Origin of the sequence: Bacillus infantis NRRL B-14911 (assembly GCF_000473245.1) — a bacterium.
In the GTDB taxonomy this organism is placed as follows: Bacteria; Bacillota; Bacilli; order Bacillales; family Cytobacillaceae; genus Bacillus_AB; species Bacillus_AB infantis.
On record NC_022524.1, the window covers coordinates 226064 to 267500 of the forward strand.

The following is a 41437-nucleotide window of genomic DNA, read 5'->3' on the forward strand; positions in this document are numbered from 1 at the left end:
TTTTCTCGTTGCTGCTGAAATGGCCGTTCTGGTCTGGGTGTACGGAAAACTGTGGGGAAGCGGCCGGAGGAAGATGGCCTTCGTTATTTTTGCAGCAGGCAACACATTTGCAGCGCCGCTCCCGTTCCTTTTTTTAATGGGGACTGGTTTTTATATCGCAATTGTGCCTTCCCTTCTGATAGGATCAGTCCTGAATGGTATTCTGGCTTTCTGGGCAGTCCCTCGCATCAGCCGGGTGCTTGGTGAGAGGCAGAGGGAAGGGAATGTGCCGGAATGAGGGACGTATTATACATACCAGGCGGAAACGGAGAAACTCTGGTCATCAGCAGCGACAACAGCGGCGGCATCGGCCTGAAGGAGGCTGACCATGTAAAGGTCCCGTATGATACGGTTGCTTATTTTGCTTTTCGCACGGCTGTCATGGAAAATCTTTCAGCCGGCGGTGTTCCTTTTGCAGCCGTCCTGCACAATTTTGCAGGGGACGAACATTGGCATTCGCTTGCCGGGGGCATTGAGAAGGGTGCAGAGGAAGCGGGGATTGTAGACTTAACTGTCACAGGAAGCACCGAAAGCAATTTTGCTCTCCTTCAAACGGCGGTCGGGCTGATCATTATCGGAAAAATGACAGGCAGCCCTGAAGCTCTGCCCCTTTATACCGGCCGGGAGAAGCTGGCGGTTATCGGGCTGCCCCTTGTCGGCGAAGAGGTCCTGGACAAAACAGGGGCGATTGCACCGCTTTCGCTATTCAAAGAAATCACCAGGATGGATGGAGTCCGTACGCAACCTGTCGGCTCGAAGGGAATACTTTATGAGCTGAACCAGCTTTTCTCCAATAGGGAGTTCACTGGAGATGAATTTTCCTGCAAGGGTGTGGACCTGCTGAAATCAGGAGGGCCATCCTGCTGCTTCATCGCTTCCTACCCCAGGGAGGTTGAGCAGGAAATCCTGATGAAGGCGGGAAGCTTTCATCATCAGCTGGAGATCAACTAGAGGAGGAATGAAACTTGCTTGATTTATATTTTGTAAGGCATGGTGAAACGGAATGGAATAAATCGGGACGGATGCAGGGCAGGCTTGATTCGAATTTGACTGAAAAAGGGCTCGGGGATGCTGAAAGGCTTCGGGAATATTTGGGTGAGATGCAATTTGACGAAATCATTTCAAGCCCAAGCTCCCGGACCATCCAGACAGCCGAAAAGCTTGCCGGAAGCAGCACTGCGTCCATCCGTACGGACGAAAGGCTGATGGAAATCCATCTGGGCCAGTGGCAGGGAAAAACAGGCGACGAAATAAAGATGCTCTTTCCTGAACAATATGGCTATTACTGGAACGAGCCGGAAAAGTTTGAGAACCCGGAGGGAGAAACCTTCCTGGATGTGAAAACCAGGCTGGCCGGGTTCCTGCAGGAGCTGGGGGCCAGCCGGGGCACAGGGAAAATCCTGATCGTCACCCACGCGGTTGTCATCAAAACGGCAGTCATGCTTGCCAATAAGGTGACAGTCAATGAAATATGGGAACCCCCGTTCATCCATGGCACAAGCCTCACCCATATGACATACAGGGACGGAGAGCTTGAGCTTGTACTCGCCGGTGATCTTTCCCATATCGGAGTGCCAGGCTGAATGCTGGTGAAATATATCAGGTGCGGGGTTGACTCAGCTTCCAGGGAAGAGTTCAGTCTCGCCCAAATGGGATGGGAGCCATTGAAGCACGTCCCCGGTTTTATCCGGCAGTTCGGCGGCTGGACCAGACCGGAAGGGGATGCCGATGCTGTTATCTTCGGTTTGTGGGAAAGCAGGGCAAGCTACGATTATTTTATGTCTAATCTGCATGATAGTCTCATAGGTGCGTCATCACAAATGAGATACTTGCAATCTTTTTCGGCGGCGCTTTTTGAGGAGGATGAGGATATTGTTCACAGGCATGCAGCGAGCAGTGAACTTCTCGATTCCTTTGGGGCACGGCTGGACATTCCGGCTGGTGAAGTAGAGCTTGTCGGGGAGTGGGAAGTACGGGCAGCAATCAGCTGAGAGTCTAGGACCCTCAGCTTTATTTTAGTGGGAATTCAAAGCCGGTATACGTTGAAACATGGGTAAATCCAAGGCGCTCTGCAACAGCGATGGAAGGCTTGTTCATTTCCATGCAGTCCCAATAGGCAATTATCTCTTTTTGCAGACATTCTTGTACAAACTTGCGGGCTAAGCTTTGCGCTAATTTCTTTCCTTGATGGGGCTTGAGTGTTTCAATATCAATTCCGTGGACGTTCCCCACAACAAATCCTGAGAAGCAAACACTGATGATTTCATCTTTATGTATAGAAGCATAGCCTATTCCTTCTTTTAAAAATGTATCGGGTGCTGGCCAGTACAGGCTAATCTTATCCTGAAGGAATTTGTTTTTTCCTTTTTCAAAATGTTCCTTCTTGATTCTTATGGTTTCATAGCCTTCTTCATCAGAGTCGTCAAAGTCATCAGAATAGCTGCCTGGCTTTAATTTATATACTCTTTGCTTCCAGCTGCCAAGTTCCCGGCGGGCAAAAGCTTTTTCCATCGTCTTATTCCATTCATCATGATTGCCAATAGCTTCGAACCATTCTAACTGAACTTTCATTGCCTCGGTTTTAATCACTCTGTCTATAAAAGCATTTAAAGCTCCGTTAAAATTTTCATTGTTTTCATCACCAATGAAAATAAAGCCGTCATTATTCCCGAGCCAAATAAGACCTGTGGTAGGGGCGAGTCTATCGTCTGCAAAAACCCTTCCTGCACTGGCCCCTTCTATTACTGCGGCAGCTTCTAATTGCCCTTCCGGGTGAAGCAGCTTCCTGCATCTGCTGAATTCCTCTTTATCCAGTTCCGTAATCATCATTAGCATCCTCCTGTTAAAAAAACACTATCATATTTTCCCTTATTTTAGTGAGGCAGCAGAAACAATTTTCTCTATTGAATACAGGGATTCATTTTGTTATAATTCTAACTAACGATAGTTAGGAAGGATGAGGAAGGATGACCTCACAGCAAATCAAACAAGCAGCATTAAAGCTTTTTGCTGAAAAAGGATACGAGGGAACGCCGCTGTCTGCCATCGCCAAGGCGGTTGGCATAAAAACCCCTTCTTTATATGCGCATTTTCCATCAAAAGAAGAGCTGTTCCTGTCGGTTTTCCGGGATACGGTTTCCTTGGAGCTGCTCACCATTAAGGAAGCCATGGACGATCAAAGCTCTGATAATGCTCTTGATACGATCAAGGCAATTTTTGATGCGCTGACCGAGTTAAGGGAAGAAAATGAGAATATCCAGTTTTTTAAGCGGGCGATATTTTTTCCGCCGGCTGATCTCGGTCCCAAGCTGAAAGAAGAATTTTTTGAATATGAAAAGCATTCCACTGACATGCTGCAGGGCTTATTTGAGCACGGTAAAAAAGAGTCGATGTTCACGGCGGTCGGAAGCGGCGAAATGGCTGCAGCATTTTATTGCCTGATTGACGGGCTTTTGGTCGAACAGCATTATTACAGCCAGGAGGAATACAACAAACGGAGAGAATCGGCATGGAAGATCTTCCTAGCCGGAATCATCATGAAGAAAGAAGGGTAGCATCCATGCCTTGGATTTATTTATTTGCAGCAGGAATATGCGAAATAGGGTGGGCCTTCGGGCTTAAGTATTCAGAAGGATTCACAAAGCCTTTGCCGGCGGCCATCACCATTATATTGATTATCATCAGCTTTATGCTGTTCTCAAATGCGATGAAAACCATCCCGATCGGAACAGCTTATGCAGTATTCACCGGGATTGGAGCGGCAGGGACTGTAATTGTCAGTATGATGTTCCTCGGGGAGCCGGGCGGGGCTGTGAAGCTTTTATTCCTGGCGCTGCTGCTCGGCGGCATCATCGGGCTGAAAATGACCTCCAAAGAAGAAGAGACAGAAAAGGGGGCTGAGTAGGCATGTCATGGTTTTATTTAGTATTGGCGGGATTCGGTGAAATAGGATTCGTCATTTTCATGAAGCTGTCTGAAGGCTTCACAAGAAAAAAATATACACTCTTATCCGGTTTATCTGGCTTCATCAGCTTTTATTTTCTTTCCCGGGCACTGCTGGAGATCCCGATTGGCACAGGCTACGGAATCTGGACCGGAATCGGTGCAGCCGGAAGCGTGCTGCTCGGCATGCTATTTTTCGGTGAATCCCGGGATTGGAAACGGGTTATATTTATCGGGATGATCATTGGCGGGGTTATTGGCTTAAAGACAATCAGCTAGGAATAAGGCAGCAGCTTTCGTATGAAGGCTGCTGTTTTTTATTTGCAGAATACTACACAGATGTATTAAAAAAATCTCAAAATAGGTTGAAATCGTTTTCAAAATGGAGTATATTCAATTTACAGTTAATTACCGAAACGTTTCGGATAACGGGAGTTTTATAATATGACGACAATAAAAGATATTGCTAAAGCAGCTGGAGTTTCGGTTACAACTGTCTCCCGGGCTTTAAATGGTTATTCAGATGTAAATGAGAAAACCCGAGAAAAAATAATGAGCGTAGCCAAAGAATTAAACTACAGTCCAAATACCCTTGCAAGAAGTCTGGTAATGAATAAATCAAAAACAATTGGTCTTCTTGTTTCCGGACTTAACAAAGGGAGCGTAAAAGACAATTTTACCTTTGAAGTGCTGTCCGGGGTCAATGACTATGTCAGCGAAACAGATTATGATCTTGTTCTCTTCAGCACAACTTCCATTAAACAAAGGGAAAAGACGTATACACAGCTTTGCAGAGAAAGAAGAGTAGATGGAGTAATTATGCAGGGAATCCGTACGGATGATCCTTATCTTCAAGAGGTGGTTGAAAGCGATATACCGTGTGTTCTCATTGATATACCCATTGAGACTGATACAGCAGGATATATAACAACTGACAATAAGCTTGGTGCTAAAAAGGCAATCGAGCATTTAATCAGGCTTGGGCACCGAAATATTGCTATGATTAATGGCCACGAATATGCATTTGTAAGCCAGCAGAGGCTGCAGGGGTTTGAAGAAGCAATGCAGGGTGCAGGATTGTCGCTGAATAAAGAATGGATCGTCAATGGAGAATTTAATGAGGAAGCTGCTGAGTCAGCAGCCGTAAAGCTTCTTAAAGAACACCATGAGATTAGCGCCATTTTTTGTGCGAGCGATTTAATGGCACTGGGAGTGATGAAAGCTGCCAAAAGGCTCAATCTTCAGGTGCCTGAAGAACTTTCCGTAGTTGGATATGATGATATCATGCTATCATCATATGTTTCCCCTCCTCTAACGACCATTGCCCAAAATAAGTTTTTAATGGGTTATGAGGCTGCCAAAATGCTTATTAATACACTGGAAGAAAAGGAAGAACCGCATGTTGTTACACTTGATACAGAACTTAAGATAAGGGAAACAACAATGAAAATTAGAGAAAGATGACGGTCTGTTACTGGGACCAATCTTTTTTTTCACAAAAATCCGAAACGTTTTGGAAAACGCTTCTAATTAATCTGGAAGCATTTTAAATGCATTTTAACCGAAACGTTTCGGAACGCCAGGAGGACCTTATGGATTACAGAGTAATTAAGGAAAATGATTTATTTCTACTAACAGACAGCAAAGGGAATATCCCTGAAAACCACTCATATGGCCTGGGGCTCTATACAAAGGATACGAGATTCCTGAGCAGGCTGGATATCAGGATAAATGGTGAAGAGCCTATCCTATTATCTTCAGACGCAGATGAAAATTATATGGCAAAAATACTTCTCACAAATCCCCATATGGAAAAGGACGGGGAGCTGATTCTCTGGAGAGAATCGGTTGAGATTGAAAGAGTCCGATTTATTTATGAAGAGGTTCTTTATGAAACAGTTAAACTAAAAAACTACTTCCCAAAAGAAATTGAATTTAATTTCAGCCTTCGAGCTGATGCTGATTTTGCTGATATGTTCATTGTAAGAGGTTTTCAAAACGGCGACATCGGGAAGAGGACCGGCCAGACCTGCGGCAGACAGAACTTGAGCTTTCATTATGAAGGTGCAGATGGGCTTGAACGCAGAACCAGAATTTCATGGGATAAAGAGGGTGCAGAAGTTGAAAGTTCAGGGGAAGTATCCTTCCGCTTTAAGCTTCAGCACCTGGAGGAAGAGGCTGTTACTTTTGTGATCGAGCCGCAAACAGGGCAGGAAGCAACAAAAGAAATCCAGCCTGCGGAAAAAGCGAAAGAGCTGCTGCGGGATTCTTATCAGAAATGGAATGATGAGACCACGAAGGTAGAAACCGATTATGAGCCCCTCCAGCGCCTTGTTGACAGAGGAATTGACGACCTTCGCGTGCTGTTAACAGACCTGGGGCACGGTGAATTTCCGGTTGCCGGCCTGCCGTGGTTCGGTGTGCCCTTCGGCCGTGACAGCCTGATTGCAGCTCTGCAAATGCTGGCTTTCTGCCCCGAGGTTGCAAAAGGGACCTTGCGTACGATGGCAAGCAGGCAGGGAGATAAACTCGATCCATGGAGAGATGAACAGCCTGGGAAAATCATGCATGAGCTTCGCTTTGGGGAACTGGCCAATACAGGTCAAATTCCATTTACACCCTATTATGGCACGATTGATGCTACACCACTGTTCCTTATGCTTTTGACAGAGTATGTAAAATGGACTGGGGACATCACCATTGCTGATGAGCTCGGCGAAAATATCGAAGCTGCCCTAAACTGGATTGACGAGCATGGAGACAGGGATGGGGATCTTTTTGTGGAGTATCACCAGGAGTCCAGCAAAGGAATTGCCAATCAGGGCTGGAAGGATTCAGGGGATTCCATTGTACACAGGAACGGGGAATATGCAAAAACTCCTATTGCACTGAGTGAAGTCCAGGGCTATGTCTACCAGGCGAAAAGAGGTATCGCTTCCATCTATGAACAGCTAGGCAAAGAAGCAGAGGCCGTAAAACTTAGAAATCAAGCTGAAAAATTGAAGGAAAAATTCAATGAAGCCTTTTGGATGGAAGATCAGCAGTTTTATGCCATAGCACTGGATGAAAAGAAGCAGCAAGTTGGCACCATTACTTCCAATCCTGGCCACACCCTTTTTTCCGGAATAGTGGAGGGAGAGCGCGCAGATGCTGTCTCTGACATGCTGGTTTCTCCAAAGATGTATTCCGGCTTTGGGGTGCGTACGATGGGTGAAGGCGAAGCCGGCTATAATCCGATGAGCTATCATGATGGCAGCATCTGGCCACATGATAACAGCATGATTCTTTTAGGGATGAGCAAGCTTGGTAAAACAGCACATGCCAGCCAGGTCATGGAGGGGCTGATCAAAGCCTCTGCCAGTTTTGAGTATGACCGGCTTCCAGAGCTGTTCTGCGGATACGATGCTTCCAGGGGAAAAGCAGTTAAATATCCGGTTGCCTGTTCCCCGCAGGCGTGGGCGGCCGGAACTCCGCTCGTATTCATCCAGGCCCTGCTCGGACTATTCCCTGACAGCTTAAAGGAGGAGGTAAGAATGTCTCCTTCGCTTCTGGAAGGAATGAATAAGCTGACTGTCCGGAATATCAAGATCGGAAAAGGGCTTTTATCGCTGCAGGCAGCGAGAACAGAGAGCGGCGTAAAGCTTGAAATTACAGAAAATACGACTGGCTATCAAATAAACATCCATTAATCTTAACGCGGAGATATCCTCCGCTTTGGATAAATCCAAAAATGAAAGGGGTTTCTTTCTATGTTGAATAAAAAGCTGCTGGCTGGAGCCAGTATGGCCGCAATGTTGTTTGGAAGCATTCTAACAGGATGCAGCGGAGGTGACTCATCCAAGGAGACATCCACAAAGGATGGGGAAAAGGTTGAAATTACACTTGCCGGGTGGGGATCATCCCCCGAGGAGTCAGAGCTTTTGAAGCAAGTGCTTGCGGATTTTGAGGAGTCTCATCCAAATATTAAAGTTAAGCATGAAGTCATTGCTGATCAATATATGGATGTTATGAAAACAAGGCTCATTGGCGGAGAAGGGCCGGATGTTTTCTATCTGGATGCCTTTGAAGCACCAGGATTGATCGAAACAGGAGTTCTGGAGCCGCTGGATGAATATGCCGGGGAAGATTTCGATGTGGCGGACTTTGAAAAACCGCTGCTGGAAGCATTCCAGAACGATGGAAAAACCTACGGATTCCCTAAAGGCTACTCTACCCTTGGTTTATTTTATAACAAAAAGATGTTTGCTGATGCAGGTGTAGAAGTGCCTAAAACATGGGATGAACTGAGAGAGGTATCAAAGAGTCTCACAAAAGGCAAGGATGTCTATGGATTCGGACAGAATCCAGAGCTGGCAAGGACCTATTTCATCGCTAATTCAAGCGGGGGCCAGGCAGTCAAGGAAAACAAAGCCAACTTCACTGACCCTAAAGTTGTAGAATCGCTTCAGCCGTATGTCGATCAGCATTTAGTTGATAAAACAGCAGCACAGCCAAATGAAGTAGGAGCTGGCTGGACGGGAGAAATGTTCGGGCAGGGCAAAGCTGCGATGGTTATCGAAGGAAACTGGGCTATCCCTTTTCTGGATAGTACCTTCCCTGATATTGATTACGGAATCGCTGAGGTTCCTTCAATCAATGGAAAACAGGGGACAATGGCTTTCACCGTTTCTTATGTAATGAATGCGGCATCTGAGAAGAAAGAAGCTTCATGGGAGCTCATTTCCTATTTGACTGGAAAAGAAGGCATGGAGACATGGACCAGCAAAGGCTTCGAGCTTCCTTCCAGGAAGTCTGTTGCTGAAAAGCTCGGATACGACAAAGATGAATTGCGCGGTGCATTGGTAGCAGGAGCTCCATATGCAACAGTTTGGGCAGATGGAACAAACCTGCCTATCATCTTCAATAACTTTAATAACCAGTTTGTTTCTGCTTACCTAGGAGAACGCCCACTGGATGAAGCCTTAAAAGAGGCTGAAGAAACCGCTAATAAAGAAATCGACGCCCAATAAGGCAGCAGGGGAGGTTTTTCCTCCTCTTCTTCCATTCTTGAATTCTTTGTGCTGATGTTCAAAAAGAACATCAGCAGACAGAGTTACACAGAATTTGTTTCTTAGGCTCGATACAATAGAGAGTATAGGAGTGAGCAAGACATGAAAAACAAGCTTACGAAGAAAGGGTTAAGGGAAGCGGGGCAGGGATACCTTTTTATGTCCCCAACATTATTTGTTCTGTTGACGTTTATCTTAGGGCCGATCATCTATGCAATCTTCCTGGCGTTTAATAAAGTACAGCTTCTGGGAGCAGTAAATTATGATTTTGTCGGATTCCAAAACTTTGTGAGGCTGGTGGATGACAGCCGGGCTCATATTGCCCTATGGAATACAGCCAAGTATGTGTTTATTGTGGTTCCAGTACAGACATTTCTCGCTCTGGTCCTGGCAGCATCCCTGAATGCAGGTCTCAAAGGAGAGAAGTTTTTCAGGATCATCTATTTCCTGCCAACGCTTACTTCTTCTGCAGTCTTAACCTTGATATTTATGTGGATGTATAACCAGAACGGATTAATCAATAAAATCTTTGAGACGGTTGGCCTGCCTACTTATAACTGGATTGGCGATCCATCTATAGCGCTCAATTCTATTATGATTATGAATATATGGTCTACTGCACCGTTTTTTATGGTGATTTACTTAGCAGCCTTGCAGGGCATACCAGACTCCCTGTACGAAGCTGCAGATCTTGATGGAGCGAATGCCATTCAGAAGTTCTTTTTTATTACTGTTCCCAATTTACGGCCTGTGACATCCTTTGTTGTCATCATGGGCATCATTGGGACATTCCAGTTATTTGATCAGTCCTATATTTTTTCAGGCGGGTCAGGAGGTCCAAATAATTCAACATTGACTGTGGTCCTTTTAATCTATCAGTATGCATTTAAGAATCTAGGGACAATGGGCTATGCTGCAGCTTTGGCTTTTGCGCTTGCCGTCATCATCCTTGCAGCGACCTTATTGCAAAGAAGATTTTCAAAGGAAGAAAATTTCTGATCCAGTCAAAGTTAACTGGGACTCTTGGGAGGTATATAATATGAAAAAAATCGGTTTTGGGAGAGGGCTGCTGTATGCCATATTGGTTGTATATGCGATAATCACCCTGATTCCTTTCCTGTGGGCTTTGTCCTCTTCATTTAAAACACTGGAGGAAATCGTTTCCGGGGCTATCAGCTTCATACCCAAGAATTTCACCTTAGATAATTATAGAACGATATTCTTGGAGCAAGAGCTGTTTCCCCGCTGGCTGTTTAACAGCCTGTTTATTGGTGTGTCTGTTACGCTTCTGAATCTCCTGTTTAACTCGATGGCAGGGTATGCCCTTGCCCGGCTGAGCTTTCCTGGCAAAAAGACGTTATTCATTCTTATTTTGGCTGTGCTGATGATCCCGGGGCAGGTCACAATGATTCCAAACTATTTGATCTTAAAAGAGATTGGCTGGCTTAATTCCTATCAGGGAATGATTATACCGGGCATGGTCAATGCTACATTTATTTTTATGATGCGCCAGTTTTTCATCAACTTTCCGAAAGAGCTTGAAGAAGCGGCTGCACTGGATGGACTGGGTAAGTTCGGCACCTTTTTCCGCATTGTCCTTCCGATGGCAAAGCCTGCTTTGGCTGCCCAGGCCATTTTTGTCTTTATGGGGTCATGGAATGATTTCATGCGTCCGCTCATTATTTTGTCTGATCCAGAGCTGTTCACTCTGCCGCTCGGATTAAACTCATTTAAAGGTCAGTTCATCAGCTATTGGAACTATATCATGGCTGCCTCAATGGTGTTTACGCTGCCTGTACTGGTCATTTATGCTTTCTTTAATAAATATTTTATGAAAGGCATATCTTTTACTGGAGATAAATAATCGCTGGGACCTTTGATAAGGTCCTTTTTATTTTCATATACAAATTGTGCTAAAATTAAGAAAAGGAGTTTGATACTTATTTATTACTTGCTAACTGACAGTTAGCAACCCGATTAAGGGGCCTCCTGGCAGATTGAAGGGTTTCTTCTGAAGGATACGAGAAAAAGCTGAGGGAATTGCACGATGAAATCTTGCGGACAGCATATGCAGAGGTACGTTCGCACCGCTTCATAATAAAAGCACAAAAAAATAATGAAAAACCGGCCTGAAAAAGACAGGCCCGTGGAAGGAGTTTAATGATGGATTTGAAGCTGGGCTATATCATTTTATATGTTGAGGATTTGGAAAAGACGAAGCAGTTTTATGGCGAACTTCTCGGTCTCAATCTGAAAAATGAATTCGGCACCTATATAGAATATGACACAGGCAGTACGATCCTTTCCATGAACACTCGGGAAAATGGGCGTGAACTGACAGATCTTCCAATACCAGCAGGTTTCCGGGAAGAGCAGACGATGGAGCTGGGCTTTGTGACGGAGGATGTGGAAGGGACAATTGAAAAGGCACGCAAGGCAGGAGTCCGCATTTTGCTGGAGCCGGTAAAAAAGCCATGGGGGCAGACTGTCGCTTATATGGAAGATCCGGATGGGCATTATATTGAGATTTGCACGCCTATCGGCTAAAAACGCCTGGCCCTCTTTTTCGAGGGCTTATTTTTTTGCATCATCAGGATTCATCCGGATAAGTATTTTAAAGAAAATCAAAGAAAAACAGCAGAAAATCACTAATGCAGCGCTTACACCACCTCTTGTAAATTATCTGGAATATGGTATGATACTCTATGTTTTTGTCGGCCCGGACTTTGATGAGAGTTCAAAGTCACATTATAAATCCAAATAAATTAAGGGGTGTTCATTTGAAAGGTTTATCAATTAAAGAACAATGGTTTGGCAATGTCAGAGGAGATATCCTGGCCGGGATTGTCGTAGCGCTTGCGCTGATTCCCGAGGCGATCGCCTTCTCCATTATTGCAGGTGTAGACCCGATGGTCGGTCTCTATGCTTCTTTTTGCATTGCGGTCATTATTGCATTTGTCGGCGGACGGCCGGGGATGATTTCAGCGGCAACAGGAGCCATGGCGCTGCTGATGGTTACGCTTGTTGCAGACCATGGGCTCCAGTACTTGTTCGCTGCCACCATCCTGACCGGGATCATTCAGCTGCTGCTGGGTGTCTTTAAGCTGGCCAGGTTTATGAAATTCATTCCAAGGTCCGTGATGATCGGATTTGTGAATGCGCTCGCCATCTTGATTTTTATGGCGCAGCTTGAACAGTTTGTCGATGCTACATGGGTCATGTATGCCATGGTAGCCGGTGCGCTTGCGATCATTTATTTGTTTCCGCGCATGACAAAGGCTGTCCCATCGCCGCTTGTTGCCATTATTGTCATTTCTATCATTGCGATAACGACAGGTTCGGATGTACGGACAGTAGGAGACATGGGAGAGCTGACAAGAAAGCTTCCGGTCTTCCTGATTCCGGATATCCCGCTGAACCTGGAAACACTGAAGATTATTTTCCCTTATTCCCTCGGACTGGCCATTGTCGGCCTGCTTGAGTCACTTTTGACTGCTTCCATTGTCGATGATATGACCGACACGGAAAGCAACAAAAACCGTGAAGCCAGAGGGCAGGGGATTGCCAATATCATTAATGGATTTTTCGGCGGGATGGCCGGCTGTGCGATGATTGGCCAATCCGTCATTAATGTGAAGTCAGGGGGCCGGGGAAGGTTATCTACCTTGACAGCCGGTGTGTTCCTGATGTTCCTGATTCTCGTTCTCGGCGACCTGGTTGTCCAGATTCCGATGGCTGCGCTAGTAGGAGTCATGATTATGGTATCCATTGGTACATTTGACTGGACTTCTCTCCGCAATATGGCAAAGGTTCCTGCCACGGACTCCATTGTCATGGTCGTAACCGTTGTAACAGTTGTCTTCACTCATGACCTGTCTAAAGGCGTGTTTGCTGGGGTGCTCCTCAGTGCAATATTCTTCGTTGCCAAAATCTCAAAGGTAAAGGTGTCGACGATCCTGGATGAAAAAGCAGGAAAACGCACCTATAAAGTGACAGGACAACTGTTCTTCGCTTCTGTTACTGATTTTGCCGGCAGTTTTAATTTGAAGGAAACGGCGAAGGAAGTAGTCATCGATCTCTCTGAAGCACATGTCTGGGATGACTCTGCTGTAGCTGCCATTGATAAAATTGTGATGAAGCTCCGCGAAAATGGAACAAGCGTCCAGCTGATCGGCCTCAATGAGCCGAGCCTGCATCTGGTTGATAAGCTGGCTGTCCACAAACAGGAAGGCGCAAAGCTTTCCGGCCATTAATATAGAAAAAGGGAAGATATCCTAAACGGTGTCTTCCCTTTTTTTATTTTATACCTTTTTTATCCTGGCGAATTTCCTCTTTCCAACTTGCAGGATCAGCTCTGCCTGCAAAGAAACCTTCGTGTTAATGTCTTCAGCCTTTTCGCCATTCATCCTGACACCGCCGTTTAGAACCATCCATCTGGCTTCGCTTCTGGAAGGGAAGAAGCCGGCAAACATCAGCAATTCCAGCAGATCGGGCTCATCACTGCCATCCCATGTAAGGGCAGGCATGTCTTCCGGCATGGAGCCCTGCTGGAACACGCTTTTGAAATGGTCTTCCGCCTTTTCGGCAGCCTCATGTCCGTGGTACATGCTGACAATGGTTCTGGCAAGCTGCATTTTAGCATCGCGGGGATGAAGTGACCCTTCTTCAAGCTTTTCCTGGATGGACATCTTCTCAGCAAGAGGCAGGCTTGTAGCAAGGCGGAAGTATTTCTCCATCAGTTCATCTGGAATCGACATGGCTTTACCGTACATATCCTCCGGCTTTTCGTCCACCCCGATGTAATTGTTCTTGGACTTTGACATTTTCTCTTTTCCATCGAGCCCTTCCAAAAGAGGAACAAGGATTACCACTTGTTTTTCTTTGCCATAGTGCTCCTGTAAATGCCTTCCCATGAGGACATTGAAATGCTGGTCATTGCCGCCGAGTTCAATATCGCTTTCGAGCATTACTGAATCATAGCCCTGCATGAGCGGGTAGAAAAACTCATGGAGAGAAATGGGCTTCCCTGCCCCAAGCCGTTCAGAAAAATCATTCCGCTCGAGCAGGCGGGCGACTGTGATTTTGCCGGCCAGCTCGATGACATCCTGGAGATGAAGGGCAGACAGCCACTTGGAATTATAATGAAGCTCGGCCTTGCCCATATCAAGCACTTTGCCGAATTGCTCGAAGTAGGTTTCCGCATTATGCTTCACCTCTTCGTCATTCAGCTGTTTTCTTGCTGCAGATTTTCCGGTGGGATCCCCGATTTTTCCGGTAAAGTCGCCGATGATCAGCTGGATGGTATGGCCATTTTCCTGGAATTGCTTCAGCTTGTTCAATACGACAGTATGGCCCAGGTGGACGTCAGGTGCGGACGGATCAAGCCCGAGCTTCACCTTCAGCGGCTTGCCGAGGAAGAGTGATTTGGCGATCTTATTTTTCAGCTCCTGAAGAGGCACCACATCCTGAGTGCCGCTGGTATAAAGCTGATATTGCCTTTCAAGCTCCTTTTTCTGGTCGGGGTTCAGCTTTTCTATAAAATTCTCCACGATATATCCTCCTTATGTTTTTTTTGTTTGCGGCACTTCCTGATGAGTTTTGAACGCACAAAAAAACCACATCCCTGTAAAAAGGGACGTGGTTTTGCACGCGGTACCACCCTTGTTGAAGACACTTGTCTTCCGCTCGTTCGGATAACGGACCGTCCGTCCTTTGCTACTTCATGTTTCACAAAGAATGTTCAAGGAGGTAATTCACGTTTGCTTTTGTACCGGTTCGCACCAAACACCGGCTCTCTTCAAACAGGGAAGCAAACCCTACTGATTCCTGTCATAACTCATCTATTAGTTTCTGTTTACTGAATGTTAGAAACAGTTTAGATGATTATCCAGGAGATGTCAAAAGTAATTTTCAGGCTAAACAGCTTTTGCTTCATTTTTGAGCGGAACGGCTTTCTTTCCGCTTGCTTTGTCTGCCAGAATTGTGATGGCGCCGTCGCCTGTTACGTTGCAGGCAGTGCCAAAGCTGTCCTGGGCAAGATAGAGGGCAATCATCAAAGCGGTCATTGTCCCATTAAAGCCAAGCATAGATTCCAGCAGGCCGAGGGCAGCCATGACAGCGCCCCCGGGAACGCCTGGAGCGGCAATCATCGTGATCCCGAGCATCATGATAAACGGGAACATCTGCCCGAAGGATACTGCTTCACCCTGGAGCATAAGAACCGCAATGGAACAGCTCACTAGTGTGATGGTGCTCCCGGATAAATGGATCGTTGCCAGTAACGGCACAGCGAAATCTGCTGTCTTTTCCCGAGCGCCCAGCTTTTTAACCTGTTTCAGCGTGACAGGGATTGTTGAGGCAGAAGACTGGGTCCCGAGCGCAGTGAAATAAGCAGGAAGCATGGACTTCAGCAGGTAGAAAGGATTCTTCCGGGCGGCAGCCCCTGCCGCTGTGTACTGCAAAAGCAGGAAAAGGAAATGAAGGGCAATAATCATGATAAATACTTTTGCGAATACACTGATGATGCTTCCAACCTGTCCGCCGTGCGTCATATTAGCAAAGATCCCAAAGATATGGAATGGCAGCAAAGGGATAATGATTTTTTCGATTAGCATTTCAATGATAGTGCGGAAATCATCCATCACGTCCTGCAAAGCATTGCTTTTCAGGCCGGCAAGTCCAAGCCCGATTGTGAAAGCAAGCAGCAGTGCTGTCATAACGCCCATGACCGGCGGCATGTCCACCTGGAAAAAAGGAGCAGCGAGTGCTTCTTCCGGATTCCCGAATTCTTTTAAGCTCTGATTCTTAAGCAGGGCAGGGTACAGGCTGACAGCGGCAAAATAGGCGGCTGTCCCTGCAGCGATGGTAGAGGCATAAGCAAACCCTGTTGTAATGCCGAGAAGCTTGCCGGCACCTTTTCCCATTGTCCCGATGCCGGGAGCAATGAACCCGATGATGATTAAAGGGATAGCAAAGCCGAGAAAGTTTCCGAACAGGCTGTTGAATGTAGCGAACAGCCTGATGGCTCCTTCGGGTGAAAAAGAACCAATTAAAATGCCTAAAGCTATTGCAAGAATAATTCTGGGGAGTAGTCCTAGCTGTTTCATTGTTGTCCTCCTTAAAAACACATTTGTTTGTATAACGTGGATTATACAGTCGTAAACCTTTCTTGTTAAGTGGGAATTTTTAAAAGAAAATAAATAAAAATATTCTATAAATTCAAACTATATCACCTGGAATGCTATTTGAGAATAATACCTAAGAACCAGTTATCCAGGGGGATGGGGGAATTAGGGTTAATGGTGGCAGATGGGCATAGGAAATCATACATATATAGAAAGCAGGGCAGACTGGGAAAGAAAAAAATTCCTGCAAATAACAATAGTCAATCACGCCTTTTTCGCTTTTGGAGTGGTAAAATGAAACATGTGATTGAATAAATGGAGGGTTCCTTTTGATGAAAAAGAAGCTTGGATTATTATACGGCGGAAAATCCGCAGAGCATAAAGTATCAATGCAGACGGCTCTTGCTGTCATTAAAGCCTTGGATTTGGAGAAATTCGATATATATCCTGTTTACATAACCGAGGAAGGGGAATGGGTGAAGGGCCCGATGCTCGAAGCACCGGCTGAAAGCGTCAAGCAGCTGGAGTTCTCACAGGGAGAGGCTATGTCGCCTGCAGCCCTGGCACCGGCTATGTTCAAGTCAGCTGAAGAAAGCAGCTTTGACGTTATCTTTCCGCTCCTTCACGGTCCGAATGGCGAAGACGGCACGGTTCAGGGGATGCTTGAGCTCCTTAACCTTCCATATGTCGGCAATGGCGTGCTTGCCTCATCTGCAGGCATGGATAAAGTCATCATGAAGAATATCTTTGCCCAGGCTGGCCTGCCTCAGGTCAACTATGTATGGTTCGTCCGCAGCGAATGGCAAAAGGCTGGGGAAACAGCTTATGAGAAAGTGGAAGAAGAACTTGGCTATCCTTGCTTTGTCAAGCCGGCCAATCTTGGATCGAGTGTAGGAATCAGCAAATGCACAAATCGTGAAGAATTGGCAGCAGCTTTTGAAGAAGCATTCCAGTTCGACCGGAAGATCATTGTGGAGGAAGGCGTAACAGCGAGGGAAATTGAACTCGGCGTGCTTGGGAACGATGAGCCGGAGTGTTCGGTGGCCGGCGAAATCGTACCGAAAAAAGATTTCTATGATTATAAAGCCAAGTATGAGGATGGCGATACAGCCATGATCATTCCTGCTGAAATTACAGAAGAGGAATACAGCACACTGAACGAGATGTCGATCAGGGCTTTCAAAGCACTTGACTGCTCCGGACTCGTAAGGGCAGACTTCTTCCTGACGCGTGACGGCAAGGTCATGATCAATGAGGTCAATACAATGCCTGGCTTTACGCCGTTCAGCATGTTCCCGCTTCTTTGGAAGCATACAGGCGTGGAATATCCGCAGCTGATTGAAAGGCTTGTGAACCTGGCGATTGAAAGGCATACGGAGAAACAAAGCATCAAACATACAATGTGAAGTGATAAATGATAGAGGCACGGCTATGTGGCCGTGTCCCTTTTTCTATTAGTAGAACAGTTAGGAGGCGCAAAAAATGATTCAACGTACAATCGCTCAGATTGCCGGGATGATCCCCGTTTTAAATGACCACTCGGCTTTTTCAGACATCAGCATCAAAGGAGTATCTATAAATTCAAGGACAATGGAGCCCGGCAACCTGTTTGTTCCTTTCAAGGGTGAACACACCGATGGACACCGTTTTGTGGAGGATGCCCTTCGAAAGGGGGCGGCTGCTGCACTATGGCAGCAGGATGTTCCGAATCCGCCGCTTCACCTGCCGATCCTTGTTGTAGAGGACACGCTCAAGGCAGTGCAGCAGCTGTCAGAAGCTTACCGGAATGAGCTGGATATTAAGGTGGCCGGGATAACAGGCAGCAATGGAAAGACGACAGTGAAGGATATGACTGCCCGTCTTCTATCATTAAGATACAAGGTCCAAAAAACAGAGGGGAATTATAATAACCATCTTGGCCTGCCCCTTACCTTACTATCTTTGGAGGAAGATACTGAGGTTGCGGTCCTTGAAATGGGAATGAGCGGCTTTGGGGAGATTGAGTTCCTGACAAAGCTTGCCCGTCCGGATGTTGTCATGATTACAAACATCGGGGAATCCCATCTCCAGGATCTCGGCTCAAGAGCTGGTATTGCAAAGGCCAAGCTTGAAATCATCGAGGGCCTGAAGGATGATGGCATGATCATTTATCATGGGGATGAGCCCCTTCTAAAAGACAGGCTAAACGGCTACAGCGGTCCGGCGAAAGTCCGCTCGTTCGGCAAAGGCCAATCCAACAGCATCTATCCTGTGCGGATCGACCAGGAAGAGAAGGGGAGCGTTTTTCAGGCGAACCTTTCAGATATGGAATACCATTTGCCTGTGCTCGGTGTCCATAATGTTATGAATGCTCTCTGTGCCATGGAGGCTGCCCATTTTCTCGGAATCCCTTACGAGCAGATGAATGAAGGATTTGCTTCCTTGAAGCTGACAGCGATGAGGATGGAGCTTTCGGAAGGATGCAAAGGCGAAAAGGTCATCAATGATGCCTATAATGCCAGCCCGACTTCAATGAGAGCGGCAATTGATCTCGTGTCAGAGCTTTCAGGCTATAGCATAAAGGTGCTTGTGCTGGCTGATATGCTTGAGCTTGGAGATGATGAAGTGAGATTTCACCGCGAGATTGGCCAAGCGATCGACCCGGAAAAGATTGATTATGTGTTAACGTTCGGATCTCTCGGCCGCGTTATTGCGGAAGGGGCACAAGAGGTGTTTTCAGAGGAACGAGTTTTTGCTTTTTCTGAGAAAGGCCCATTGATCGAAAAGCTGCAGAGCCTGACGAATGCAGAAACAATTGTGCTGTTTAAAGGCTCCAGGGGCATGAAGCTGGAAGAAGCAGCTGAAGCACTAAAATAGGTTGATGGCATAAGGAAAAAAATCCCTGTTTCACATGAAACAGGGATTTTCTTATAACTATATCGGTCAGAGACGCAAAAGCTGGGCAATGGCCAATACCGCGCCAATGGCTATTGGAGAAGCAGTCAGAAGTGTTATGCTTCCTCCTTTATTAATATAGTTTTCGAGTGGATTAACCGCAGGGGATGCCAAAAAATAGAGAATTCTGTCGAATTTACTTTTTTTCCTGGAGATTTCCGGTATGTTTACATGGTAGGACTCCAGATGCATTTTTAAAAGCGGTTCCTGTTTTAATAATTCTTCTGCCTCATTTGGTTTTTCTTTGTTCAATCTCATCCACCTCCAGGACAGTTTTCAATGTTTTTATGGCATGATGGAGCCTTGACTTCACCGTGCCGACAGGGATGCCCACAACCTCTGCAATCTCTGCCTGAGGCATATCATGATAATAGCTTAGAATAATGACTGCCCTCTGTGCCTCAGGGAGGCTGGCGATGGCTTCCCGGACTGTCATTTTATCTGCCTGGTCCACCTGCCCTTCTGTTGAGGGGAGCAGGAAGGGCAGTAGCTTCTGCCATTTTTTCCGTCTATTCAGCTTGGTGATCATTAGATGGTAAGCGATTTGAAAAAGATAGGTTTTAACGCCTGCCTTCTTTGGGTCAAAGCTTGATTTTGACTGGTGGAGCTTCAGGAAAGCGTCCTGGACAAGATCGATGCTGAGCTGCTCCTCTTTCGTGAAGCGGAACAGAAAAGCATATAAGGGAGATTTAAGCGAAAGGTAAAGCTGGTCAAATGCCTCTTCGCTCCCGTCCTGGAAGGCTATCATAAATTGATTGGCCTTTCCGGCTTGATCAGTCATTCTGCTGAAGCTCCCTGACTCCTTTAATGACCATGGACAGCCGTGAAATAAGATAGGCTGTTCCGACAATCACCCAGGCCTGGCCCTGGTTCGTGAAAAATTGGACAAAAGGATTTTCAATGGTGCTTCCTCCGGAAATCATGAAGTTTAAGATCTGGATGCAGATGATGCTGTAGGCGGCCACGCCGATTGCGAGACCGTCGAAAACATTCCAGCGGAGGAGGACAGGCGACTTGCGGAAATTGATCCTGCCATTTTCTTTAACGACGTATTTCCGCTGAAACGGAATGGCGATAGAGAAGATGATGATCATAATAAATCCTGTGACAATCATTGAAACGATGAATCCAATCCCCATTTAAGGCACTCCCTTACTTGCATTGTATCTATTATACAAATGAAGGGGGATGGAGGTTCAATAGAAAAACAAAAAAACGGCGGGTGGCCGTTTTTTTTGTTCGGAAAGTTAAAAAGAGTTTGAAAACCTGTTGATTAGAGTGCAAGGCACGTAGACTCCTGCGGGAGATAGCGGCAAGGCTGAGACCCCGCAGGAGCTTGCTCTGAGGAGGCTCAGCGTCGCCCCGCGGAAAGCGAAGTGCCTGGAACGGAAATCAACAGCCCCATTTAAAGCAGGAGATACTTCTAGGAACAAAAAGGTTTACCTATCTCCCGGAACATTGTTTTTCCCGGCTAAGTAAGAAGCTCATAGATTTCATTCAGCTTATTGGCTCTTTTATAATCCAGTTCTTCTTTGGCATGCTGGATTTCAGGGGGGAGGATGCTGTTCAAAAAAGCGGCTTCCTGCTCGGTAAGTCTGCTTACAAACGCATTGTCTTCTTCCGAAAGATCGTCAGTGATTTTATGGTACAGCTCCCGGCATTCATGGGAGCGGTCCGTGTAATTGGACAGCAGTTCACGCAAATATCCCAGCGATTGGTTCATGATCATCACCTCATAGTTATAGTCCCTTACTAGGATGGTGAGTGAGTAAATGAAATATGTGCTCTGGCAGATAAATGTTTGAAAGAATTTTTAAAGGGTAAATGAAATGAAAAATCCGGTCCGACCCCCATAATCCGATTTACTGAAGAGAATGTTATACTAGAGATAGAAAAGCCTGGCCCGAAAGAGGCGCATAAAAGGCGTAGGAGGTTTCGTATGAGAGCATATTATCTGGATATTGACCGGCTGCTCGATGAAACCAGTGAATTACAAGAAGAGAATATATTTTATGCGATAGGCCAATTCGAGATAGACAAGCTCCTGGAGAGCACCCGGGATTGGTAAATTCATTGGTTCAGCCTTTAAGGCAGCACTCATGACAGCATAAAGGATTATACAAACAGGGGAAATATAGATACAAACGGGGGAGGCTGCCATTTTTCAGGCAGTCTTTTCTTTGATATCGCCTTCCTTTGCAGGGCGGATAATTTTGTTGGAATAATACTCATAGCAAAGTGTAAAATAAAGGAACTGTGAGAGCAAATCATACAGACGAAGGTGATGTACATGATCGGCTGTCTTTGTATACATGGATTTACAGGTGCTCCATTTGAAATCGAGCCGCTGACTGAGTATCTCAAGAAACATACTGCGTGGGAAGTGGCAGTCCCTACCCTGCCTGGACATGGGGACAGGCTGCAGCTGAAAGGCATTGAGTATAAAAAGTGGATAAGCCATGCAGAAGATGAACTCCAAAAGCTGATGGAAAAGTGTGATGAAGTCTATGTGATCGGTTTCTCCATGGGCGGGATCATTGCCAGTTACCTGGCAGTGCATTATCCCGTGAAAAAGCTGATCCTCTTAAGCGCGGCTGCCTATTATGTGAATCCAAAGCAGCTTGTGAAAGATATAGGAGAAATGATAAAGGACACCGTTAAAGGAAATCTCTTTAAGAATGAAATGTTCCTCAGATATAACCGGAAAATCAGGGAAACCCCGATTGCAGCCACGCTGCAGTTCCGGAGGCTGGTATCTTCTGTTAGGCCGATCATTAACCAGATCAGGATTCCTACCCTGATTGCCCAGGGGGAAGTGGACGGAGTCGTCCCGCCGCGCAGTGCCACATACCTATATGAAAATATAGGAGCATCGTCCAAAAAGCTTATTTTTCTAAAAGAATCGAAGCACCTGATCTGCCACAGCGGCGAATGTGAAGGGCTGTTCCAGGATATATTGGAATTTCTGCAGCATGAGGCATAATTGCCAGGGGGGGCACTTTATTGCAAAGCGCCCTTAAAAATGGTAAGATAAACCCTAAAGTGCCAAAGAGAAATTTCTTTGAAACCCGGACATACTCCACCTGGAGAATGTCTTTTTTCACTTTAATATATAGGTATGACTGCAAGGGGAGACTTCCGGGGCTGCCCGTTCGGCTTTATTATAAACATTGTTCATATACTGAATGAAATATAGCCAGCTGAAATAAGCTGCCATCTCCTTTACCGGGTTTCAGCAGCCAGGATCCCTCCACTCAGATCCCGGCAGAGATACAAGATCTTCGGTCCTCTTAGAACACTCCAAAACGCTTGCCTGCCGCTTTCAATGCAGGAAAGCATGTTTTGCCATGAATTGTCCGAGCGGCAGCTTACCCTGCTGATCTGACGCTAATCACCATAAATAATTGCCAAGAAACAGAAGGAGAGAATACATTGACAAAGTTTCAAGATTTAGGCATCAGTCCTGCTACAATGAAATCACTAAAAAGAATGGGGTTTGAAGAAGCTACCCCGATCCAGGCCGAAACAATTCCTTTGAGCCTGGCAAATAAAGATCTGATCGGCCAGGCGCAGACCGGTACGGGAAAGACCGCTGCATTCGGAGTTCCGCTGATTGATAAAATCGACACAAGCAAGGATGTTATCCAGGGGATCATCATTGCTCCGACCCGGGAGCTTGCAATCCAGGTGTCTGAAGAACTATATAAGATCGGCTACGGAAAAAGAGCACGCGTGCTTTCTATTTACGGAGGCCAGGATATCAACCGCCAGATCCGTGCCCTTAAAAAGCCCCCTCATATCATCGTTGGAACACCGGGAAGGGTGCTTGACCATATTAAACGCAAGACGCTCCGCCTGGACAATGTTCACACAGCGATCCTTGACGAAGCAGATGAAATGCTGAACATGGGCTTTATCGAGGACATCGAATCCATTCTGGCAAGCGTTCCTGTGGAAAGACAGACCCTCTTGTTCTCTGCCACAATGCCTGCACCGATCCAGAGAATGGCAGAAAGATTCATGAGAGACCCGCAGATCATCCGTGTCAAAGCAAAGGAAATGACGGTTCCGCTTATTGAGCAATTCTATGTGGAAGTACAGGAGAGAACCAAATTTGACGTACTGACTCGCCTTCTGAATATCCAGTCACCAGAACTGGCCATCATCTTTGGGCGTACCAAAAGGCGTGTGGATGAGCTTGCAGAGGCGCTGAATTTGAGAGGCTTCCTTGCAGAAGGAATTCACGGAGACCTCAGCCAGGCAAAGCGTATGTCTGTCCTGAGAAAGTTCAAGGAAGGATCCATCGATGTTCTTGTTGCGACTGATGTTGCTGCGAGGGGTCTTGATATTTCCGGCGTAACACATGTATACAACTTTGACATCCCTCAGGATCCTGAAAGCTATGTTCACCGCATCGGCCGTACAGGGCGTGCAGGAAAAGAAGGAATGGCGATGACATTCATCACGCCTCGTGAGAAATCATACCTGGCTGTTGTTGAAAGAACGACCAAGAGCAAGATGGGAAAAATGGTGCCGCCTACGCTTGCTGAAGCCCTCGAAGGCCAGCAGAAGGCAGCAGTCGACAAGATTTCACAGGCAATCAGTGCCAATAACCTGGAAAACTATAAAGAGGCAGCTGATGAGCTTCTTGAGCAGCACGATGCTTCTGACGTTGTGGCAGCTGTCCTGAAGCTGTTGACGAAAGAGCCGGACGATACTCCTGTCAAGCTGACAGAAGAAAAGCCGCTTCCTTCCAAAAGGGACAGAAAGCCATATGACCGCAGAAGAAGCAATGACAATAGAAGAGGCAGCGACAACAGAAGAGGCTATGATTCCAAAAGGAAAGACGGCCAATACAAACCAAGGCAGGGACAGGGCGGACGCCGTCAGGGCAATTATTCCAACCGTACCTCCGATAGCAGCCGTTAATAGAATATAAAATTGGGCAGGGTACGGGATTACATCATTCCGTACCCTTTTTGCTGTTTTAATTGGATTTTGGCGGAGGTGCGCACAGTAATTTCCTTCGTCTTCCGTTAGGATTCTACACATAAAAAGGGATGGATTCTACACAAAACTGGGCCGTTTCTACATAAATCTAAAGGAATTCTACGCAAAATACATAAATTTCCGTTAATCTCGATAAACCAGCTCTCCTTTTTTAAAAAAGAAATTGGCGCATACTAAGCGGGATAATGAACATTAAAGGGAGGTTGCTCTTTGACGATCATAAAGCTTGGATATGTAGCGATGAGCGTGCATCTGCAGAATTGTTCGCCTTCGCAAACCATGACCTACAAACAATTTTCCGGCATTAAGGACCGGGAAGCAGCCATCAGGAAGCTAGAGCGGATTGCGATATCCAATCTTGAGAACTGCCTGCGCCTCCTGAAGCATAATGCTGCCCATGATATTTCCTTTTTCCGGCTCAGCTCCAAGCTGATCCCGCTCGCCAATCATGAGGAGCTGTCCGATTGGAAATACATGAGGCCGCTAAAGCCGGCTCTCCAGGAACTGGCGGACTATATTAAAGAACATAGAATGAGGGTCGATTTCCACCCCGATCATTTTGTCCTGCTGAATGCCCTGAAGCCGGAAATCCTGAATGTCTCGATCAAGACGCTTTCCATGCATAAAGCTTTGCTGAAGGGGATGGGAATTGAACCAGAGCACCGGTGTGTCCTGCATGTGGGCGGGGCTTACAATGACAAGGAGAAGGCACTGGAGCAGTTTGTCCATAACTGGGGACTGATCCCGGCAGCCATCCAGCAGATGGTCATGCTGGAGAATGATGATACGGCATTCACTTTGGACGATACGCTGTATTTGTGCGAAAAGCTTGGCATCCCGCTTGTTTTTGACTATCACCATCATTTGGCCCACTTTGAAAATGAAGACTGGATGAGCAATTGGGAGCGGGTTACTTCGACCTGGAAGCATGCGAGGCTTCCCATCAAGATGCATATATCAAGCCCCCGCTCCGCCAAGGACTTTCGGGCCCATGCTGATTATGTTGATCCTGTCATGTTCATGGACTTCCTGAAGAACATCAATGGGAGCGTACCGGAAATTCATTGCATGATTGAAGCGAAAAAGAAGGATGATGCCCTTTTCAAGCTGGCAGACTACCTCCGGAATGAAGCGGGTTTGGAAGAAGTGGACCAGGCAGCGTTCAAAATATAATTTCCTCACGGGCAGCCTGAAGTCCTGTATACTGGAAGGTATAAAGACTGAAGGACGGCTTCAAACTTAAAGTGCCTTTTCGGGAGGAATTATTTTATGAGCACCGGACCAAGAAAAAGGATTTCAAAAAGGGCCCTCCCGGTATGGAGGATATCAGGGGCGATCCACTCAGGCATTTTTGTGATTGCGATGGGAGGGGCTGCGGCACTTGCCTTTATTTTCGACGGGCCCGGATGGATTATCCCGGCTGCCGTCATCCTGGCATGTGTGTATATGTATTTTTTTATTATTCTTTTCCCTTCGCTGAAGTGGAAAAGGTGGCGCTATGAGGTGCGGGAGCAGGAGATCGAACTTCAGCACGGCATATTCATTGTCAAAAGGACGCTGGTCCCAATGGTCAGGGTACAGCATGTCGATACAAGGCAGGGGCCGATCCTGAGGAAGTATGCGCTGTCCACCATTGCCGTGTCTACAGCAGCTACTGTCCATGAGATACCTGCGCTTGATATGGACGAAGCAGAAGGTTTGCGCCTCTCCATTTCAAAGCTGGCAAGGGTGGCTGATGAAGATGTCTGAGCCGAAGAGGCTGCATCCGATCTCTGCGGCTGCCAACTTTTTCAAGCAGCTTAAAGAACTTATTGTACCGTTTTTAGTATTCATTGTTTTCGGATTTAAGAATTCAAACTGGGACCTTTTCTACCTGATTGGCTCTGCAGCCGTAGTCCTCCTTGTGCTGGCGGGCGGCATCCTGAAGTGGCTCCGCTTTACCTACCGGGTAGAGGAGGGGGAGCTCCGGATTGAATATGGGGTCTTTGTCCGCAAGAAAAGGTATATCCCTTTTGAAAGGATTCAGAGCCTTGATTTTTCCGAAGGCATTCTGCACCGTCCGTTCGGGCTAGTGAAAGTCAAGGTGGAAACGGCGGGGACGAGCGGGACTCAGGAGGCAGAGGCGACCCTGACAGCCATTACCAAAGCGGAGGCTGCCGCCATCCAGGCGGAGCTTACAGCGGAGAAGGGCAGCGGGGACGGAGAGAAGGAAGAGGCCGGCATTAGCGGACAAGACATTTATAAGATCTCGCCCGGACAGCTTCTGCTGCTTGCATCCACTTCCGGCGGGGCTGGAGTGGTCATTTCCGCGGTGATTGCTTTTTTCTTTCAGTTTGAGGAGATCATTCCCTATGAAGCTCTTTTTCACCGCTTTGAGCATTTTGCAGAAAATGGCGTCATTTTCATCAGCGGGGCTGTATTTCTGCTCCTGCTGCTGGCATGGGTGATCGCTGTCATCGGGACAATGCTAAAATATGCGGGCTTTACCGTCAGAAGAGAGGAAGATGACCTGGTCATCTCCAGGGGACTTTTGGAGAAAAGGCAGCTTACGATTCCCCTGCACAGGATACAGGCGCTCCGTTTCAGTGAAAATCCTGCCAGGCAGCCGCTCGGATTCGGTACATTATATGTGGAAAGCGCTGGCGGATCGGCAGTTGATAGGGATAGTGCCAAGGTGATGCTTTTCCCGCTTATCCGAAGGAATGAATTGGGGGAGCTGATCGGGCATCATCTTACAGATTATAATGCCGCAATCGAGCTTGCGGGGCTGCCGAAAAGGGCGCTGCCGCGGTATCTTCTCAGGGGGCTCCTTGTTGCGGCTTTATTCATTATTGTGCCGCCGGCCATCTTTCGTCCATGGGGATTTCTGTCCCTTTTGCTGCTCCTGCCGGCCGTGGTCTGGTCCTTTTTGAAATTCAGGGCAGCAGGGTGGCATATCAGCGGAAGCCAGCTAACGCTCCGATACAGGACGTTCAGCAAGCATACGGTTTATATGATGAAGAATAAGGTGCAGTCGCTCAGCCTGAAGGAAAGCCGCTTTCAGAAACGGAAGCAGCTTGCGACAGTGGAAGCTACTGTCAAGTCCGGCTCGGGAGGGTCTGGAGGGAAGGCAGCTGACCTGGACATAAGTGATGCAGAACAGATTTATAAATGGTACTCCAGAGAAAAATAACAGCCATAAAGAAAAGCGCCGGCTGGCGCTTTTTCTGCATTATCTATTCCTTTTTAATGAAAGCGCTCCTATAAGAAAACCGGAGATGAACCCGAAGATGTGCGCGGAAATATTGATGTTTGGCTGGATGAAGGTCATAATAAGCCCAATGACGGCTATCGTAATGATGATCTGTGAATTCTCGCGAGACATCAAGTCTTTCCGGAAGTATGCGACCGCTGCAAAGAAGCCAAACAGGCCGAAAATGGCCCCGCTTGAGCCGACATGTGTGTAGGTGAGCGGCTCAAGCAGCAGGGTGGCGACATTGGCCGAAATGCCGGTGATAAGGTAGATGCCGGCAAATTTCGCCTTTCCTGCAATCCTCTCCAGGGCAGGGCCGAACAGGACAAGGGAAAAGCTGTTAAACAGGACATGCGTAAAGCCGCTGTGCATGAATATCGGGGTGGCAAGCCGCCACACCTCACCTTCCCTGATGAATAAATTGACTCCGGCAAGCCTTTCAAATATGTAGGAATTCGGAAATACAGGCAGAACAGTCAGCAAATAGAATAGTATATTCAAAAGCAAAATGATGGAGACAATGGGATAGAAGCGGATGAATTCCCTGAAGCTCTCTGTCCTTGTAAACATAACAGTCCCCTTTCTATTTTTATCAGTTAAGGAAGGTTAATTATACTATAGCGTGAAAGAGCCGGAAATGGCCACTGCTTGTATACTATTGTGTATGCAAGCTGCAAACCAATTAGAAGGATGATGCATGTGATTGAAGGGATCGGCATTGATATCGTTGAAATTGAAAGAATCAGCAGGATGGCCAATCGGGCTAAGTTTTCAGAACGCATCCTGACTGAGGGGGAACTGGCTAAATATATAACGCTGAGCGAAAAGAGACAGCTTGAATTCATTGCAGGCCGGTTTGCGGCAAAGGAAGCTTTTTCGAAGGCTAATGGCACAGGGATAGGAAGCGAGCTGTCTTTTCAGGATATTGAAATATCAAATGACCGCAAAGGGAAGCCATTCTTCAGCAAGCCTGAAAGAGAAGGCCTCCATCTTTCCATTTCCCACAGTGAAAGCTATGCTGTTGCCCAGGTTGTCATTGCAACCCCGCTGCCAGGAATCCGGGAGTAAAAAGCTGTCATAGGCCAAGTCATATTCCCGGAGGTTGTCTCATATATTCATAGTGCGACAGGAGAGACAAGGCTATCCGATTTGCCAGCCGGCATTCAAGCCGCGGCTGCTGTCCGGCTTGCCAAGCCTCTCCTTCAGAACGCGGAATGCCTGTAAGCAGGCAGGAAGCGCACAATTGATGAAATGAGACAGAAGGGGTTGAAGGAATGAAGAAAAGATTGTTCATGCTTCTCGCCGGGCTTTTGGCCATCTTTGCCTTAACTGCCTGTGGAACTAAATCACAAGAGGATGTGGTGAAGGAGCTTGGCGGAAAAGTGGAGGAACTGAAGGGATATAAAGCAGAAGCGAAAATGACCCTTCAGATGGGCACGGAGCCCCAGACTTATGCGATTGAAATCTGGCATAAAGAACCTGCCTACTATCGCGTCAGTCTGAAAAATCCTGAAAAGAATCAAAGCCAGATGATCCTCCGCAATGATGAAGGCGTTTTTGTCCTGACACCGGCCCTCAACAAGAGCTTCAAGTTCCAGAGCGACTGGCCGCAGAACAGCAGCCAGGCTTATCTGTACGAGTCCCTGCTGCAGGATATCCTCGAAGATAAAGAGGCGAAATTCAGCGCTACCAAAGAACATTATGTTTTTGAAACAAAGACGAGATACCAGAACAACAAGATGCTTCCTTACCAGGAAATCACCCTTGATAAAAAGGACCTGGCCCCTGTCAGCGTCAAGGTCATGGATTCAGACAGGAACCCGCTGGTGACCGTTGACTTCTCAAAGGTCGACTTCAAGGCTGCCCTTGATAAAAAAGATTTCGACACCCAGAAAAATATGACCGGGGCCCAGATTGAGGTTCCAGTCATGGCAGAAGAAGCGGCCAGTGAGGAATTCTCTGTCAAATATCCGCAGGCCGAGCTTGAAAATGTCAGCCTGATCGATGAAAAAGAAATCAGCATGGAGGACGGCAAACGCTTTATCCTGACATACGGCGGCGACAAGTCCTTCACACTCATCCAGGAAAAAGCAGATGTCATGCCGGCAAACACCTCCTATACTTCCGAATCAGGGGAACCGGTGGATCTTGGCTTCACAATAGGGGCCATAGACGATAATAAAATCAGCTGGACCCACGGCGGAGTGGAATATATCATCGCATCCAGCGACCTGACGAGGGAAGAAATGGTCATGCTTGCACAATCAGTGCAGGGAGATGCAGTGAAATAATGGAAAGGCAGATGCTCTGGAACGGGCATCTGCCTTCTTTTTGCGGAGGCCGATTTACGGAGAAAGCCGCCTCCGCATTTCGATTTGTCCAGCTCCGGCTCCTAGGTGCTCGAGTCATAAGCCACTTTGGAACCGAAGGCAAAGAACGCCTTCAATCCCAAATCGTCTTATGCTTGTCGCACCTGAACAGTCGCCTCCGCATTTCATTTGTCCAGCTCCGGGCGCTAGCCCCTCGAGTCATAAGCCAATTAGGCCAGAAGGTTAAAGAACAACCTTCCGTCCTGCTCGTCTTATGCTTGAGGCCCGCAGGACGCGGGTCATGCAGGCGTTGCCACAGGACGTGGCGCTCTTAGCCTGTGTTCCTTGATTGAGCAAGCGCCCTCCGCATTTCTTATTGTCCAGCTCCGGCGGCTAGAGCCTCGAGTCATAAGCCACCCAAGAATGAAAGGCAAAGAACGCCTTTCATTCTTGTGCGTCTTATGCTTGTCGGCTCTGGGCAAGCCACCTCCGCATTTCGGTTGACATTAAGATTCCAGAGTTCGATAATAATTTGTATACTTTTTGAACGGAAGGAAAAGGACGTGAATGGCAATGGATTATCCCACAGGGTTTTACCGGGATACATGGGCTGAAATTAATCTTGATCATATAAAAGAAAATGTGAAATCAATGAAGAAGCTTCTTCCTGGAGATGTGAAGCTCTTTGCTGTGGTGAAAGCAAACGGATACGGGCATGGAGATATCCAGGCTGCGGGGGCGGCCCTTGAGGCTGGGGCGGATTGCCTGGCTGTTGCCTTTTTGGATGAGGCTCTTTCCCTCAGGCAGAGGGGAATTGAGGCCCCGATTCTGGTATTAGGTGCCAGCAGGCCTGAGGATGCACCACTGGCTGCATCTGCGGACATAACCCTGACGGTTTTTCAGGTAAACTGGCTCGAGAAGGCACTTCCTTGTCTGCAAGGGAAGAGACTGACTTTTCATGTAAAGCTCGATACCGGAATGGGTCGGATCGGCGTAAGGGAGAAGGACGAGCTGCTTGCCATTGAGAAGCTTGCAGGGCGGGAGGATGCCTTTGAGCTGCAAGGCATCTATACTCATTTTGCAACAGCTGATGAACTGGACGATTCCTATTTCCGGGAGCAGCTCGGCAGATTCAGGGAAATGCTGTCATGGCTCGGCAAGGTGCCGGAAATGGTCCATACCAGCAACAGTGCTGCTTCGCTCAGATTTCCAGAAGCACGCTTTAATGCTGTCAGAATGGGAATCAGCATGTACGGCCTCACCCCATCGCCGGAAATTGAGCATGAGCTGCCATTCCCGCTAAAGGAGGCTTTCTCGCTTCATGCCAGGATCGTGCATGTGAAAAAGCTCCAAAAAGGTGATAAAGTCAGCTATGGCGCCACCTATGAAGCAGAAGGCGACGAATGGATCGGCACCCTCCCAATCGGCTATGCAGACGGCTGGATCCGCAGGCTGCAGGGTCAGGAAGTGCTGGTGAACGGGAGCAGAGTCCCCATTGTAGGAAGGATCTGTATGGATCAATGCATGATCCGCCTGCCATACGGGGTGGAACCTGGAACAGCTGCGACCTTGATAGGTGCGCAGGGGGACAGTATGATCTCCGTCAATGAAATTGCGGCAAAGCTTGAGACCATCAATTACGAGGTCACCTGCATGATATCCAGCCGGGTGCCGCGCGTGTATAAGCAGGAAGAAAAGACTGTGGATCTGAATAACCCGCTTCTCGGCAAGCAGGGCAAGCTTTGAACGGGGGAGCTCCCTGCTGCTCCCGTTCCAGCTAAGCCATTTCATTCATATTTCAGGAAATAAATGCGTATTAATGCATAAAAGGATATTTTTTTGGCCGATAATACAGAGGAATTGCTGATTAGTCCTTTGCACAGCAGCTGAATAATGGTAATATAAAAAATGGTAGAGATAAAAAATGGTGTGTAGTGATGGTGGAGGTGTATGTTTGTGTCTGAGTCCAGCGCAACAACAGAGATCATGGTAAAGTTACCGCAGCATCTTTTAACCGAGTTAGAAAGCTTTGTTAAGCAGGAGAATGTCAATCGGAGCGAATTCATTTATCAGGCAACGAAAATGTATTTGCGTGAGCGGAAGAAGAGACAAATTCGTGAGTCGATGAGAAGAGGCTACATGGAAATGGCAAAAATTAATCTGACGATTGCATCTGAGGCATTCCAAGCGGAATATGAGGCAGAACACACAGTTGAACGTCTAGTAAGCGGAGGATAATCCTTTGATTGTCAAACGTGGCGACGTTTATTTTGCAGACCTATCCCCAGTTGTTGGTTCAGAACAAGGCGGCGTACGTCCAGTACTTGTCATCCAAAACGACATCGGGAATCGGTTCAGTCCCACAGTAATAGTTGCAGCCATTACAGCCCAAATTCAAAAAGCTAAGCTGCCTACTCACGTTGAAATTGATGCGAAGCGTTACGGTTTTGAACGAGACTCTGTCATTCTGTTGGAACAAATTCGTACAATTGATAAACAACGCTTAACCGATAAGATAACCCATCTCGATGACGAAATGATGGAAAAAGTGGATGAAGCTTTGCAAATAAGCTTGGGTCTTATTGAATTCTAGTTATAAGCACGCACGCTCTTTCAGGGTGTCTTTTTATAACACACAGATTCGCTGTGTCTTCCGGAAAACCAAGAGATAAAGGATTTGCTTTATCTCGGGTACATATCAAATTTTAACCTACTTAATATTGTGTATCTGCTGAGGACAAGCATGTGTGTTGCTTGTCTTTTATTATGTCTATTTTTGCTGGACAGGATAGATTGCAAAGGTTTAATCATCCGAAAAACGGGTAAAATTAAAAGTCTTTCTTCTAGTTCCAATACTTAGAGGTTTTATTTGACTGTGCCTAACTGTTATCATTAAATGGTATATATATATATTTTTTGTTTACATTTTTAAATTTGGTTTACAAGTGCCGGGTAACTCCATCTTTAGAAATATTTGTATGTTAAAATGGGGAGGATCAAATGGATAAAAAGGTTTTGGATTATATTCAAGCTCGAAAAGATGAGATCTTCAATGAATGGGTTAGCAGCACGAAGGAAAACGCGGATGAAAGGGTGATACGCGTAGTTTCGGACCAGGTTTTCACAGGTACGAGCTATGAGTTCATCGATTTGATTATATCGAATATAAAGGGGACGAATGAGGAGTTCACCTCCAAACTGTCCGATTTTGCCGAAAAAGTAGTCCGGCTCGGCTGGCCGCTGAGTTTTGTGACGAAAGGGCTTCAGACTTTCGGAAAAATCGTTTTTGATGGAATGCAGGGGGAAGGGCTGATTACCTCTGAGAACCAGCTGGAAATCGTCAAGGACTTTGAAAGCTGGATGACGCCCGTCTCCAATGAAATTGTCGATATGTATTCCTCGACCTGGGAAAGAACCGTCTCCCTGCAGAAAATTGCCCTTCAAGAGCTGTCCGCTCCATTAATCCCTGTTTTTGAAGGTATTACTGTAATGCCCCTGGTGGGCACCATAGATACGGAACGTGCAAAGCAAATCATGGAGAATCTCCTGAATGGAGTGGTCAAACATCGATCGGAAGTGGTTTTAATAGATATCACAGGCGTGCCTGTCGTGGATACCATGGTGGCTCATCATATCATTCAGGCAGCAGATGCCGTCCGCCTGGTGGGCGCCAAGTGCATGCTTGTCGGGATCAGGCCTGAAATAGCCCAGACCATCGTGAATCTGGGGATTGACCTGAATCAATTTACAACGAAGAACACACTGAAAAAGGGAATTGAAGCAGCACTTGAGCTGACTAGCCGTAAAATTGTAGCTGTGGAGGGAGAACAGTGAGAATACCTATATTAAAATTGCATGACTGTCTGCTAGTGTCCATTCAATGGGAACTTGATGACCAGACAGCACTCCAGTTTCAGGAAGACTTGCTTCATAAGATCCATGAAACCAGTGCAAATGGGGTTGTTATAGACTTAACATCCATTGACTTTATCGATTCTTTTATTGCCAAGGTCCTTGGCGACGTTATAAACATGTCCAAACTGATGGGTGCAAAAGTCGTCATTACCGGTATACAGCCAGCTGTAGCTATTACGCTAATTGAATTAGGCATAGGGTTAGATGATGTCCTTACTGCATTAGATCTAGAAAAAGGTTTGGAGAAACTTCAACAGGAATTGGGGGATTAAACTGTATGGGTATCCAATCCTGCGTAAAAATCATTAATGAATGGGACATCGTAGCAGCACGCCAGCTGGGGCGTAATGTTGCAAAGGAGCTTGGGTTCGGTACAGTGGACCAGGCCCGTATTACGACGGCCATCAGTGAACTGGCCAGGAATATATACTTATATGCCGGACAAGGTCAAATATGTATAGAGAAAATTTATGACGGCGGCAAAGCGGGATTGCAGATCGTAGCAGTGGACAGCGGCCCTGGAATAAATGATATGCGCCAAGTCATGGAGGATGGGTTCTCTACCTCCGGCGGACTGGGAGCCGGTCTGCCAGGGGTTAAGAGACTGATGGATGAATTCTATATCAGCTCATCACCCGGAGACGGTACAGATATAAGAGCGACTAAATGGCTTCGTTAGGGGGAGGCATTATGGATTTCCGAGAAATGATGGAATCAAAGTATCGGGATATTCTAGAGAATTATTTAAAAGACCAGTCAGAACAGACGCTGTACCAAGGTCAAAAATTCAGTAGAAAATCCATTGAACATAAGATATCACCAGAGGAAATCATCAGTCTTCACAAAAGTCTTCTGTTTGAAATTTATCCTGATCTTCCCGAAAATGTACTTCATTCCTTTGATGTGCTGCTTGAAGTGATGATCGGCTACGGCCTTGCATACCGCGAGCATCAGAGCTTAAGGCATAAACAGGAAGAATTGAGGTCCGAAATGGAAATTGCTGCGAACGTCCAGCAGACACTGCTCGGCACGAGCGTACCTGCTGTCGATTCCCTTGACATTGGGGCAATCAGTGTTCCGGCAAAACATATGAACGGGGACTATTATCATTTTGTTCAGGATGAGCATAATAACATAAGCATCGCCATCGCCGATGTCATCGGCAAAGGGATTCCAGCGGCCCTGTGCATGTCAATGATCAAATATGCCATGGACAGCCTGCCGGAAAACCGCCATGAGCCAAGCAGTGTGCTTGAGAACCTGAACAGGGTTGTAGAGCAGAACGTCGACCCGAGCATGTTCATTACCATGTTCTACGGAATGTACAATACGGAAAGCCATCTTTTCCATTACGCGTCTGCAGGCCATGAACCCGGATTCTATTATAATGCTGAAAAAGATGAATTCAGCGAGACGACTGCCAAAGGGCTGCTGCTCGGGGTCGACAAGCGGACGAAGTATAAGCAGTTCGAGAAGGAGGTTCATCCCGGGGACATGATCGTGCTTATGTCTGATGGGGTGACTGAGTGCCGGACAGATGAGGGCTTTATTGAAAAAGATACGCTGATTGGATATATACGCAAATACATCCATCTCAGCGCGCAGGAGATAGTCACAAATATTTATAAAGAACTTGAAAAGCTTCAGCATTTTCAATTGCGTGATGATTTTACATTAATAATATTAAAAAGGAATGTTTAGCGTCTCATCGCGCCGGGTATAAGGTAAGAGCAATTGACATGTTAAGAGGTGGGGTCTAGTTATGAATATTACGATAGATTTGAAAGAGAATGATACACTGGTACAAGCTAAAATCAGCGGAGAAATTGATGCATATACGGCTCCGAAGCTAAGAGAATCATTATTCCCGCTTTCTGAAAAAGAGGCAGTTGAAATGGTTGTGGACCTTTCGGAAGTATCTTATATGGACAGTACAGGATTAGGCGTTTTTGTCGGGGTTTTCAAAAATGTACGCTCCAACAATGGCAAGTTTCAGATTGTCGGCCTTTCTGAACGTCTGAAAAGACTGTTCGAAATTACGGGCCTAGCCGATATTATTGATATTAACAGCCAGATTGAGGGTGGGGTACAATGAATCAACCGTTTGATTACTTAGAAATGAAAATTCCGGCCAAGCCCGAGTTTGTCGGAGTTATCCGGCTGACATTGTCAGGCATTGCAAGCCGAATGGGATTTTCTTATGATGAAATAGAAGATTTGAAAATCGCGACAAGTGAAGCTTGCACAAACGCTGTGCAGCATGCTTATAAAACGAGCGAAAAAGGTGAAGTGGTTATTGGCTTTGGCCTATATAACGACCGTCTCGAGGTTATGGTGGCTGACAGCGGTAAAAGCTTTGACTTCCAATCTGCACGCGAAGGCATCGGTCCCTATGATCAAACGGATTCTGTCGAATTTCTGCGTGAAGGAGGACTGGGCCTTTACTTGATCGAAACATTGATGGACGAGGTTAGAATCCATCATAAAGAGGGTGTGACGGTCTTTATGACCAAGTACCTGGAAGGAGAGCAGGTGGAGAGGGATGCAGAAACAATCTCAACCTAACCAGAGATCCAAAGAAGAAATAAACGAATTAATCAAAGCCTACCAGGAAAACCAGGATGAAGAAGCCCAGGAGATACTGGTAAGAAACTATAAAGCCCTGGTTGAGACAATAGCCAGGAAGTACTCAAAGGGACGCTCTTATCATGAGGATATCGCACAAGTGGGAATCATTGGCCTTCTGGGGGCCATACGCCGCTATGATGAAACCTTCGGGAAAAGCTTTGAAGCTTTTGCTGTCCCGACGATTATTGGGGAAATCAAGCGATTCCTGCGCGATAAAACATGGAGTGTTCATGTACCTCGCCGGATAAAGGAATTGGGGCCGAAGATCAAAACAACGGTCGAAGAACTGACGACCCAGCTCCACCGTTCACCAAGGGTTGATGAAATAGCGGATGAAATCGGGGTCTCCGAAGAGGAAGTGCTGGAAGCAATGGAAATGGGCAAGAGCTATCAGGCCCTTTCTGTCGATCACTCCATTGAAGCCGATTCTGATGGAGGGACGGTTACCCTTTTAGATATTGTAGGTAATGTGGATGAAGGATTCGAAAAGGTCAATCAGCGAATGGTACTTGAAAGAGTGCTCCATGTCCTGACAGACCGTGAAAAACAAATCATTCAATACACCTATCTGGAGAATATGAGCCAAAAAGATGCCGGCGACAAGCTTGGGATTTCCCAAATGCATGTGTCAAGGCTGCAGAGAAGGGCCATTAAAAAGCTCCAGGAAGCGATCAATGCTGAAAGCAATAACTCGGAGTGCCTTTCATGACGCATATTGTCAAAGATAATCTTGAGGTCCTCGCTCATCAGACAGCAAAAGAAGGAAAATCTCAATGTGGGGATGGCTATTTTTTTACAGCAACAGAGGAATACTTTGTCTGTGTCCTGGCAGATGGACTGGGAAGCGGCCAATATGCCCATGAAGCTTCTTCTGCTGTCATCCAGGTGGTAGAAGAAAACCATCAGGAAGATGTTGATACCCTTATGAAGCTGTGCAATAAAGTGCTGGTTCAGAAAAGGGGAGCGGCAGTTTCGGTATTCAAGGTTGATCTTATCAATAAAGAATTTGTATATAGCTGTGTCGGGAATATCAGATTCTTTTTGTATTCAGCAGCAGGCAAATTGACTTATCCGCTCCCAGTAACAGGATATCTGTCCGGAAGGCCGCAGGTGTTCAATACACAGCGGTTCAATTATGAAGCCAAATCCAAATTTCTTATCCACTCGGATGGCTTTAATATCAGCGGAGTAAAGTCCCTGCTCAAAAGCTTTATGCCGATTGATTGTATTGCCGAAGAGATTAAAAGCAAATACTCAAACAGCACTGATGATTCGACCTTTATTATTGGGAGCCTGCTCTAATGAGAGCCGGCTTTTTTTCTTTGTTTGGGAAACTTCAATACATTTGATAAAATAGTGGTAGAAAATCGAAGGTTGTGGGGGATTGAATTTGGAGAAGACTGCACATAAACAGGAAGAGATGTTAAAGCTCGTGTCAGCTGAATTGAAGATAAACAGCAAACAGGTGAAAAGTGTCATCAGCCTGCTCGAGGATGGGAATACGGTTCCTTTTATTGCCCGGTACCGGAAAGAGCAGACAGGTGCATTGGATGAGGTGCAAATCCGGGACATCATGGAGAGATGGCAATACATACAGAATCTTGAACAGCGGAAGGAAGAAGTGCTGCGGACGATAGAGGAACAGGGTAAGCTGACGCCGGAGCTTGCTGCCCAAATCGGAAAAGCGGTCAAACTGCAGGAGGTAGAGGATCTGTACCGCCCTTATAAGCAGAAGCGGAGGACAAAGGCTACCCAGGCGAAGGAAAAAGGGCTTGAGCCGTTTGCAGAGTGGATGCTAGCGTTCACTAAAGAACCGGTTGAAGAGAAAGCGGCTGCATTTATTTCTGAGGAAAAAGGTGTGAATACAGCTGAAGAAGCGATTGCTGGTGCCAGGGATATCATTGCTGAAATGGTCTCTGATGATCCGGAAAGCAGAAAATGGATCAGAAGGGAAACCTTCAAAAGCGGTAAAATTGAAACTTCTGTAAAAGATGCAGACAATGATGAGAAAAAGGTCTATGAAATGTATTACGAATATGAGGAGCCGATCAGTAAAATCGTTCCTCACAGAATACTGGCTGTAAACCGCGGAGAAAAGGAAGATATCCTCAGAACGGCAATCCGGCCGAATATAGATATGATGCAGAGCTATTTGAAGAAAAAATGGATCAAGAATCTTTCCTCCCCCTCTGCTGTACCGGTAAGCGAAGCGATTGAGGATGGGTACAAAAGGCTGATCCAGCCGTCCATCGAGCGGGAAATCCGGAATGAATTGACGGAGAAGGCAGAAGAACAGGCCATCCATATATTCTCGGAGAATTTGAGGAACCTCCTGCTTCAGCCGCCTCTTAAAGGAAAGGTTGTTCTTGGGGTGGATCCTGCGTACCGTACAGGCTGCAAACTGGCAGTTGTTGATGAGACGGGAAAAGTAATGGACATTGGCGTTATATATCCTCATCCGCCGGTCTCTAAAACAAAGGATGCAAAAGAAAAAGTAAAACAAATCATTAAAACTTTCAAAGTCGAGATGGTAGCGATCGGAAACGGTACAGCTTCAAGAGAAACCGAGCAATTCATTGCAGATATCCTAAAAGAACTGAGCGGCGATATTTATTATATTATTGTTAACGAAGCCGGGGCGAGTGTTTATTCAGCATCAGACCTTGCCAGGGAAGAATTTCCGGATTTCCAGGTGGAAGAGCGCAGTGCTGTATCTATCGCCCGCCGCCTGCAGGATCCATTGGCCGAGCTGGTGAAAATTGATCCCAAATCTGTAGGGGTAGGCCAATACCAGCATGATGTATCTCAAAAAAGGCTGAGCGAATCCCTTACATTTGTCGTCGAAACAGCCGTAAACCAGGTCGGCGTTAATGTTAATACGGCTTCATCTTCTCTCTTGCAGTATGTGGCAGGATTATCAAAGACAGTTGCCAATAATATTGTTAAGAAAAGAGAGGAAGAAGGCAAATTCCTATCAAGGGTCCAGCTGAAAAAGATTCCCAGACTGGGAGCCAAAACTTATGAGCAAGCTATCGGCTTTCTGCGCATTGCGGGTGGAAAGGAGCCGCTTGACAGGACGAGTATCCACCCGGAGAGCTACCAGGATGCCGTCAAGCTTCTGTCCAGGCTTGGGTTTAAAACAACTGATATTGGATCAGAAGAGCTGAAAGCAGCACTTGCCGGAATTGATATCAAACAAACAGCGGAAGAGCTTGAAACAGGTGAACTGACGCTCAAGGATATCATTGATGCTCTTAGGAGCCCTGCGAGAGATCCGCGAGATGATCTCGCTAAGCCTATCCTTAAAACAGATGTTTTGAAGCTTGAAGATTTAAAGCCTGGCATGGAGCTTCAGGGAACAGTCAGGAATGTAGTAGATTTTGGCGCTTTTGTCGATATCGGCGTAAAGCAGGACGGGCTTGTCCATATATCAAAGCTGCGAAAACAGTTTGTTAAGCATCCACTGGATGTTGTATCGGTGGGAGATGTGGTGACAGTGTGGGTCGACAGTATTGACAGCCAAAAGGGAAGAGTGGCCCTGACCATGCTTTCTGATCAATAATCAATTACAGGAGGAGGAGTGTCAGTATGCGCTCCCCCTTTTTATTAATTCACTGCAAGTGTTTCTTTCTATAGAAATACCAGCACTGGTTCAGCAATTTAATCTGATATCGGTTTTTCTCCAGGAATGCACGCTGAATCTGATTTTGAAACCATGTAGGCATAGGAACCCTCCTGTAGTAAAATCTGTATATATAGCCTATGCAGGGCAAGGTTGTCACGTGAACCTGCGGTGCTGATAAAACAAAGTAAAAAGGGCATAACTAGAAAGGATACAAAGGAATGAACGATCAAGAACTCCAACTGCTGACCGAAAGGATTTCAAAAGAGTATTTTCAAAAGCCATTCCGGCACAAAGCTTATTTTAATCCTCGTTTGCGGACAACCGGAGGCAGATATATTTTAAGCACCCATAATATTGATATAAATAAAAGCTATCTTGATCAGCTGGGAAGAGAAGAGCTGATCGGCATCATCAAGCATGAGTTATGCCATTATCACCTCCATCTGGAGGGGAGGGGATACCAGCATAAAGACAAGGATTTCAGATTGCTGTTAGAACAAGTGGGTGCACCAAGATTTTGCTCTGCTTTACCGGACAGGCCAAAGAGGAAGGCGGCTAAAGTAATTGCCTATACATGCTCAGGCTGCGGCCAGCTCTATAAGAGAAGGCGGTCGATCAATACATCGAAATATGTATGCGGAAAGTGCAGGGGAAGGCTCGTGAAGTCAGGAGAAATCAAGGCAGATTAAGTTTAAATAGTCCTATTAAAACTTTTTCAAAAACATAGTTGACTTTTGGTTTCTGGGTTCTTATAATAGTAAGAGTCGATAAGATGTTAAAGACATTCCGCAGTAGCTCAGTGGTAGAGCATTCGGCTGTTAACCGAACGGTCGCAGGTTCGAGTCCTGCCTGCGGAGCCATATGGGGAAGTACTCAAGTGGCTGAAGAGGCGCCCCTGCTAAGGGTGTAGGTCGGGCAACCGGCGCGAGGGTTCAAATCCCTCCTTCTCCGCCAGATGCAACCTGGTTTTATGATGGCCCCTTGGTCAAGCGGTTAAGACACCGCCCTTTCACGGCGGTAACACGGGTTCGAATCCCGTAGGGGTCACTTGTAAATATATTGTTTTCTTTCTTAAAGATGGTCCCGTGGTGTAGCGGTTAACATGCCTGCCTGTCACGCAGGAGATCGCGGGTTCGATTCCCGTCGGGACCGCCATTTTTCTCAAAAAAACATTGGGCTATAGCCAAGCGGTAAGGCAACGGACTTTGACTCCGTCATGCGTTGGTTCGAATCCAGCTAGCCCAGCCATTTTTGAGCCATTAGCTCAGTCGGTAGAGCATCTGACTTTTAATCAGAGGGTCGAAGGTTCGAGTCCTTCATGGCTCACCATTTAATTTCTATATGCGGGTGTGGCGGAATTGGCAGACGCACCAGACTTAGGATCTGGCGCCGCAAGGCGTGGGGGTTCGACTCCCTTCACCCGCATCAGCATTATTTACCAGTTGATATTTACTTAATTACCTGGTATACTAATTTTTGCTGTCACTTATAATATGCGGTCGTGGCGGAATGGCAGACGCGCTAGGTTGAGGGCCTAGTGGGGGTTAACCCCGTGGAGGTTCAAGTCCTCTCGGCCGCACCAAAAAAACTTATTGACAACCGAAGTTGGTTGTGATAAGATATAAAAGTTG

At 46.6% G+C, this 41437-nt stretch carries 46 protein-coding genes, 8 tRNA genes and 1 other annotated feature (1 of these 55 only partly in view); of the genes, 45 read left to right on the plus strand and 9 right to left on the minus strand.

From position 1 onward, the window contains the following. The 4 genes in view from N288_RS01290 to N288_RS01305 are tightly spaced (at most 14 nt apart) and all read left to right on the plus strand, a layout consistent with a single transcriptional unit that may run on beyond the window. Nucleotides 1–277, plus strand: partial view of an ECF transporter S component gene (locus tag N288_RS01290; RefSeq protein ID WP_009795746.1) — the 3' portion only. 218 nt of this gene lie to the left of the window's left edge; only the last 277 of its 495 coding nucleotides appear in the window; its start codon lies off the left edge, out of view; it ends in the stop codon at nucleotides 275–277. Beyond that, nucleotides 274–990, plus strand: a complete 717-nt coding sequence (locus tag N288_RS01295) for a hypothetical protein (protein ID WP_009795747.1) — start codon at nucleotides 274–276, stop codon at nucleotides 988–990. Before N288_RS01290 ends, N288_RS01295 begins: the two co-directional genes overlap by 4 nt. A gap of 14 nt (nucleotides 991–1004) precedes the next feature. Then, the gene (locus tag N288_RS01300; RefSeq protein ID WP_009795748.1) at nucleotides 1005–1622 is read left to right on the plus strand and encodes a histidine phosphatase family protein; all 618 of its coding nucleotides are present in this window, start codon (nucleotides 1005–1007) and stop codon (nucleotides 1620–1622) included. Further along, on the plus strand, nucleotides 1623–2030 hold the full coding sequence (locus tag N288_RS01305; RefSeq protein ID WP_009795749.1) for a YdbC family protein: 408 nt from the start codon (nucleotides 1623–1625) through the stop codon (nucleotides 2028–2030). A gap of 19 nt (nucleotides 2031–2049) precedes the next feature. Here the strand turns inward: N288_RS01305 and N288_RS01310 are convergent, their stop codons facing one another. Continuing rightward, the gene (locus tag N288_RS01310) at nucleotides 2050–2865 is read right to left on the minus strand and encodes a GNAT family N-acetyltransferase (protein WP_035403465.1); all 816 of its coding nucleotides are present in this window, start codon (nucleotides 2863–2865) and stop codon (nucleotides 2050–2052) included. Nucleotides 2866–3005: 140 nt separating this feature from the next. Here N288_RS01310 and N288_RS01315 point away from each other — a divergent pair, with 140 nt between their 5' ends. The 10 genes from N288_RS01315 (at nucleotide 3006) to N288_RS01365 (ending at nucleotide 13282) form a co-directional block, all read left to right on the plus strand. Beyond that, complete coding sequence (locus N288_RS01315; protein WP_009795751.1) at nucleotides 3006–3593, plus strand: TetR/AcrR family transcriptional regulator; 588 nt, start codon at nucleotides 3006–3008, stop codon at nucleotides 3591–3593. A gap of 5 nt (nucleotides 3594–3598) precedes the next feature. Beyond that, nucleotides 3599–3943, plus strand: coding sequence for a DMT family transporter (locus N288_RS01320; protein WP_009795752.1), 345 nt, complete (start codon nucleotides 3599–3601; stop codon nucleotides 3941–3943). Between the two features lie 2 nt (nucleotides 3944–3945). Then, nucleotides 3946–4260 carry a DMT family transporter gene (locus tag N288_RS01325; protein WP_009795753.1) on the plus strand — a complete coding sequence of 105 codons (315 nt, stop codon included), beginning with the start codon at nucleotides 3946–3948 and terminating at the stop codon, nucleotides 4258–4260. A 165-nt stretch (nucleotides 4261–4425) separates the two neighbouring features. Next, nucleotides 4426–5445, plus strand: a complete 1020-nt coding sequence (locus tag N288_RS01330) for a LacI family DNA-binding transcriptional regulator (protein ID WP_009795754.1) — start codon at nucleotides 4426–4428, stop codon at nucleotides 5443–5445. 128 nt (nucleotides 5446–5573) lie between these two features. Then, a complete protein-coding gene (locus N288_RS01335; RefSeq protein WP_022543244.1) occupies nucleotides 5574–7670 on the plus strand; it encodes an amylo-alpha-1,6-glucosidase in 2097 nt (698 codons plus the stop codon). Between the two features lie 60 nt (nucleotides 7671–7730). Next, nucleotides 7731–8990 (plus strand): ABC transporter substrate-binding protein, encoded by a 1260-nt coding sequence (locus N288_RS01340; protein ID WP_009795756.1) that lies wholly within the window; start codon nucleotides 7731–7733, stop codon nucleotides 8988–8990. Between the two features lie 141 nt (nucleotides 8991–9131). Then, a complete protein-coding gene (locus tag N288_RS01345; RefSeq protein WP_009795757.1) occupies nucleotides 9132–10028 on the plus strand; it encodes a carbohydrate ABC transporter permease in 897 nt (298 codons plus the stop codon). A 40-nt stretch (nucleotides 10029–10068) separates the two neighbouring features. Next, on the plus strand, nucleotides 10069–10893 hold the full coding sequence (locus N288_RS01350) for a carbohydrate ABC transporter permease (protein ID WP_009795758.1): 825 nt from the start codon (nucleotides 10069–10071) through the stop codon (nucleotides 10891–10893). A 299-nt stretch (nucleotides 10894–11192) separates the two neighbouring features. Then, nucleotides 11193–11576 carry a VOC family protein gene (locus N288_RS01355; protein ID WP_009795759.1) on the plus strand — a complete coding sequence of 128 codons (384 nt, stop codon included), beginning with the start codon at nucleotides 11193–11195 and terminating at the stop codon, nucleotides 11574–11576. A gap of 233 nt (nucleotides 11577–11809) precedes the next feature. Next, nucleotides 11810–13282 (plus strand): SulP family inorganic anion transporter, encoded by a 1473-nt coding sequence (locus N288_RS01365; RefSeq protein WP_009795761.1) that lies wholly within the window; start codon nucleotides 11810–11812, stop codon nucleotides 13280–13282. A gap of 48 nt (nucleotides 13283–13330) precedes the next feature. On the opposite strand, the gene tyrS is transcribed toward N288_RS01365, so the two are convergent. Further along, a complete protein-coding gene (gene tyrS / locus N288_RS01370; RefSeq protein WP_009795762.1) occupies nucleotides 13331–14578 on the minus strand; it encodes a tyrosine--tRNA ligase in 1248 nt (415 codons plus the stop codon). Between the two features lie 79 nt (nucleotides 14579–14657). Beyond that, nucleotides 14658–14871: a binding site (T-box leader), on the minus strand. Nucleotides 14872–14944: 73 nt separating this feature from the next. Beyond that, complete coding sequence (locus N288_RS01375; RefSeq protein WP_009795763.1) at nucleotides 14945–16135, minus strand: dicarboxylate/amino acid:cation symporter; 1191 nt, start codon at nucleotides 16133–16135, stop codon at nucleotides 14945–14947. A gap of 350 nt (nucleotides 16136–16485) precedes the next feature. Between N288_RS01375 and N288_RS01380 the strand changes: the two genes are divergently transcribed. Both N288_RS01380 and N288_RS01385 read left to right on the plus strand, forming a co-directional pair. Next, nucleotides 16486–17559: a D-alanine--D-alanine ligase gene (locus tag N288_RS01380; protein ID WP_009795765.1), complete on the plus strand. Its 1074-nt coding sequence runs from the start codon at nucleotides 16486–16488 to the stop codon at nucleotides 17557–17559. Between the two features lie 76 nt (nucleotides 17560–17635). Further along, nucleotides 17636–19009, plus strand: coding sequence for a UDP-N-acetylmuramoyl-tripeptide--D-alanyl-D-alanine ligase (locus N288_RS01385; protein ID WP_009795766.1), 1374 nt, complete (start codon nucleotides 17636–17638; stop codon nucleotides 19007–19009). A gap of 66 nt (nucleotides 19010–19075) precedes the next feature. Here N288_RS01385 and N288_RS01390 read toward each other — a convergent pair whose 3' ends face one another. The 4 genes from N288_RS01390 to N288_RS01405 all read right to left on the minus strand — a co-directional run bounded on the left by N288_RS01390 (nucleotide 19076) and on the right by N288_RS01405 (nucleotide 20810). Then, entirely contained in the window at nucleotides 19076–19339 is a 264-nt protein-coding gene (locus N288_RS01390) for a hypothetical protein (RefSeq protein ID WP_022543246.1), read from the minus strand. Then, complete coding sequence (locus N288_RS01395) at nucleotides 19317–19835, minus strand: RNA polymerase sigma factor (RefSeq protein ID WP_035403469.1); 519 nt, start codon at nucleotides 19833–19835, stop codon at nucleotides 19317–19319. The genes N288_RS01390 and N288_RS01395 overlap by 23 nt, the downstream gene beginning before the upstream one ends. Before the next feature lie 25 nt (nucleotides 19836–19860). After that, complete coding sequence (locus tag N288_RS01400; protein ID WP_009795769.1) at nucleotides 19861–20226, minus strand: hypothetical protein; 366 nt, start codon at nucleotides 20224–20226, stop codon at nucleotides 19861–19863. Between the two features lie 332 nt (nucleotides 20227–20558). Next, nucleotides 20559–20810 (minus strand): sigma-G-dependent sporulation-specific acid-soluble spore protein CsgA, encoded by a 252-nt coding sequence (locus tag N288_RS01405; RefSeq protein ID WP_022543247.1) that lies wholly within the window; start codon nucleotides 20808–20810, stop codon nucleotides 20559–20561. A gap of 216 nt (nucleotides 20811–21026) precedes the next feature. Here N288_RS01405 and N288_RS25605 point away from each other — a divergent pair, with 216 nt between their 5' ends. From N288_RS25605 to N288_RS01430, 6 genes are all read left to right on the plus strand, one after another. Further along, nucleotides 21027–21155 carry a hypothetical protein gene (locus tag N288_RS25605; RefSeq protein ID WP_009795771.1) on the plus strand — a complete coding sequence of 43 codons (129 nt, stop codon included), beginning with the start codon at nucleotides 21027–21029 and terminating at the stop codon, nucleotides 21153–21155. 222 nt (nucleotides 21156–21377) lie between these two features. Further along, nucleotides 21378–22070, plus strand: coding sequence for an alpha/beta hydrolase (locus N288_RS01410; protein ID WP_009795773.1), 693 nt, complete (start codon nucleotides 21378–21380; stop codon nucleotides 22068–22070). A gap of 488 nt (nucleotides 22071–22558) precedes the next feature. Beyond that, the gene (locus N288_RS01415; protein ID WP_170939572.1) at nucleotides 22559–24016 is read left to right on the plus strand and encodes a DEAD/DEAH box helicase; all 1458 of its coding nucleotides are present in this window, start codon (nucleotides 22559–22561) and stop codon (nucleotides 24014–24016) included. Nucleotides 24017–24307: 291 nt separating this feature from the next. Beyond that, nucleotides 24308–25270: a UV DNA damage repair endonuclease UvsE gene (gene uvsE, locus N288_RS01420; protein WP_022543249.1), complete on the plus strand. Its 963-nt coding sequence runs from the start codon at nucleotides 24308–24310 to the stop codon at nucleotides 25268–25270. A 96-nt stretch (nucleotides 25271–25366) separates the two neighbouring features. After that, nucleotides 25367–25846, plus strand: a complete 480-nt coding sequence (locus N288_RS01425; RefSeq protein ID WP_009795778.1) for a PH domain-containing protein — start codon at nucleotides 25367–25369, stop codon at nucleotides 25844–25846. Further along, the gene (locus N288_RS01430; RefSeq protein ID WP_022543250.1) at nucleotides 25839–27269 is read left to right on the plus strand and encodes a PH domain-containing protein; all 1431 of its coding nucleotides are present in this window, start codon (nucleotides 25839–25841) and stop codon (nucleotides 27267–27269) included. Before N288_RS01425 ends, N288_RS01430 begins: the two co-directional genes overlap by 8 nt. 39 nt (nucleotides 27270–27308) lie before the next feature. Here the strand turns inward: N288_RS01430 and N288_RS01435 are convergent, their stop codons facing one another. Continuing rightward, on the minus strand, nucleotides 27309–27899 hold the full coding sequence (locus N288_RS01435) for a rhomboid family intramembrane serine protease (RefSeq protein ID WP_009795780.1): 591 nt from the start codon (nucleotides 27897–27899) through the stop codon (nucleotides 27309–27311). 129 nt (nucleotides 27900–28028) lie between these two features. Between N288_RS01435 and acpS the strand changes: the two genes are divergently transcribed. The 14 genes from acpS (at nucleotide 28029) to N288_RS01505 (ending at nucleotide 39743) form a co-directional block, all read left to right on the plus strand. After that, a complete protein-coding gene (gene acpS / locus N288_RS01440; protein ID WP_035403472.1) occupies nucleotides 28029–28397 on the plus strand; it encodes a holo-ACP synthase in 369 nt (122 codons plus the stop codon). Between the two features lie 206 nt (nucleotides 28398–28603). Beyond that, nucleotides 28604–29620, plus strand: a complete 1017-nt coding sequence (locus tag N288_RS01445) for a LolA family protein (protein WP_022543252.1) — start codon at nucleotides 28604–28606, stop codon at nucleotides 29618–29620. A 585-nt stretch (nucleotides 29621–30205) separates the two neighbouring features. Then, nucleotides 30206–31384, plus strand: coding sequence for an alanine racemase (gene alr, locus N288_RS01450; RefSeq protein WP_009795784.1), 1179 nt, complete (start codon nucleotides 30206–30208; stop codon nucleotides 31382–31384). Between the two features lie 210 nt (nucleotides 31385–31594). Beyond that, entirely contained in the window at nucleotides 31595–31876 is a 282-nt protein-coding gene (locus N288_RS01455) for a CopG family ribbon-helix-helix protein (protein ID WP_009795786.1), read from the plus strand. 4 nt (nucleotides 31877–31880) lie between these two features. Beyond that, nucleotides 31881–32231 carry a type II toxin-antitoxin system endoribonuclease NdoA gene (ndoA, locus tag N288_RS01460; RefSeq protein ID WP_009795787.1) on the plus strand — a complete coding sequence of 117 codons (351 nt, stop codon included), beginning with the start codon at nucleotides 31881–31883 and terminating at the stop codon, nucleotides 32229–32231. A 407-nt stretch (nucleotides 32232–32638) separates the two neighbouring features. After that, complete coding sequence (locus N288_RS01465; RefSeq protein WP_009795788.1) at nucleotides 32639–33472, plus strand: RsbT co-antagonist protein RsbRA; 834 nt, start codon at nucleotides 32639–32641, stop codon at nucleotides 33470–33472. Next, nucleotides 33469–33825 carry an STAS domain-containing protein gene (locus tag N288_RS01470; protein WP_009795789.1) on the plus strand — a complete coding sequence of 119 codons (357 nt, stop codon included), beginning with the start codon at nucleotides 33469–33471 and terminating at the stop codon, nucleotides 33823–33825. The genes N288_RS01465 and N288_RS01470 overlap by 4 nt, the downstream gene beginning before the upstream one ends. A gap of 5 nt (nucleotides 33826–33830) precedes the next feature. Beyond that, a complete protein-coding gene (locus N288_RS01475) occupies nucleotides 33831–34232 on the plus strand; it encodes an anti-sigma regulatory factor (RefSeq protein WP_009795790.1) in 402 nt (133 codons plus the stop codon). 11 nt (nucleotides 34233–34243) lie between these two features. Continuing rightward, nucleotides 34244–35254: a PP2C family protein-serine/threonine phosphatase gene (locus tag N288_RS01480; protein ID WP_022543254.1), complete on the plus strand. Its 1011-nt coding sequence runs from the start codon at nucleotides 34244–34246 to the stop codon at nucleotides 35252–35254. Between the two features lie 61 nt (nucleotides 35255–35315). Beyond that, nucleotides 35316–35648: an anti-sigma factor antagonist gene (locus N288_RS01485; protein ID WP_009795792.1), complete on the plus strand. Its 333-nt coding sequence runs from the start codon at nucleotides 35316–35318 to the stop codon at nucleotides 35646–35648. Beyond that, complete coding sequence (gene rsbW / locus N288_RS01490; RefSeq protein WP_009795793.1) at nucleotides 35645–36118, plus strand: anti-sigma B factor RsbW; 474 nt, start codon at nucleotides 35645–35647, stop codon at nucleotides 36116–36118. The genes N288_RS01485 and rsbW overlap by 4 nt, the downstream gene beginning before the upstream one ends. Beyond that, nucleotides 36096–36890 (plus strand): RNA polymerase sigma factor SigB, encoded by a 795-nt coding sequence (gene sigB, locus N288_RS01495; RefSeq protein ID WP_009795794.1) that lies wholly within the window; start codon nucleotides 36096–36098, stop codon nucleotides 36888–36890. The genes rsbW and sigB overlap by 23 nt, the downstream gene beginning before the upstream one ends. Further along, nucleotides 36887–37483, plus strand: coding sequence for a PP2C family serine/threonine-protein phosphatase (locus tag N288_RS01500; RefSeq protein WP_009795795.1), 597 nt, complete (start codon nucleotides 36887–36889; stop codon nucleotides 37481–37483). The genes sigB and N288_RS01500 overlap by 4 nt, the downstream gene beginning before the upstream one ends. 118 nt (nucleotides 37484–37601) lie before the next feature. After that, nucleotides 37602–39743, plus strand: coding sequence for a Tex family protein (locus N288_RS01505; protein ID WP_180827443.1), 2142 nt, complete (start codon nucleotides 37602–37604; stop codon nucleotides 39741–39743). 49 nt (nucleotides 39744–39792) lie between these two features. Here the strand turns inward: N288_RS01505 and cmpA are convergent, their stop codons facing one another. Beyond that, entirely contained in the window at nucleotides 39793–39906 is a 114-nt protein-coding gene (gene cmpA / locus N288_RS24475) for a cortex morphogenetic protein CmpA (RefSeq protein WP_009795797.1), read from the minus strand. 118 nt (nucleotides 39907–40024) lie between these two features. Between cmpA and N288_RS01510 the strand changes: the two genes are divergently transcribed. The 9 genes from N288_RS01510 to N288_RS01550 all read left to right on the plus strand — a co-directional run bounded on the left by N288_RS01510 (nucleotide 40025) and on the right by N288_RS01550 (nucleotide 41388). Continuing rightward, entirely contained in the window at nucleotides 40025–40495 is a 471-nt protein-coding gene (locus N288_RS01510; RefSeq protein WP_009795798.1) for a SprT family protein, read from the plus strand. Between the two features lie 96 nt (nucleotides 40496–40591). Then, a tRNA-Asn gene (locus N288_RS01515) sits at nucleotides 40592–40666 on the plus strand. Nucleotides 40667–40669: 3 nt separating this feature from the next. Beyond that, nucleotides 40670–40760, plus strand: a tRNA-Ser gene (locus N288_RS01520). 21 nt (nucleotides 40761–40781) lie between these two features. Then, nucleotides 40782–40853 (plus strand) — tRNA-Glu (locus tag N288_RS01525). Between the two features lie 32 nt (nucleotides 40854–40885). Beyond that, nucleotides 40886–40961, plus strand: a tRNA-Asp gene (locus tag N288_RS01530). A gap of 18 nt (nucleotides 40962–40979) precedes the next feature. Further along, a tRNA-Gln gene (locus N288_RS01535) sits at nucleotides 40980–41054 on the plus strand. 5 nt (nucleotides 41055–41059) lie between these two features. Further along, nucleotides 41060–41135 (plus strand) — tRNA-Lys (locus N288_RS01540). Nucleotides 41136–41149: 14 nt separating this feature from the next. Continuing rightward, nucleotides 41150–41231 (plus strand) — tRNA-Leu (locus tag N288_RS01545). Nucleotides 41232–41301: 70 nt separating this feature from the next. Beyond that, nucleotides 41302–41388: transfer RNA gene (locus tag N288_RS01550), tRNA-Leu, on the plus strand. The last annotated feature ends 49 nt before the right edge of the window (nucleotides 41389–41437 follow it).

Coding starts and splice junctions, on each gene's coding strand:
- N288_RS01295 (WP_009795747.1), top strand. CDS start 274: ATGAGGGACGTATTATACATACCAGGCGGAAACGGAGAAACTCTGGTC.
- N288_RS01305 (WP_009795749.1), top strand. CDS start 1,623: ATGCTGGTGAAATATATCAGGTGCGGGGTTGACTCAGCTTCCAGGGAA.
- N288_RS01310 (WP_035403465.1), bottom strand. CDS start 2,865: ATGATTACGGAACTGGATAAAGAGGAATTCAGCAGATGCAGGAAGCTG.
- N288_RS01315 (WP_009795751.1), top strand. CDS start 3,006: ATGACCTCACAGCAAATCAAACAAGCAGCATTAAAGCTTTTTGCTGAA.
- N288_RS01320 (WP_009795752.1), top strand. CDS start 3,599: ATGCCTTGGATTTATTTATTTGCAGCAGGAATATGCGAAATAGGGTGG.
- N288_RS01325 (WP_009795753.1), top strand. CDS start 3,946: ATGTCATGGTTTTATTTAGTATTGGCGGGATTCGGTGAAATAGGATTC.
- N288_RS01330 (WP_009795754.1), top strand. CDS start 4,426: ATGACGACAATAAAAGATATTGCTAAAGCAGCTGGAGTTTCGGTTACA.
- N288_RS01335 (WP_022543244.1), top strand. CDS start 5,574: ATGGATTACAGAGTAATTAAGGAAAATGATTTATTTCTACTAACAGAC.
- N288_RS01340 (WP_009795756.1), top strand. CDS start 7,731: ATGTTGAATAAAAAGCTGCTGGCTGGAGCCAGTATGGCCGCAATGTTG.
- N288_RS01345 (WP_009795757.1), top strand. CDS start 9,132: ATGAAAAACAAGCTTACGAAGAAAGGGTTAAGGGAAGCGGGGCAGGGA.
- N288_RS01350 (WP_009795758.1), top strand. CDS start 10,069: ATGAAAAAAATCGGTTTTGGGAGAGGGCTGCTGTATGCCATATTGGTT.
- N288_RS01355 (WP_009795759.1), top strand. CDS start 11,193: ATGGATTTGAAGCTGGGCTATATCATTTTATATGTTGAGGATTTGGAA.
- N288_RS01375 (WP_009795763.1), bottom strand. CDS start 16,135: ATGAAACAGCTAGGACTACTCCCCAGAATTATTCTTGCAATAGCTTTA.
- N288_RS01380 (WP_009795765.1), top strand. CDS start 16,486: ATGAAAAAGAAGCTTGGATTATTATACGGCGGAAAATCCGCAGAGCAT.
- N288_RS01385 (WP_009795766.1), top strand. CDS start 17,636: ATGATTCAACGTACAATCGCTCAGATTGCCGGGATGATCCCCGTTTTA.
- N288_RS01395 (WP_035403469.1), bottom strand. CDS start 19,835: ATGATAGCCTTCCAGGACGGGAGCGAAGAGGCATTTGACCAGCTTTAC.
- N288_RS01400 (WP_009795769.1), bottom strand. CDS start 20,226: ATGGGGATTGGATTCATCGTTTCAATGATTGTCACAGGATTTATTATG.
- N288_RS01405 (WP_022543247.1), bottom strand. CDS start 20,810: ATGAACCAATCGCTGGGATATTTGCGTGAACTGCTGTCCAATTACACG.
- N288_RS25605 (WP_009795771.1), top strand. CDS start 21,027: ATGAGAGCATATTATCTGGATATTGACCGGCTGCTCGATGAAACCAGT.
- N288_RS01410 (WP_009795773.1), top strand. CDS start 21,378: ATGATCGGCTGTCTTTGTATACATGGATTTACAGGTGCTCCATTTGAA.
- N288_RS01415 (WP_170939572.1), top strand. CDS start 22,559: ATGAAATCACTAAAAAGAATGGGGTTTGAAGAAGCTACCCCGATCCAG.
- N288_RS01425 (WP_009795778.1), top strand. CDS start 25,367: ATGAGCACCGGACCAAGAAAAAGGATTTCAAAAAGGGCCCTCCCGGTA.
- N288_RS01430 (WP_022543250.1), top strand. CDS start 25,839: ATGTCTGAGCCGAAGAGGCTGCATCCGATCTCTGCGGCTGCCAACTTT.
- N288_RS01435 (WP_009795780.1), bottom strand. CDS start 27,899: ATGTTTACAAGGACAGAGAGCTTCAGGGAATTCATCCGCTTCTATCCC.
- N288_RS01445 (WP_022543252.1), top strand. CDS start 28,604: ATGAAGAAAAGATTGTTCATGCTTCTCGCCGGGCTTTTGGCCATCTTT.
- alr (WP_009795784.1), top strand. CDS start 30,206: ATGGCAATGGATTATCCCACAGGGTTTTACCGGGATACATGGGCTGAA.
- N288_RS01465 (WP_009795788.1), top strand. CDS start 32,639: ATGGATAAAAAGGTTTTGGATTATATTCAAGCTCGAAAAGATGAGATC.
- N288_RS01475 (WP_009795790.1), top strand. CDS start 33,831: ATGGGTATCCAATCCTGCGTAAAAATCATTAATGAATGGGACATCGTA.
- N288_RS01480 (WP_022543254.1), top strand. CDS start 34,244: ATGGATTTCCGAGAAATGATGGAATCAAAGTATCGGGATATTCTAGAG.
- N288_RS01485 (WP_009795792.1), top strand. CDS start 35,316: ATGAATATTACGATAGATTTGAAAGAGAATGATACACTGGTACAAGCT.
- rsbW (WP_009795793.1), top strand. CDS start 35,645: ATGAATCAACCGTTTGATTACTTAGAAATGAAAATTCCGGCCAAGCCC.
- sigB (WP_009795794.1), top strand. CDS start 36,096: ATGCAGAAACAATCTCAACCTAACCAGAGATCCAAAGAAGAAATAAAC.
- N288_RS01500 (WP_009795795.1), top strand. CDS start 36,887: ATGACGCATATTGTCAAAGATAATCTTGAGGTCCTCGCTCATCAGACA.
- N288_RS01505 (WP_180827443.1), top strand. CDS start 37,602: ATGTTAAAGCTCGTGTCAGCTGAATTGAAGATAAACAGCAAACAGGTG.
- cmpA (WP_009795797.1), bottom strand. CDS start 39,906: ATGCCTACATGGTTTCAAAATCAGATTCAGCGTGCATTCCTGGAGAAA.
- N288_RS01510 (WP_009795798.1), top strand. CDS start 40,025: ATGAACGATCAAGAACTCCAACTGCTGACCGAAAGGATTTCAAAAGAG.